This is a genomic window from Variovorax soli (genome assembly GCF_031454625.1).
In the GTDB taxonomy this organism is placed as follows: domain Bacteria; phylum Pseudomonadota; class Gammaproteobacteria; order Burkholderiales; family Burkholderiaceae_C; genus Variovorax; species Variovorax soli_A.
The window spans coordinates 114,361-170,747 of record NZ_JAVDRF010000007.1; the positions used below are offsets into that span (position 1 = coordinate 114,361).

The 56,387-nt window shown below is 66.3% G+C and carries 54 protein-coding genes and 3 tRNA genes (2 of these 57 only partly in view); 30 read left to right on the forward strand and 27 right to left on the reverse strand.

Annotation, left to right across the window (positions count from 1 at the left end; translation table 11 throughout):
- The 6 genes from lon to J2739_RS17255 form a co-directional block, all read left to right on the forward strand.
- A protein-coding gene (lon, locus tag J2739_RS17230) for an endopeptidase La (protein ID WP_309903770.1) crosses the window boundary here: on the forward strand, positions 1-1,291 show its 3' portion. Its footprint begins 1,151 nt before the window's first position; 1,291 of the gene's 2,442 nt are visible here — the last part of the coding sequence; its start codon lies beyond the left edge, outside the window; it ends in the stop codon at positions 1,289-1,291.
- 53 nt (positions 1,292-1,344) lie between these two features.
- Positions 1,345-1,420 (forward strand) — tRNA-Gly (locus tag J2739_RS17235).
- Between the two features lie 76 nt (positions 1,421-1,496).
- Positions 1,497-1,570 (forward strand) — tRNA-Cys (locus J2739_RS17240).
- Positions 1,571-1,659: 89 nt separating this feature from the next.
- A tRNA-Leu gene (locus tag J2739_RS17245) sits at positions 1,660-1,752 on the forward strand.
- 22 nt (positions 1,753-1,774) lie between these two features.
- Positions 1,775-2,407 (forward strand): DUF6806 family protein, encoded by a 633-nt coding sequence (locus J2739_RS17250; RefSeq protein ID WP_309903772.1) that lies wholly within the window; start codon positions 1,775-1,777, stop codon positions 2,405-2,407.
- A gap of 82 nt (positions 2,408-2,489) precedes the next feature.
- Complete coding sequence (locus J2739_RS17255; protein ID WP_309903774.1) at positions 2,490-3,827, forward strand: MFS transporter; 1,338 nt, start codon at positions 2,490-2,492, stop codon at positions 3,825-3,827.
- Here J2739_RS17255 and J2739_RS17260 read toward each other — a convergent pair.
- Genes J2739_RS17260 through J2739_RS17270 form a run of 3 tightly spaced genes read right to left on the reverse strand, consistent with a single transcriptional unit; the run spans position 3,794 to position 6,926 of the window.
- Positions 3,794-4,555 carry a PA3715 family protein gene (locus J2739_RS17260; protein WP_309903776.1) on the reverse strand — a complete coding sequence of 254 codons (762 nt, stop codon included), beginning with the start codon at positions 4,553-4,555 and terminating at the stop codon, positions 3,794-3,796. The two genes, J2739_RS17255 and J2739_RS17260, sit on opposite strands and share 34 nt — an antisense overlap.
- A 17-nt stretch (positions 4,556-4,572) precedes the next feature.
- Positions 4,573-5,379 (reverse strand): glutamate racemase, encoded by an 807-nt coding sequence (murI, locus tag J2739_RS17265; RefSeq protein ID WP_309903778.1) that lies wholly within the window; start codon positions 5,377-5,379, stop codon positions 4,573-4,575.
- The gene (locus J2739_RS17270; protein ID WP_309903780.1) at positions 5,376-6,926 is read right to left on the reverse strand and encodes a fumarate hydratase; all 1,551 of its coding nucleotides are present in this window, start codon (positions 6,924-6,926) and stop codon (positions 5,376-5,378) included. Before J2739_RS17270 ends, murI begins: the two co-directional genes overlap by 4 nt.
- Before the next feature lie 116 nt (positions 6,927-7,042).
- On the opposite strand from J2739_RS17270, the gene fumC reads away from it, so the two are divergent.
- On the forward strand, positions 7,043-8,440 hold the full coding sequence (fumC, locus tag J2739_RS17275; protein WP_309903781.1) for a class II fumarate hydratase: 1,398 nt from the start codon (positions 7,043-7,045) through the stop codon (positions 8,438-8,440).
- Positions 8,441-8,456: 16 nt separating this feature from the next.
- Here the strand turns inward: fumC and J2739_RS17280 are convergent, their stop codons facing one another.
- Entirely contained in the window at positions 8,457-9,077 is a 621-nt protein-coding gene (locus tag J2739_RS17280) for a YqhA family protein (RefSeq protein ID WP_309903783.1), read from the reverse strand.
- A 187-nt stretch (positions 9,078-9,264) separates the two neighbouring features.
- On the opposite strand from J2739_RS17280, the gene acs reads away from it, so the two are divergent.
- Together acs and J2739_RS17290 are read left to right on the forward strand one after the other, a co-directional pair.
- On the forward strand, positions 9,265-11,253 hold the full coding sequence (gene acs / locus J2739_RS17285) for an acetate--CoA ligase (RefSeq protein WP_309903785.1): 1,989 nt from the start codon (positions 9,265-9,267) through the stop codon (positions 11,251-11,253).
- A 90-nt stretch (positions 11,254-11,343) separates the two neighbouring features.
- Positions 11,344-11,865 carry a LapA family protein gene (locus J2739_RS17290; protein ID WP_309903788.1) on the forward strand — a complete coding sequence of 174 codons (522 nt, stop codon included), beginning with the start codon at positions 11,344-11,346 and terminating at the stop codon, positions 11,863-11,865.
- A gap of 27 nt (positions 11,866-11,892) precedes the next feature.
- Here J2739_RS17290 and J2739_RS17295 read toward each other — a convergent pair whose 3' ends face one another.
- Positions 11,893-12,198 carry a c-type cytochrome gene (locus J2739_RS17295; RefSeq protein WP_309903791.1) on the reverse strand — a complete coding sequence of 102 codons (306 nt, stop codon included), beginning with the start codon at positions 12,196-12,198 and terminating at the stop codon, positions 11,893-11,895.
- Between the two features lie 101 nt (positions 12,199-12,299).
- Between J2739_RS17295 and J2739_RS17300 the strand changes: the two genes are divergently transcribed.
- Complete coding sequence (locus J2739_RS17300; protein WP_309903793.1) at positions 12,300-12,560, forward strand: TIGR04438 family Trp-rich protein; 261 nt, start codon at positions 12,300-12,302, stop codon at positions 12,558-12,560.
- 19 nt (positions 12,561-12,579) lie between these two features.
- On the opposite strand, the gene J2739_RS17305 is transcribed toward J2739_RS17300, so the two are convergent.
- From J2739_RS17305 to J2739_RS17365, 13 genes are all read right to left on the reverse strand, one after another.
- Positions 12,580-13,143, reverse strand: coding sequence for a phosphatase PAP2 family protein (locus J2739_RS17305; protein ID WP_309903795.1), 564 nt, complete (start codon positions 13,141-13,143; stop codon positions 12,580-12,582).
- A gap of 28 nt (positions 13,144-13,171) precedes the next feature.
- Entirely contained in the window at positions 13,172-14,233 is a 1,062-nt protein-coding gene (locus J2739_RS17310) for an NAD(P)/FAD-dependent oxidoreductase (RefSeq protein WP_309903797.1), read from the reverse strand.
- Positions 14,191-14,520, reverse strand: a complete 330-nt coding sequence (fdxA, locus tag J2739_RS17315; protein ID WP_309903800.1) for a ferredoxin FdxA — start codon at positions 14,518-14,520, stop codon at positions 14,191-14,193. Before fdxA ends, J2739_RS17310 begins: the two co-directional genes overlap by 43 nt.
- A 37-nt stretch (positions 14,521-14,557) precedes the next feature.
- The gene (locus J2739_RS17320; protein WP_309903802.1) at positions 14,558-15,910 is read right to left on the reverse strand and encodes a sulfate adenylyltransferase subunit 1; all 1,353 of its coding nucleotides are present in this window, start codon (positions 15,908-15,910) and stop codon (positions 14,558-14,560) included.
- On the reverse strand, positions 15,910-16,863 hold the full coding sequence (cysD, locus tag J2739_RS17325) for a sulfate adenylyltransferase subunit CysD (RefSeq protein ID WP_309903804.1): 954 nt from the start codon (positions 16,861-16,863) through the stop codon (positions 15,910-15,912). Before cysD ends, J2739_RS17320 begins: the two co-directional genes overlap by 1 nt.
- Positions 16,864-16,906: 43 nt before the next feature.
- Positions 16,907-17,527 (reverse strand): phosphoadenosine phosphosulfate reductase domain-containing protein, encoded by a 621-nt coding sequence (locus J2739_RS17330; protein ID WP_309904062.1) that lies wholly within the window; start codon positions 17,525-17,527, stop codon positions 16,907-16,909.
- 11 nt (positions 17,528-17,538) lie between these two features.
- Positions 17,539-17,943 carry a DUF934 domain-containing protein gene (locus J2739_RS17335; RefSeq protein ID WP_309903806.1) on the reverse strand — a complete coding sequence of 135 codons (405 nt, stop codon included), beginning with the start codon at positions 17,941-17,943 and terminating at the stop codon, positions 17,539-17,541.
- Positions 17,940-19,718 (reverse strand): nitrite/sulfite reductase, encoded by a 1,779-nt coding sequence (locus J2739_RS17340; protein WP_309903808.1) that lies wholly within the window; start codon positions 19,716-19,718, stop codon positions 17,940-17,942. Before J2739_RS17340 ends, J2739_RS17335 begins: the two co-directional genes overlap by 4 nt.
- Positions 19,719-19,956: 238 nt before the next feature.
- The gene (locus J2739_RS17345) at positions 19,957-21,579 is read right to left on the reverse strand and encodes an MFS transporter (RefSeq protein ID WP_309903810.1); all 1,623 of its coding nucleotides are present in this window, start codon (positions 21,577-21,579) and stop codon (positions 19,957-19,959) included.
- Between the two features lie 75 nt (positions 21,580-21,654).
- Entirely contained in the window at positions 21,655-22,269 is a 615-nt protein-coding gene (gene trhA / locus J2739_RS17350) for a PAQR family membrane homeostasis protein TrhA (RefSeq protein WP_309903811.1), read from the reverse strand.
- Positions 22,270-22,734: 465 nt separating this feature from the next.
- Complete coding sequence (locus J2739_RS17355) at positions 22,735-23,631, reverse strand: transglutaminase family protein (RefSeq protein WP_309903813.1); 897 nt, start codon at positions 23,629-23,631, stop codon at positions 22,735-22,737.
- Complete coding sequence (mnmC, locus tag J2739_RS17360) at positions 23,628-25,556, reverse strand: bifunctional tRNA (5-methylaminomethyl-2-thiouridine)(34)-methyltransferase MnmC2/FAD-dependent 5-carboxymethylaminomethyl-2-thiouridine(34) oxidoreductase MnmC1 (protein ID WP_309903815.1); 1,929 nt, start codon at positions 25,554-25,556, stop codon at positions 23,628-23,630. Before mnmC ends, J2739_RS17355 begins: the two co-directional genes overlap by 4 nt.
- 15 nt (positions 25,557-25,571) lie before the next feature.
- The gene (locus tag J2739_RS17365) at positions 25,572-25,844 is read right to left on the reverse strand and encodes an oxidative damage protection protein (RefSeq protein WP_309903817.1); all 273 of its coding nucleotides are present in this window, start codon (positions 25,842-25,844) and stop codon (positions 25,572-25,574) included.
- Between the two features lie 138 nt (positions 25,845-25,982).
- Between J2739_RS17365 and J2739_RS17370 the strand changes: the two genes are divergently transcribed.
- From J2739_RS17370 to J2739_RS17410, 9 genes are all read left to right on the forward strand, one after another.
- Positions 25,983-27,008, forward strand: coding sequence for a sulfate ABC transporter substrate-binding protein (locus J2739_RS17370; protein WP_309903819.1), 1,026 nt, complete (start codon positions 25,983-25,985; stop codon positions 27,006-27,008).
- Between the two features lie 11 nt (positions 27,009-27,019).
- A complete protein-coding gene (ssuE, locus tag J2739_RS17375; protein ID WP_309903822.1) occupies positions 27,020-27,604 on the forward strand; it encodes an NADPH-dependent FMN reductase in 585 nt (194 codons plus the stop codon).
- Between the two features lie 103 nt (positions 27,605-27,707).
- Positions 27,708-28,709: a sulfonate ABC transporter substrate-binding protein gene (locus tag J2739_RS17380; protein WP_309903824.1), complete on the forward strand. Its 1,002-nt coding sequence runs from the start codon at positions 27,708-27,710 to the stop codon at positions 28,707-28,709.
- Positions 28,710-28,813: 104 nt separating this feature from the next.
- Positions 28,814-29,983, forward strand: coding sequence for an FMNH2-dependent alkanesulfonate monooxygenase (ssuD, locus tag J2739_RS17385; RefSeq protein ID WP_309903826.1), 1,170 nt, complete (start codon positions 28,814-28,816; stop codon positions 29,981-29,983).
- A gap of 17 nt (positions 29,984-30,000) precedes the next feature.
- Positions 30,001-30,834: an aliphatic sulfonate ABC transporter permease SsuC gene (gene ssuC, locus J2739_RS17390; RefSeq protein ID WP_309903828.1), complete on the forward strand. Its 834-nt coding sequence runs from the start codon at positions 30,001-30,003 to the stop codon at positions 30,832-30,834.
- 22 nt (positions 30,835-30,856) lie between these two features.
- Complete coding sequence (locus J2739_RS17395) at positions 30,857-31,687, forward strand: ATP-binding cassette domain-containing protein (RefSeq protein ID WP_309903830.1); 831 nt, start codon at positions 30,857-30,859, stop codon at positions 31,685-31,687.
- Between the two features lie 34 nt (positions 31,688-31,721).
- Positions 31,722-31,937, forward strand: a complete 216-nt coding sequence (locus J2739_RS17400; RefSeq protein ID WP_309903832.1) for a TOBE domain-containing protein — start codon at positions 31,722-31,724, stop codon at positions 31,935-31,937.
- 65 nt (positions 31,938-32,002) lie between these two features.
- A complete protein-coding gene (gene epsC / locus J2739_RS17405) occupies positions 32,003-32,908 on the forward strand; it encodes a serine O-acetyltransferase EpsC (RefSeq protein WP_309903834.1) in 906 nt (301 codons plus the stop codon).
- Positions 32,909-32,989: 81 nt separating this feature from the next.
- The gene (locus J2739_RS17410; RefSeq protein WP_309903836.1) at positions 32,990-33,544 is read left to right on the forward strand and encodes an NADPH-dependent FMN reductase; all 555 of its coding nucleotides are present in this window, start codon (positions 32,990-32,992) and stop codon (positions 33,542-33,544) included.
- Positions 33,545-33,631: 87 nt separating this feature from the next.
- Here the strand turns inward: J2739_RS17410 and J2739_RS17415 are convergent, their stop codons facing one another.
- Positions 33,632-34,279 (reverse strand): FMN-dependent NADH-azoreductase, encoded by a 648-nt coding sequence (locus tag J2739_RS17415; protein WP_309903838.1) that lies wholly within the window; start codon positions 34,277-34,279, stop codon positions 33,632-33,634.
- A 133-nt stretch (positions 34,280-34,412) separates the two neighbouring features.
- On the opposite strand from J2739_RS17415, the gene J2739_RS17420 reads away from it, so the two are divergent.
- From J2739_RS17420 to J2739_RS17445, 6 genes are all read left to right on the forward strand, one after another.
- Positions 34,413-35,327 carry a LysR family transcriptional regulator gene (locus J2739_RS17420; protein ID WP_309903840.1) on the forward strand — a complete coding sequence of 305 codons (915 nt, stop codon included), beginning with the start codon at positions 34,413-34,415 and terminating at the stop codon, positions 35,325-35,327.
- Between the two features lie 136 nt (positions 35,328-35,463).
- On the forward strand, positions 35,464-36,468 hold the full coding sequence (locus tag J2739_RS17425; RefSeq protein WP_309903842.1) for a sulfate ABC transporter substrate-binding protein: 1,005 nt from the start codon (positions 35,464-35,466) through the stop codon (positions 36,466-36,468).
- Positions 36,469-37,359, forward strand: a complete 891-nt coding sequence (gene cysT / locus J2739_RS17430; protein WP_309903844.1) for a sulfate ABC transporter permease subunit CysT — start codon at positions 36,469-36,471, stop codon at positions 37,357-37,359.
- A 55-nt stretch (positions 37,360-37,414) separates the two neighbouring features.
- Positions 37,415-38,314 (forward strand): sulfate ABC transporter permease subunit CysW, encoded by a 900-nt coding sequence (gene cysW / locus J2739_RS17435; protein ID WP_405053903.1) that lies wholly within the window; start codon positions 37,415-37,417, stop codon positions 38,312-38,314.
- A gap of 12 nt (positions 38,315-38,326) precedes the next feature.
- A complete protein-coding gene (locus J2739_RS17440) occupies positions 38,327-39,412 on the forward strand; it encodes a sulfate/molybdate ABC transporter ATP-binding protein (RefSeq protein ID WP_309903846.1) in 1,086 nt (361 codons plus the stop codon).
- 1 nt (position 39,413) lies between these two features.
- Entirely contained in the window at positions 39,414-39,953 is a 540-nt protein-coding gene (locus J2739_RS17445) for a disulfide bond formation protein B (RefSeq protein ID WP_309903848.1), read from the forward strand.
- On the opposite strand, the gene J2739_RS17450 is transcribed toward J2739_RS17445, so the two are convergent.
- The 6 genes from J2739_RS17450 to J2739_RS17475 form a co-directional block, all read right to left on the reverse strand.
- A complete protein-coding gene (locus J2739_RS17450; RefSeq protein WP_309903849.1) occupies positions 39,923-40,615 on the reverse strand; it encodes a P-loop NTPase family protein in 693 nt (230 codons plus the stop codon). The genes J2739_RS17445 and J2739_RS17450 overlap by 31 nt on opposite strands.
- Positions 40,616-40,688: 73 nt before the next feature.
- Positions 40,689-42,185 (reverse strand): hypothetical protein, encoded by a 1,497-nt coding sequence (locus tag J2739_RS17455; protein WP_309903851.1) that lies wholly within the window; start codon positions 42,183-42,185, stop codon positions 40,689-40,691.
- A gap of 44 nt (positions 42,186-42,229) precedes the next feature.
- Complete coding sequence (locus J2739_RS17460) at positions 42,230-42,667, reverse strand: type III secretion system chaperone (protein WP_309903853.1); 438 nt, start codon at positions 42,665-42,667, stop codon at positions 42,230-42,232.
- 37 nt (positions 42,668-42,704) lie between these two features.
- A complete protein-coding gene (locus J2739_RS17465; protein ID WP_309903855.1) occupies positions 42,705-44,171 on the reverse strand; it encodes a hypothetical protein in 1,467 nt (488 codons plus the stop codon).
- Positions 44,172-44,218: 47 nt separating this feature from the next.
- The gene (locus J2739_RS17470; protein WP_309903857.1) at positions 44,219-44,683 is read right to left on the reverse strand and encodes a type III secretion system chaperone; all 465 of its coding nucleotides are present in this window, start codon (positions 44,681-44,683) and stop codon (positions 44,219-44,221) included.
- 339 nt (positions 44,684-45,022) lie between these two features.
- Positions 45,023-45,778, reverse strand: coding sequence for a hypothetical protein (locus J2739_RS17475; RefSeq protein ID WP_309903859.1), 756 nt, complete (start codon positions 45,776-45,778; stop codon positions 45,023-45,025).
- 110 nt (positions 45,779-45,888) lie between these two features.
- On the opposite strand from J2739_RS17475, the gene smc reads away from it, so the two are divergent.
- From smc to def, 5 genes are all read left to right on the forward strand, one after another.
- Positions 45,889-49,404 (forward strand): chromosome segregation protein SMC, encoded by a 3,516-nt coding sequence (gene smc / locus J2739_RS17480; protein WP_309903860.1) that lies wholly within the window; start codon positions 45,889-45,891, stop codon positions 49,402-49,404.
- Positions 49,401-50,498 (forward strand): cell division protein ZipA C-terminal FtsZ-binding domain-containing protein, encoded by a 1,098-nt coding sequence (locus tag J2739_RS17485; RefSeq protein WP_309903862.1) that lies wholly within the window; start codon positions 49,401-49,403, stop codon positions 50,496-50,498. The genes smc and J2739_RS17485 overlap by 4 nt, the downstream gene beginning before the upstream one ends.
- Positions 50,499-50,523: 25 nt before the next feature.
- Positions 50,524-52,611: an NAD-dependent DNA ligase LigA gene (ligA, locus tag J2739_RS17490; protein ID WP_309903863.1), complete on the forward strand. Its 2,088-nt coding sequence runs from the start codon at positions 50,524-50,526 to the stop codon at positions 52,609-52,611.
- 114 nt (positions 52,612-52,725) lie between these two features.
- Entirely contained in the window at positions 52,726-53,133 is a 408-nt protein-coding gene (locus tag J2739_RS17495) for a hypothetical protein (protein ID WP_309903865.1), read from the forward strand.
- Positions 53,134-53,191: 58 nt separating this feature from the next.
- Complete coding sequence (gene def, locus J2739_RS17500) at positions 53,192-53,731, forward strand: peptide deformylase (RefSeq protein WP_309903867.1); 540 nt, start codon at positions 53,192-53,194, stop codon at positions 53,729-53,731.
- Positions 53,732-53,765: 34 nt separating this feature from the next.
- On the opposite strand, the gene J2739_RS17505 is transcribed toward def, so the two are convergent.
- On the reverse strand, positions 53,766-54,173 hold the full coding sequence (locus tag J2739_RS17505; protein WP_309903869.1) for a DoxX family protein: 408 nt from the start codon (positions 54,171-54,173) through the stop codon (positions 53,766-53,768).
- A gap of 92 nt (positions 54,174-54,265) precedes the next feature.
- Positions 54,266-56,387 carry the 3' portion of a [protein-PII] uridylyltransferase gene (locus J2739_RS17510; RefSeq protein ID WP_309903871.1) on the reverse strand. It continues 467 nt past the right edge of the window, so only the last 2,122 of its 2,589 coding nucleotides appear in the window; its start codon lies beyond the right edge, outside the window — the gene reads right to left on this strand; the stop codon is at positions 54,266-54,268.

The following is a 56,387-nucleotide window of genomic DNA, read 5'->3' on the forward strand; positions in this document are numbered from 1 at the left end:
CATGGCGCTGGGCGGCATGCGTGACGAGGCCGAGATCCGCGGGCACCGCCGCACCTACATCGGCGCGCTGCCGGGCAAGGTGCTGCAGAGCCTGAACAAGGTGGGCACGCGCAATCCGCTGTTCCTGCTCGACGAGATCGACAAGCTGGGCACGGACTTCCGCGGCGATCCCTCGAGCGCGCTGCTGGAAGTGCTCGACCCGGAGCAGAACCACACCTTCGGCGATCACTACGTCGAGGTGGACTTCGATCTCTCCGACGTGATGTTCGTCGCCACCTCGAATTCGATGAACATCCCGCCCGCGCTGCTGGACCGGATGGAAGTGATCCGGCTCGCGGGCTACACCGAGGACGAGAAGACGCACATCGCCCTAAGGTACCTGCTGCCCAAGCAGATGAAGAACAACGGGGTGAAGGAGGACGAACTCCTGATCACCGAGGAAGCCGTGCGCGACATCGTGCGCTACTACACCCGCGAAGCCGGTGTGCGTTCGCTCGAGCGTGAGCTGTCGAAGATCTGCCGCAAGACGGTCAAGGGCCTGCTGCTGAAGAAGATGACGCCCAAGGTCGTGGTCGAGGGCAAGAACCTCAACGACTTCCTCGGCGTGCGCAAGTACACCTTCGGCCTGGCCGAAAAGCAGAACCAGGTGGGCCAGGTCGTTGGCCTGGCGTGGACCGAGGTGGGTGGCGACCTGCTCACAATCGAGGCGGTCACCATGCCCGGCAAGGGCGTGATCAGCCGCACCGGCTCGCTGGGCGACGTGATGAAGGAGTCGGTCGAGGCGGCCCGCACCGTGGTGCGCAGCCGCGCAGGCCGGCTCGGCATCAAGGATGAGGTGTTCGAGAAGCGGGACATCCATATCCACGTGCCCGATGGCGCCACGCCCAAGGACGGTCCGAGCGCGGGAGCTGCGATGACGACGGCCTTCGTGTCGGCGTTGACGGGCATCCCGGTGCGCGCCGATGTCGCGATGACCGGCGAGATCACGCTTCGCGGCGAAGTGACGGCCATCGGCGGCTTGAAGGAAAAGCTGCTGGCTGCGCTGCGTGGCGGCATCAAGACGGTGCTGATCCCGGAAGAGAACGCCAAGGACCTGCAGGACATTCCCGAGAACGTGAAGAACGGCCTCGAGATCGTGCCGGTGAAGTGGATCGACAAGGTGCTGGAGATCGCACTGGAGAAACAGCCGACGCCGCTGTCCGACGAGGAGGTGGCCGCCTCCGCGGCCGCGATGGCGGAGCAGGCCAAGCAGCGGGCATCGCAACCCGCGGAAGGCTCGATCAAGCACTGAGCCGAGCGCTTGCGGGAGCTCGAAAAAATGCTCTATAATCAAAGGCTTGAAACGCGGGAATAGCTCAGTTGGTAGAGCGCAACCTTGCCAAGGTTGAGGTCGAGAGTTCGAGACTCTTTTCCCGCTCCAGTTTTCAAAAAGGGAAGCTTCAAGCTTCCCTTTTTTTCGCGAGTTCTGACAAGAAGAAAACTTCGATTCAACGCATGGCGCGATAGCAAAGCGGTTATGCAACGGATTGCAAATCCGTCTAGCCCGGTTCGACTCCGGGTCGCGCCTCCAACCTTCATCGATAGATCGATCGGACAGCCCCTCCAACCATCGTTGTCGGGGCTGTTCTTGTTTCGGGTATCGTCCATATCCACCCGGACGCCCGGATGGTGAAATTGGTAGACACATCGGACTTAAAATCCGCCGCTTCCTGCATAAGGGGCATACCGGTTCGACCCCGGTTCCGGGCACCACCACATCACAAGGGAGCATGACATGCCTCGCTACAACGCTCCGTTCGAAATCCACGTCCACGGCGACGTGCCGCTGCGTCCCGACGCGAGCTTCGATCAGATCCAGGAAGCCCTGAAACCCCTTTGGAAATACGCCGGCGCGCGCTCACTGGCCGATGGCGCGAACAGCGTCTATGAGGAAGAGCCCGGAATCCGCTTCGAGCAGAAGGAGCACGTTCTCCAGATCTGCTGGACCGTCGCCGGCGACGAAGATTTCCGCCAGGCGCTCGACGAGATGTGCATGGCGCTCAACGAACTGGCCGAGCAGGGCGCCGCGATCGAGGTCACCTTCTACGACACCGACTTCGACGAGGAGGAGGGCGACCCCGAGGAGGAGTCTCGCGACGATTTCCTGATGCTCTTCGTCGGCCCCAACCCTGCGGCGATCATGCAGATCCAGCGCGACCTTCTGGTCGAAGATGTGGTGAACCTCATGGAGCGCCACTTCGATGGCGCCGAACTCGGCGGCGTGGTGGCCGAGATCGACAAGCTCTTCGGCGACCGCTTCGACGCGCTGGTGAACTCGCTCGAGATCGGCAAGCGTCCACGCGGCGGCACCGGCGGGGCCGGCAGCGGCGGCCATGGCGGCGGACGCCGCCCGCGCCACCTGCACTGACACCGAGGCGTCGAAGCCGCCGCCACGAAGCGGTCAAGCCGCTCCGCTATGCTCGGGCGACCTTCTGTTCGTGGAGCGTCGCTTGGCCCTTTTTTCCCAGTCTGCCCTTCGTCCCGGCGTTCGCAAGCGCGAAGTGTTCGGCTGGGCCATGTACGACTTCGCCAACTCGGGCTACACGACGGTCGTGATCACCGCGGTGTTCGCCGCTTACTTCGTGGGCGGGATCGCCAAGGGTGCACCCTGGGGGCCTTTCGCATGGACGGTCGCCCTCAGCATCTCCTACGCGATCGTGATGTTGAGCATGCCGGCTATCGGCGCCTGGGCCGACCTCCATGCGGCCAAGAAAAGGGTCCTGGCGATCGTCACCGCGGGGTGCGTGCTCGGCACGGCGGCGCTGGCGATCACGCCTCGGCTCGGTGGCCCTTTCGCGGTCGCGCTGGCGATGGGCCTGGTGGTCGTCTCCAACACCTTCTACTCGTACGGCGAATCGCTGACCGGCGCCTTCCTGCCGGAGCTGGCGACGGCCGAGGGCATGGGCAAGGTCAGCGGCTGGGGCTGGGCCTTCGGCTACATCGGCGGCATGCTCGCGCTCGGGCTGTGCCTGGCCTACGTGCTGTGGTCGCAGGCGCGGGGCCTGCCCGCTGCGCACTTCGTGCCGATCACGATGCTGATCACCGCTGGCCTCTATGGCGTCGCGGCCTGCGCCACCTTTGCCTTGTTGCCCGAGCGCGCGCGTCCGCAGGCGGCGGCGGACAGCCGCAGCGCCTGGCAGCAGCTGCGCGACACCTTCAGCCAGGCGCGCGCTTACCGTGACTTCATGTGGCTCCTGGCCTGCACCGTCTGCTACCAGGGCGGCGTGGCAGTCGCGATCACGCTGGCGGCGATCTACGCCGAGCAGGTCATCGGCTTCGTGCCGAGCGAGACCATGATGCTGATCTTCGTGCTCAACATCGCGGCTGCGCTCGGCGCCTTCGGCTTCGGCTACCTGCAGGACCACATCGGCCATCGGCGTGCGCTCTCGGGCACGCTGGTGGCCTGGATTGCGGTGTGCGTCATCGCGGCCTCGGTCACGACCAAGGGTGGGTTCTGGTGGGCCGCATCCATCGCGGGCCTGGCCATGGGGTCGAGCCAGTCGGCCGGTCGCGCCATGACGGGCCTGCTCGCGCCGCCGCGGCAGCTGGCTGAATTCTTCGGCCTCTGGAGCTTCGCCACGCGGCTGGCCGCGATCATCGGTCCGCTGAGCTATGGGGCCATCACCTGGATGACCGGTGGCAACCAGCGCGTCGCGATCATCTCGACGAGCGCCCTGTTCGTCGCCGGCCTGCTGCTGCTGCTGCCGATCGACATGCGGCGCGGCCGGGCCGTGGCACTGCGTGAAGAGGGCGCTCAGTCCGATGCGGTGCCCTTGGCGGTACGGTAGACCGTCCCGTCGTAACGCAGGATCTGCGACGAGAACTTCGCGGGACGCTCATGCGTCACGCAGTCCTCGCCTTGCGCGCTGGAGCGGGTTTCGGTGCGGGTCTGGCGCAGCAGCAGGTCGGCGTAGCCGTGGCTCGTGCTCCGTGCGATCGACAGGCTGCTGTGCACGGTCACGAAGTTGCCCTCGCAGTTTGCGTCCCACTCGCCGCGTTCCAGCGTGGTCTCCAGCTCGTCGAGCACCTTGGCGAGCTTGGGCCCCTGAGGGACGTACAGCGTCAGCGTCTCGTTCGAATAGGGATTCACGCGCGATGAACCCTGGCGCACGATGCGCAGGCCGAAAGCGCGCGCGTCGGCGGCCAGCACGTAGCGCGCGCTGTCGACCTTGATTTCGCTGATGCGCACCGCATCCTCGCTCAAGGCCGAGGGCTGGAACACGCGGCTCACGATTCTGGCGCGCTCGGTGTTGCCGTTGTCGGCTTGCTGCACCACCAGCACGTCCAGATCGAACTGCGTGACGCCTGGCTCGGAAGCGGGCCGCGGCAGCGGCAGCACGACGATGAAGCGCCCCGCCAGGCCGCGCCACGGCTGGCAGACGGCACGTTCGTGGTCGAGCGCCTGCCTGGGATGCAGCTTGGCATGCATGCGCTCCGCGAGGCCGGTGTCGCAGGCTGCGTGGCCGGCGGTGCTCAGCAAGGCCAGCAGGAGGGCAAGAACCAGTCGGTGAGTCATGCGCGCAAGAATCGGAATCAGGCGACCGCCGCGGTTGCGGGCCCGGCCGGACGCGAGAGCCAGCGCGCGGCCGCCGCATCGAGGGCCTCGGGATCGGCGCTGCTCAGGAGCGCCACGGCGCCTTCGCCTTCAGCGACCAGCTGCCCGGCCTCTGCCAGCAGCCGCCGTGTCTGGAGCGCGACCGGTGCACCGGTGTCGATGAAGCGAACCGATTCGCCGCAATGCCGGCGCAGCTCGGCCTCGATGAAGGGGTAGTGCGTACAGCCCAGCACCAGCGTGTCGATGTCCCCGGGCGCGCTGCCGAAGCGGCCGGCCTCGCGCAGGTAGCGTTCGCTCAAGGCGGCGATTCCGGCAACGTCGCCACGCTCGATGGCACCCGCCAGGCCATCGCAGGGAACGATGCGGAAGTCCGCCTGCGCGGCCAAGGAGGCATGCAGCGCCTTGAACTTGCGGCTCGCCAGCGTCACGCGGGTCGCGATCACGGCAATATGCCCGGTGCGCGTGGCGGCCACAGCGGGCTTGAGCGCCGGCTCGACGCCGACCACCGGCAGCGCCCTGTGTTCGCCCCGCAGTTCATGGATGGCCGCCGCCGTCGCGGTGTTGCAGGCGACCACCAGGGCCTTGATCCGGTGTACTTCGAGAAGGTAGCGCGCGACCGCACGGGTGCGCGTTGCTACGTAGTCGTCCCCGCGCTCGCCATAGGGCGCGTGGCCAGCGTCGGCGAAGTAAACGAAGCGCTCGTGCGGCAGCGCCTCGCGCAGCGCATTGAGTACGCTCAGGCCGCCAACACCGCTGTCGAACACGCCGATGGGCGAGGTGCTCAAGCCGCTTCCATCATGATGGTCTTGAACTCGCCGCTGGCGATGCGCTTCTGCCACTCGGCCGGGCCGGTGATATGCGCGCTGGTGCCGCCGGCGTCGACCGCCACCGTCACCGGCATGTCGACCACGTCGAACTCGTAGATCGCTTCCATGCCGAGATCGGCGAAGCCCACCACCTTGGCAGTCTTGATCGACTTGCTCACCAGGTAGGCGGCGCCGCCGACGGCCATCAGGTAGGCGCTCTTGTGCTTCTGGATGGCCTCGATCGCCACCGGGCCACGCTCGGCCTTGCCGATCATCGCGATCAGCCCGGTCTTCGCGAGCATCATTTCGGTGAAGCCGTCCATGCGCGTGGCGGTGGTCGGTCCGGCCGGGCCCACGGCCTCGTCCTTGACGGGATCGACCGGGCCCACGTAGTAGATCACCCGGTTGGTGAAGTCCACCGGCAGCTTCTCGCCCTTGGCCAGCATGTCGGCGATGCGCTTGTGCGCGGCGTCGCGGCCGGTCAGCATCTTGCCGTTGAGCAGCAGGGTGTCGCCCGGCTTCCAGCTCGCGACCTCGGCCGGCGTGAGGGCGTCGAGGTCCACGCGCTTGCTCTTGTTGTAGTCGGGCGCCCAGTCGATCTTCGGCCACAGGTCCAGCGAAGGCGCCTCCAGGTACACCGGCCCCGAGCCGTCGAGCACGAAGTGCGCATGGCGCGTGGCCGCGCAATTCGGGATCATCGCCACCGGCTTGCTGGCCGCGTGCGTGGGATACATCTTGATCTTGACGTCCAGCACCGTGGCCAGGCCGCCCAGGCCCTGGGCGCCGATGCCCAGCGCATTGACCTTTTCGTAGAGCTCCACGCGCAGCGCCTGCACCTTGTCGAGCTCGGCGCCCGAACGCTTTCTGGCCAGCAGCTCGTGCATGTCGAGGTCGTCCATCAGGCTTTCCTTGGCCATCAGCGCGGCCTTCTCGGCCGTGCCGCCGATGCCGATGCCTAGCATGCCGGGCGGGCACCAGCCGGCACCCATGGTGGGCACGGTCTTGAGCACCCAATCGACCACGCTGTCGCCGGGGTTCAGCATGGCCAGCTTGCTCTTGTTCTCGCTGCCGCCGCCTTTGGCGGCCACCGTCACCTCGACGGTATTGCCGGGCACGATCTCGCTGAAGATCACTGCCGGCGTGTTGTCCTTGGTGTTCTTGCGATCGAACTGCGGGTCAGCCACGACCGAGGCGCGCAGCATGTTGTCGGGGTGGTTGTAGCCGCGGCGCACGCCTTCGTTGATCGCGTCGTCCAGGCTGCCGGTGAAGCCGCCCCAGCGCACGTCCATGCCGACCTTGAGGAAGACGTTGACGATGCCGGTGTCCTGGCAGATTGGGCGCTGGCCGGTCGCGCTCATCTTGCTGTTGGTGAGGATCTGCGCCATCGCATCCTTGGCCGCGGGGCTCTGCTCGCGTTCGTAGGCGCGCGCGAGGTGGGCGATGTAGTCGGTCGGGTGGTAGTAGCTGATGTACTGGAGCGCGGCGGCAACCGATTCGATCAGGTCGGCTTGCTGGATGATGGTCATGGCAGGGTCCGTGGGAGGGGGAAGTACTCGCGCATGCGAGCCGTTCTTGTTTGCGGGGATACTGTGCGCCCTGTTGCCCCAGGCGCACCCTCCATTTTGACAGCGGAGCTTTTTTCATGGCGATATCCACCCAGACCCGAATCGAACGCGACACCTTCGGCCCCATCGAGGTGCCGGCCGACAGGCTCTGGGGAGCGCAGACGCAGCGCTCCCTGCAGAACTTCGACATCTCCGGCGAGCGGCAGCCGCGCGAGATCATCAAGGCCCTGGCGCAGGTCAAGCGCGCCTCCGCCGTGGTGAACCATGCACTGGGCCTGCAGGACGAAAAAAAGACGCAGGCCATCGTTGCCGCGGCCGACGAGGTCATCGAAGGCCGGCATGAAGATGAGTTTCCGCTGGTCGTCTGGCAGACCGGGTCGGGCACGCAGACCAACATGAACGTGAACGAGGTGCTGGCCAACCGCGCCAGCGAGCTGCTGGGCGGCGAGCGCGGGGAGGGACGGCTGGTGCATCCCAACGACGACGTGAACCGCAGCCAGTCATCGAACGACGTCTTCCCGACCGCGATGCACGTGGCGGCGGTCGAGGCGCTCACGCACCGTCTGCTGCCTGCCATCGCCCAACTTCGGGGGACGCTGGAGAAGAAATCGAAGGCGTTCGCCGACATCGTCAAGATCGGCCGCACCCACCTGCAGGACGCCACGCCGCTCACGCTGGGCCAGGAGTTCTCGGGCTACGTGGCACAGCTGGCCCATGGCGAGACGCATGTGCGGGCCGCGCTGCCGCATCTGTGCGAGCTGGCGCTGGGCGGCACCGCGGTCGGCACCGGGCTGAATGCGCCCAAGGGCTATGCCGAGCAGGTGGCGGCCGAGCTCGCGAAGCTCACCGGTCTGCCCTTCGTCACCGCGCCCAGCAAGTTCGAGGCGATGGCGTCGGTCGACGCGCTGGTGCATGCGCACGGGGCGCTCAAGACGCTGGCGGCGAGCATGACCAAGATCGCCAACGACGTGCGCTGGCTCGCCAGCGGGCCGCGCAGCGGCATCGGCGAGCTGAGCATTCCGGAGAACGAGCCGGGCTCGTCGATCATGCCCGGCAAGGTCAACCCGACGCAGAGCGAGGCGGTCACCATGCTGGCGGCGCAGGTGTTCGGCAATGACGTCGCGATCAACATCGGGGGCGCGTCCGGCAACTTCGAGCTCAACGTGTTCCGCCCGATGGTGGCCCACAACTTCCTGCAGAGCGTGCGCCTGCTGGCCGACGGCATGCGCAGCTTCAACGACCATTGCGCGGTCGGTATCGAGCCCAACCGCGAGCGCATCACGGAGCTGGTGCAGCGCTCGCTGATGCTGGTGACGGCGCTCAACACCCACATCGGCTACGACAAGGCGGCCTTCATCGCGAAGAAGGCGCACAAGGAGGGCAGCAGCCTGCGCGAGGCGGCGATCGCCTCCGGGCACCTCACGGCCGAGCAGTTCGACCAGTGGGTGGTGCCGGAGCAGATGACCGGCCGCTGAAGGTCGATGCCCGCGCTCAATGACCGGCGGAGGGCGGCGGCGCCATCAGCCGGTCGGTGACCGCGATCGCCATCGCCGACAGCAGGAACGCGATGTGGATCGCCGTCTGCGCGATCAGCACGCGGTCGGTGTAGTTGTCGGCGTTGATGAAGGTCTTGAGCAGGTGGATCGAGCTGATGCCGATGATGGCGGTCGCCAGCTTGACCTTCAGCACCGAGGCGTTCACGTGGCTCAGCCATTCGGGCTGGTCGCGGTGGCCTTCGAGGTTCATGCGGCTCACGAAGGTCTCGTAGCCGCCGACGATCACCATGATCAGCAGGTTGGAGATCATGACCACGTCGATGAGCGCCAGCACCACCAGCATGATCACCGTCTCGTTGAGCGTGCTGATCGGCGCGGTGGTCTTGTAGCCGATGCTGGTGATCAGCGACTGCAGCGCCTCGTCGCTGCCGAAGGCCGCTTCCACCAGGTGGAGCAGCTCGACCAGGAAGTGCACTACATACACGCCCTGGGCGACGATCAGGCCCAGGTACAGCGGCAGCTGCAGCCAGCGGCTGGCGAAGATCAGGTTGGGCAGCGGGCGCAGCGGCGAGACCTTGCCGGCGCGGTTCTGGAGGATGGGGTCGAGGTTGGACATCGGTGGGCGGGCCGGTGGGTGGCGGCGCAAAACGCGCGATTCTAGTGGTCCGCCGTGGCCCGGGACCGGAGTGTCCCCGCGACCGATGTGTCACGATGCGGTCGTTAATATCGAGCGTCAGTCGTCCGTAAGTGCGGGCGGAGACATTAGCGCCCGTCAGTTTCCAGCTACCTACCGGAGGCAAAGAATGAGCAGCACGATCGAGTCCGTCCTGGTCGAAAACCGCGTGTTCCCGCCCGATGTCCGCGCCTCGAAGGGCGCACGCATCGACAGCATGGCCGCCTACGACGCCCTGTGCAAGGAGGCCGCCGATGACTTCGAGGGCTTCTGGGCCCGGCAGGCCAAGGCCAACGTGGTGTGGACCCGGCCCTTCACCCGCACCCTCGACGAATCCCAGGCGCCGTTCTACAAGTGGTTCGACGACGGCGAGCTCAACGCTTCGGCCAACTGCCTCGACAAGCACATCGGCACCCCGGTCGAGAACAAGACGGCCATCATCTTCGAGGCCGACGACGGCGCGGTCACCCGGGTCACGTACAAGGAACTGCTCGCCCGCGTCTCGCAATTCGCCAACGCGCTGAAGGCGCAGGGCATCCGGAAGGGCGACCGCGTCATCGTCTACATGCCCATGACCATCGAGGGCGTGGTCGCGATGCAGGCCTGCGCCCGCATCGGCGCGACGCACAGCGTGGTGTTCGGCGGCTTCTCGGCCAAGGCACTGCAGGAGCGCATCATCGACGCCGGTGCGGTGGCGGTGATCACCTCCAACTTCCAGCTGCGCGGCGGCAAGGAGCTGCCGCTCAAGGCGATCGTCGACGACGCGATCGCGCTCGGCGGCTGCGATTCGCTCAAGAACGTGCTGGTCTTCCAGCGCACCGCGACCGCCTGCAACATGGTCGCGGGCCGCGACAAGACCTTCGACGAAGTGCTCAAAGGGCAGAGCAGCGAATGCCCGCCGGTGCCGGTGGGCGCCGAGCATCCACTTTTCATCCTCTACACCTCGGGCTCGACAGGCAAGCCCAAGGGCGTGCAGCATGCCACCGGCGGCTACCTGCTGTGGGCCAAGCTGACGATGGACTGGACCTTCGACATCCGGCCCGACGACGTGTTCTGGTGCACCGCCGACATCGGCTGGATCACCGGCCACACCTATGTCGCTTACGGTCCGCTCGCAGCCGGCGCCACGCAGGTGGTGTTCGAGGGCATCCCGACCTTCCCGCACGCGGGCCGCTTCTGGCAGATGATCGAGAAGCACAAGGTCACGGTCTTCTACACCGCGCCGACCGCGATCCGCTCGCTGATCAAGGCAGCCGACAGCGACGAGAAGGTGCACCCGAAGAACTGGGACCTGTCCTCGCTGCGCATCCTCGGCACGGTCGGCGAGCCGATCAATCCCGAAGCCTGGATGTGGTACCACCGGAACGTGGGCGGCGAGAAGTGCCCCATCGTCGACACCTTCTGGCAGACCGAGACCGGCGGCCACGTCATCACGCCGCTGCCCGGCGCGACGCCGCTGGTGCCCGGCTCCTGCACGCTGCCGCTGCCCGGGATCATGGCCGCGATCGTCGACGAGACCGGCAAGGACATCCCCAACGGCGCCGGCGGCATGCTGGTGATCAAGCGGCCCTGGCCCTCGATGATCCGCACCATCTGGAACGACCCCGAGCGCTTCAAGAAGAGCTACTTCCCCGAGGAGATGGGCGGCACCATCTACCTGGCCGGCGATGGGGCGGTGCGCAGCGCCGACCGCGGCTACTTCCGCATCACCGGGCGCATCGACGACGTGCTCAATGTCTCGGGCCATCGGCTCGGCACGATGGAGATCGAATCGGCGCTGGTCGCCAAGACCGACCTGGTCGCCGAGGCGGCGGTGGTCGGCCGCCCCGATGACGTGACCGGCGAGGCCGTGTGCGCCTTCGTCGTGCTCAAGCGCGGCCGTCCGAGCGGGGAGGAGGCCAAGAAGCTGGCCGCCGAGCTGCGCAACTGGGTGGCCAAGGAGATCGGGCCGATCGCCAAGCCCAAGGACATCCGCTTCGGCGAGAACCTGCCCAAGACCCGCAGCGGCAAGATCATGCGGCGCCTGTTGCGCAGCATCGCCAAGGGCGAGGCCATCACGCAGGACACGTCGACGCTCGAGAACCCGGCCATCCTGGAGCAGCTGGGCCAGGCCTACTAGCCCCGGCCCGGCGCCCGCGCCTTCGTCCGACAGGGGCGCAGGGGCGGATGCGCTACAAACAACCCATCGAATGTCGAGGAGAGATCTTTCATGGGACTGAGAACAGGCGTGCTGCTCGTGGTCGTGCTGCTGATCGCAGCGCTCGCGGCCCTGAACTGGGGGGTTCTCGCCACGCCTACGGCGATGTCGCTCGGCTTCATGCAGGTGACGGCGCCGCTCGGGTTGATCATGCTGGGCCTGACCGCGCTGCTGGGCATCTTCTTCGTCGCCTATGTGGTCTACCTGCAGACCACGGTGCTTCTCGAGACGCGCCGCCACACGAAGGAGATGCAGGCCCAGCGGGACCTGGCCGACCGCGCCGAAGCCTCCCGCTTCACCGAGCTGCGCAACTTCCTGGAAGCGCAGGAGAACGCCCACATGGCGCGTAACGCCGAGCGGCATGCGGCGCTGCTGGCGCGCGTGGAACAGCTGGAGACCATGATCAAGGTGCGTTCCGATCAGACCGACAACTCGCTGGCAGCCCACATCGGCCAGCTCGAGGACCGCTTCGACCGCCGGCCGCCGGCGACGACGGCAGCGGCGCCCGTCGGCGGCATGCCGCCGCCCGTGTGAGAAGCTGCGAACAGCTTCCGAGCTCCGCTATTTCGTCGACAGCACCCAGGCCGCCAGCTTCTTGGCGTCGGCCTCGCTGACCTGGTTGTTGGCCGGCATCGGCACCGCACCCCAAACGCCGGAGCCGCCCTTCATGATCTTCGTCGCCAGCATGTCGGCGGCGCCCTTGTTGTCCTTGTACTTGGCGGCGACTTCCTTGAAGGCAGGGCCGAGGATCTTGCGGTCGACGGCATGGCAGCTCATGCAGTTCTTGGAGGTGGCCAGTGCCAGGTCGGCCAGGGCCGGGGCCGAGGCGGCGAGGCCGAGGACGGCGACGAGAAGCGCTCTTTTCATGGGGCTGGTGACGCGGGTGCGTTAAAGTCGATCAACGCGATTGTAGGTAGCGAGTGCACGGCTCATTCGGATGTCGGCCGGACGATTGGAGGGGTTTTCTCATGTGGTTTCTTTTGCTCGGCCTGCTCGGTGTGGCCCTCAAGTACTTCGAGGTCGGCTTCGTGGCGCAATGGAGCTGGTGGGTGGTGCTCGTTCCCTTTGCGCTGGCGGCCGCCTGGTGGACTTGGGCCGACGCCTCGGGCTACACCAAGCGCAAGGTGATCGAGCGGGAGAACGAACGCCGGCAGGCGCGCATCGACCGGCAGCGCAGCCAGATGGGCCTGCTGACCAGCCGCTCCAACCGGCGCCGCCGCGGCCGCTGAGCCGCTCGCCAGCCGGGCTTCAGCCTCGCTGGCCGCTGCGGGTGGACAGCGGTACGAAACGCCGCACCAACTGCTCGAGCCCCCAAAACACCACTGTGATCAGCCCGGCGAGCAGCAGCCCGGCGATGACGTCGAGCGGAAAATGCACGCCGACGTAGACGCGGGCCAAGCCCGTGACGAAGGCAACGCCCAGGATCGCCAAGCCCGTCTTGCGCAGCGCCGCGCGCAGGCAAAACACCAGTCCGATCGTGAACATCACGGTGGCGTGCGCGCTCGGCAGGGAGCCGCGCACGCCGTGCTCGATGTGGGCCGGGCTCAGTCCCATGACGAAGGGCCGCGGCATGGCGATGGCTTCGGCCAGCACGTGCGCCAGCGCCGAGGCCACCGCCGCGGCGAGCAGCGCGCCCAGAACATGGAAGCGCTGCGCAGGGTGCCACCACGCGGCCCAGGCCATCAGGGCGACGCAGAGCCATGCCGAGTCCTCGGCCACGATGCCGGCGAGCCAGAGGAAGTGCGCGTCGGGCTGGTAGCCGGCGCCGAGCACCCGGAAAAGGGCGATGTTCAGATCCATCAAGGCGGACATCGTCGGCTGCGGAGGCTGCAGTTCGGGCTCAAGCCACGCCCAGCAACTGGTGCAGGCGTGTGCTGGTGGTGGTGTACTGCAGCGGCACCGCCTTGCCGGGGAAGACGATTTCCGTGGCACCCCACGCGGCCAGCGTGGCCTCGTGGAAGCCGCAGACGATCAGCTTCTTCTTGCCCGGATAGGTGTTGATGTCGCCGACCGCGAACACGCCGCTTTCGCGCGTCTGGAAGCGCTCGGTATCGACCGGGACCTGCTTGCGCACCAGCGCCAGTCCCCAATCGGCGATGGGGCCGAGCCGCGGCGAGATGCCGAGGCAGGCGATGAGCGCATCCAGGGGCAGGTTCAGGGTCTGCGCGTCGGGCGTCGCGACCTGCAGCGCTTGGCCGTCGAAGGCCGATGGCTGGCCTACCACGAAGCGCAGGGCGCCTTCGGAAATCGACGCCCGCAGGTGCGCCACGAGCTTCTCGTCGGCCTGGAAGCCGTCGCGCCGATGCACCAACGTGACCTGGCGGGCGCGGCCCGCCAGCGCCAGTGCGGTGGCCAGCGCTGCGTCGTCGCCGCCATTGACCACCACCGCCTGGCCGTCGAAGCGCTCCAGCGACTCCGGGTGATAGAAAAGCCTCGAGCCTTCGAAGCGCTGGATGTCCTCCAGCGCGATGCGCTTGGGCACGAAGGCACCGACGCCCGCGGCGATGAACACGGTCCTGGCGAGAAAGCCCGTGCCCGCGGTGGTGCGCAGCAGCAGGCGCTGGTCGGGCTGGCGGTCCAGCGTCGCGATCTGTTGCTCGAAATGGAAGGTGGGCTTCAGCGGCGCGAGCTGCTGCAGCAGCGCCTCCGCCAGGCCCCGCCCGCTGGTCGCCGGAATGCCAGGGATGTCATAGATCGGCTTGTCGCCGTAGAGCTGCACGCACTGGCCGCCGGCCGCGGGCAATGCGTCGACGATGTGGCAGGGGATCTCCAGCAGGCCCAGCTGGAAGGCCTGGAACAGCCCGACCGGGCCGGCACCGATGACCAGCGCGTCGGTCTCGATGGGCGCGGGAAGGGTGCTCAGCGCACCAGCTCCCCGATCTTGTCGGTCTTGTCCTTCCATTCATCGGCATCCGGCAGCGCAGGCTTGCGCTTGGTGATGCTCTTCCAGCCGTCGGCCACGGCCAGCTCGGCATTGAGCTTGATGAAGGCAAGCTGGTTGCTGGGAAGGTCTTCCTCGGCGTAGATCGCGTTGACCGGGCATTCAGGGATGCAGACGGCGCAGTCGATGCATTCGTCCGGATCGATCACCAGCATGTTCGGACCTTCCCGGAAGCAGTCCACGGGACAGACATCGACGCAATCGGTGTACTTGCAGCGGATACAGGCTTCGGAGACGACGTGGGTCATGGCGTATGCGTTCGATCGAGCGGGGAAACCAGGAATTCTAGGCCTTTGACGGCGCAGGCTGCACGAGCACGGCGGCCGAGGTGCGGTGGGATGCGGTGTCGACCAGCACCAGCGAACCCAGGGCGCGCGATTGCACGAACGGCAGCACCGCGAGCGGCTGCTGCAGCGAGAGCACCACGTCGCCGATGGCATTGGGCTCCAGCCGGTCCACGGGCTCGGAGTCCAGCGTCGTGATGTTGACGCGGTCGATGATGCGTGCCACCTTGGCCTTGACCCAGCGGTGGCCCTGCAAGGCCCAGTAGACGCGGCCCGCGACCAGCGGCTCGTCGTCCAGCCAGGCGATGGTGGCGGTGATCTCGCGCACCGGCTCGAAGGCCTCGGGCGCCAGCAGCCAGTCGCCGCGCGACACGTCGAGCTCGCGGTCGAGCACGATGCCCGCGCTGTGGCCCGCATGCACGGTCTTGTGCTGGCGCGTGTGGCTCAGCACCTGCGCGACGGTCGCGACCTGGTTGCCCGGCAGCACGGCGACGCGCTGGCCCGGCTCCACGTGCCCGCTGGCCACGCGGCCCCAGAACACGCGTCGGCCCTTGGAGGTGTCGGCCGAACCCGAGAACTTCTCGACCCATTGCACCGGGAAGGCGAAGGGCACGGACTCGTCCTGCTGGGTGACGGGCAGGTCCTCGAGCAGTTCGATCAGGCTCGGGCCTTCGTAGCCGCACCAGTCGGCGTGGCGCGAGGCGACGTTCCAGCCCTTCAGCGCCGAGATCGGCACGGTGGCCGCGACCTGCACGCCGGCGGCTTCGGCAAAGCTCGAGAGCGCGGCCGAGATGCGCTCGAAGGCCAGCCCGGCGTCGGCGATGGCATCCAGCTTGTTGACGGCGAACACGATCGACTGCACGCGCAGCAGATGGCACAGCAGCGTATGGCGACGCGTCTGCGGCAGCAGTTCGCGACGCACCACTTCGCCGTCCTCGACTTCAGCGGCCCACTCCAGCTTGGTGGCGTCGACCAGCACGACGGCGGCGTCGGCGCTGGAGGCGGCGGTGACCATGTTGCGCGTGTACTGCTCATGGCCCGGCGCGTCGCCGATGATGAACTTGCGCCGCGCGGTGGAGAAGTAGCGGTAGGCGACGTCGATCGTGATGCCTTGCTCGCGCTCGGCCGAGAGGCCGTCGGTCAGGAGCGCCAGGTCGGTCTCGCCGCCGCGCTGCACGCCGGCCAGCTGGTCCTGCAGCACCGTCTTGCTGTCGACCAGCAGGCGGCCGATCAGCGTGCTCTTGCCGTCGTCGACGCTGCCGCAGGTGATGAAGCGCAGGGCCGTGCCGGTGTCGCCGTGGATGGAGGCCAGCGCGCCGGCGGCGGAGGAGGGGGTCGTGGTCGTCGCAGTCATCAGAAATAGCCGTCCTTTTTGCGCTTCTCCATCGAAGCCTCCGAAGTCTTGTCGTCCATGCGCGTCGCGCCGCGCTCGCTGACTTCGGCGGCCAGCGTTTCGATCACCACGTCGGCGGCGTCGGCTGCCAGGCTTTCGACCGGGCAGGTGCAGGTGATGTCGCCGACGGTGCGGAAGCGCACGTCGCGGACTTCGACTTCTTCGCCATCGCGCGGCGGCGTGAGCTCGGTCACCGGCACCAGCAGGCCGCGTCGCTCGACCACCTCGCGCCTGTGGGTGTAGTAGATCGAGGGCAGGGCGATCTTCTCGCGCTCGATGTACTGCCAGACGTCGAGCTCGGTCCAGTTCGAGATCGGGAACACGCGGAAATGCTCGCCGGGCGCAAGGCGGGTGTTGAACAGGGTCCAGAGCTCGGGCCGCTGGTCCTTGGGCTGCCATTGGCCGAAGGCGTCGCGGTGCGAGAAGATGCGCTCCTTGGCGCGGGCCTTTTCCTCGTCGCGGCGCGCGCCGCCGATCAGCGCGTCGAAGCGGAATTCCTCGATCGCTTCCAGCAGGGTGACCGACTGGTGCACGTTGCGCGATTCGCCGGGATGCGCCAGGCGCACGGTGCCGCGCGCCATCGAATCCTCGACGCTGCGCACGATCAGTTCGGCGCCCAGCTCCTGCGCCCGGTGATCGCGAAAGGCCGTCACTTCCGGGAAGTTGTGGCCGGTGTCGATCATCAGGAGCGGGTAGGGCAGGCGGCCGGCGCCGAAGGCCTTCTCGGCGCACTTCAGCAGCACCAGCGAGTCCTTGCCGCCCGAGAACAGCAAGGTCGGCCGCTCGAAGGAGGCAGCCACCTCGCGCAGGACGAAGATGGCCTCTTCTTCCAGCGCATCGAGCTGCGTGTTCGACAGGCGCGCCGGCAGATGCGTCGGAGGCTGCAGGAGATCGAGTTCAGTACGGGCGTTCATCGGGTGCGGTGCTCGGTGCGGGGAGTCAGTGAAACGTCGGCGCTCAATGCGCGAGATGCAATCCGCATTCGCGGTTCTCTTCGCCCTTGGTCGGGTCCACGTAGTCGAAGTTGTTGGGCAAGCCATGCGCTTCGCAGTAGGCATACAGATCCTTGGACGACCAGTGCAGCAGCGGGGCGACCTTGATCAGGCCATCCGGATTGACGCTGACCGCGTCCATTTGCGCCCGCACGGCGGTGTCGGTGGCTCGAAGCGCGGTGAACCACACCTTCGGTGCCGTCTCGCGCAGCGCACGGGCAAAAGGCTCCAGCTTCACTTCTTCCGTGAAAGCGGCGTGGCGCGGATCGTCGAGCGCCGGCATCGGGCCCTCCACCGCTTCGCGATGCGCGCGCGAGCGGCGCGGTAGATAGATGTGCAGGTCCAGCCCCAGCAGCTTCGTCACCTCGTCGGCAAACCGGTAGGTGGCCTCGGTGTTGTAGCCGTTGTCCATCCAGACCACGGGAACATCGGCCTTTGCCCGCGCCACCATGTGCAGGATCACGGCCTCGAACGGGCGAAAGTTCGTGGTGACGATCGCAGGTTGGCCCAGGCCGATGGCCCAGTCCACCAGGCCCTCGGCGTTGTGGCCGAGTTCGGAGTTGATGCGCGGAAGATCGATGTTCATGTCGAAGGTTTTCATGCGGGCTGCGATTCCGCCGCGGCGAAGTGAGGCGCGGCCTGCACGTCGCCCTGGTAGTAGGCGCCGAAGCGGTCGAACTGGCGCTGCGCATCGGACGCGTCGACGCCTTCCTTGAGCACCGCGCTCGAAAAGCCGCTGCGCTGCATCTGCACCAGCTGGTCGATCAGCACGTCACCGGTGGCACGGATGTCGCCCTTGAAGCCCAGGCGCCGCCGCAGCAGGTAGGCCTGGCTGAAAGCGCGGCCATCGGTGAACTTCGGGAAGTGAAGGTCGATGCGCTGCACATCCTCGAGGCAGACCTCGATCGCGAGCGGGTCGGCATCGTTGGTGAGCTGCAGGACGTTCGGGCTGCCGTCGTCCACATGGTCTTCGGCGGCGATCAGTTCGAGCGTCCTTTTCATGCGGCCTCCTCGACCTTGAAGCGCGCACCGTTGGCCGCGGACTTGAACGGATCCATGCCGACGCGGCGCAGCGTGTCGATGAAGCTCTCGCCGGGCTCGCGCGTGTCTCGGTAGGTGTTGAGCACGGCCTCGATCACGTCGGGCACCTCTGCCGCCGAAAACGACGGGCCGACCACCTTGCCGGGGAGCGCCGGCCCGTTGCGCGCGGCACCGTCGGAGCCGCCGAGCGTGACCTGATACCACTCCTTGCCGTCCTTGTCGACGCCGAGGATGCCGATATGGCCGCTGTGGTGATGGCCGCAGGAATTGATGCAGCCGCTGATGTGCAGGTCGATCTCTCCCAGGTCGTCGAGCTCGTCGAGGTCCTGGTAGCGCTCCGTGATGGCGGCGGCGATCGGGATCGAACGCGCATTCGCCAGCGAGCAGAAGTCGCCGCCGGGGCACGAGATCATGTCGGTCAGCAGGTGAATGTTGGGGCTTGCGAAACCGGCTTCGCGAGCGGCCAGCCACAGCGCGTGCAGGTCTTCGGCATGAACCCAGGGCAGCAGCAGGTTCTGCTCGTGCGTGACGCGGGCCTCGCCGGCACTGAAGCGGTCGGCAAGCTGCGCCGCGGCCTCGAGCTGGCTGGCCGACGCGTCGCCGGGCGCCTGGCCGAGACGCTTGAAGGACAGCGTGACGGCACGCAGCGCCGGGTTCTTGTGCGGTGCCACGTTGCGGTGCAGCCAGCGCGCGAACTGCACGTCCTCGTCGGCCTGCGCGCGCAGCTCGGCATGGGTTTCTTCGGCGCTTCGGAACACGCGCGTGGCCAGCGTGGGCGTCGCGAAATTCGCGCTCACGCGGTCCAGCTCGGCCTGCGAGATGGTGTGCGGCGCGCCATCGCGCTCGATCACTTCCTTGTATTCGGCCTCGACGTCGTCGATGTAGCGCTGGCCTTCGGACTTGACGAGGATCTTGATGCGCGCTTTCCAGGCGTTGTCGCGCCGGCCATAGCGGTTGTAGACCCGGATCACGGCCTCCAGGTAGTTCATCAGCTGGTTCCACGGAAGGAACTCGCGCACGACGGTGCCGATGATCGGCGTGCGGCCCATGCCGCCGCCGACCTTGACGCGGAAGCCGAGTTCGCCCTCGTCGTTCTTGTGGAGCTGCAGGCCGACGTCATACCAGCCGGTAGCAACACGGTCCTCGACGGCGCCGGTGATGGCGATCTTGAACTTGCGCGGCAGGAAGGCGAACTCCGGATGCAGCGTGCTCCACTGGCGCATGATCTCGGCGAAGGGACGCGGGTCGGCGATCTCGTCGACGGCGATGCCGGCCAGCTCGTCGCTGGTGATGTTGCGGATGCAATTACCGCTGGTCTGGATCCCATGCATGTCGACGGAAGCCAGCAGGTCCATCACGTCGGCCGACCTGGACAGCGGAATCCAGTTGTACTGGACGTTGGTGCGCGTGGTGAAGTGCGCGTAGTGCGTCGGCAGCCGGACGCTGCCCAGCTTGCCCTGAATCTCGTTGGCGTGCTTGTACACCTCGGCCTCGGGCGTGTCGTACTCGCGCGCGATCTTCGCCAGCACACGAAGGCGGGCACTGGAGAGTTCCCCATAAGGCACCGCCACGCGCAGCATCGGCGCGTAGCGCTGCACATACCAGCCGTTCTGCAGGCGCAGCGGCCGAAACTGTTCTTCGGAAAGCTTGCCGGCCTGCCAGCGTTCCAGCTGGTCCCGGAATTGTGCCGCGCGCTGGTGCACGAACTGGCGGTCGAAGTCTGTGTATTGGTACATCGTCTTTTCTTTGCTGCTGGAAGGCGTGCGTCCACGGCCCCGTCAACGTGAGGCCGCGACTTTAGAAGGCTCCCTTATGAAGACCAACTATTTTTTGGTTCGCGCTTTATGCGGATAAGCTTATTCGCCAGTCCCCATGCGGGTTCCCAGGCGATGCAATGCTTATGCGGGATAAGGCCGAAGGCCACGCGCGCGGCGGTCTCGCCCGCTCGAGTCGTCCCTCGAACACCTGCCAGTTCTACGAAGCGCTGCTGCGGGTCGTCGAACCGAATGCGTCCTGGATGGCCTCGAGCCCGCGCCCGCGCGTCTCGATGCCGCTGCGCAGCAGCATCAGCGCCGCCACCGCCATGGGCAGCGCGATCAGCAGCGCCGAGACCGCGAAGTGGCCGAAGACGCCCGCGACGCCGAAGCCCGCGCCCAGAATGCCGCCGAACTTCGAACTTGCGGCCACTACGCCCGAGCCGGTGCCGCGCAGTTGCACGGGATAGATTTCCGCCGCGTAGGGAATGAGCATCGCGATCACGCCGCTGGAGCTCACCAGCAGGAGCGCGGTGGCGAGCACGATCGCGGTCGTCGACTGCACTTGCGCCAAGCCGAGGGCGCAGAAGACAAGCAGCGTGGCAGCCGTGAGTGCGATGAACAGCACCAGCGCCTTGATGCTGCTCCAGCGGTGGTAGAGCCAGATCACGACCGCGATGCCGGGCAGGGCCAGCAGGGCCGAGCGCGCCAGCAGGGCGCTGGCGGCGGTGGCGTCCATGCCCATGCTGCCCAGGTTGGTGGGCAGCCACAGCAGGAAGCCGAAGTTCACGAGGCCCCAGGCCACACCGCAGACGATCAGGCCCCAGGTGATGCGCGCATGGCTGCCGCGCAACAGGTGCAACAGGCCGCCGGGCGGCGGTTCATCCTCGGCGATCACGGCGGCCGGTGCGTCGGCGCGCGCACTTCCCGCGCGTCCGCGGCCTGCGAAGCGCGCGAGCACCGCGCGCGCCTCGTCGTCCAGCCCGGCATTGGCAAGGAAGCGCGGCGACTCGGGGATGTAGCGGCCGAGGAAGACGATCAGGAGCCCGGTCGGCAGGCCCAGCAGCCACAGGGCGCGCCAGCTGAATTCGGGCACCAGCAGCGCGGCCGAGCCCGCAGCCAGCAGGTAGCCGGCCGAGGTGCCGATGCCGCCCAGCGCCACCAGCAGCCAGCCACGGTGCGCGGCCGGCACGGTCTCGGCCATCAGCGTGAAGGTGATGGGGAGCAGGCCGCCGGCCGAGGCGCCCATCAGGAAGCACATCGCGAGGTTCCAGCCGAAGGCCGGCATCGCGCCGCAGATTGCGGTGCCGATGAACATCAGCGCAGACAGCAGGATGGCCGCGCGGCGGCCGAACATGTCGGCCAGCCGGCCCCACAGCACCGACCCCACGGTGGTGCCGGTGAGCGCCACCAGCGCGAGCAGCCCGGCGGTCTGCTTGCTGATCTCGTACTCCTTCGTCATGCCCGGCATCACGAAGCCCAGCGTGGCGGGCTTGAGCACATCCACGGCCAGGGCGATCACCAGCACGGTCACCAGCTTCCAGTGCTCGCCATTGAGCGCCACGCCGTCGGCCAGGTGGAACTGCAGGTGGCGATCGGCATGCAGGCTCTTCCTCATCTGGGCGATGCGTGGCATGAGGCCGTAGGTCGCCAGCAGCACGCCCAGCGGGATCATGGCCATGCCGGTGAGCATGGTGGCATCCATTTCCATGCCGACCATCTGGTAGCCGGTGTAGCGGCCCATCATGAACATCGGGACATGGGCGAGCACGCCGCCGATGATGGCAATGCAGCCGAGCCAGAAGGCGATGGGATGATGGAAGGCGAAGGTCTGGGGTTTCATAGGGCTTCTTGCGGCCGCACATCGTACCGAAGCGCGCAGCCGCAGACGCCCAAGCCGAAACCGGATGACCGCCCGCTACAACACGAAGTGTGCGACCGTCACGTAGTGGCTCGCCGTGCCGGCCAGCACGAACAGGTGCCAGGTGCCGTGCGCATGGCGCCAGCCCAGCGGGTTGCGATAGAACACCGTGCCGGCCGAATACCACAGGGCGCCGATCAGCAGCCAGGCCAGCCCGGCGCCGTCGAGCCGTTCGACCAATGGCACGGCCGCCAGCACGCCCAGCCAGCCCATGCCCAGATAGAGCGCCAGCGACGGGGCGGGCGCCTCGGCCGGCCGCAGCTCGCGCGCGATGCCGAACAACGCCGCGGCCCACGCCGCGGCCAGCAGTGCCCAACCCCAGGCGCCCTGCAGCGTGACCAGCGCGAAGGGGGTATAGCTCCCGGCGATCAGCAGGTAGATCGCGCAATGGTCGACCCGCTGCCAGAACAGCTTCATGCGGCCGCGCGTGCTGTGAAAGAGGGTGGAGGCGCCATACAGCGCCACCATCGACAGGCCGAACACCAGCGCGCTTGCCGTCTTGGCCGGATCGTCGCCGGAAAGCGTCTTGGCCAGCAGCAGGGCGGAGCCGGCCGTGGCCAGCATCAGCCCGAGCAGGTGGCTGTAGCCGTTGAAGCGTTCGCCTTGGTACATGGTGGTCACCTCAAAGGAATGGATCGAGTGGGCCGCGGCATTGCTGCGCCGTCATGACATCTGACAACGAAGGTCGCCCCCCGACATCCACCGTTGGCCCTAGGTCTCGCTCATCATCTGCGGGATGCCGAAAGCACTGGCCATGCGGGCGAGGGCCCTGACGGCGGAACGGCCGCGCTCACGGCCACCAGTGCCTGCGCGTGATCGCGATCACGCGCGCTGCCTGGGTGCGCGGATCGACGGCAGGCGTCGGCAGTGACGGCGCGCGTCTTGGAAGTGGAGGGGGAATCAGAAAAAGATGTGAGCGTTGCGCGGGCGCGCAGGCGGCGGGATGGAGGGGGTGCATGACGGAGCGCCTTTGGTTTTTCTCTGGGAGGCAGGCCATCTTAGCTGTGTAAAAACACAGTGTCATGACAGCCTCCTGCCAAAGGCTTGTTCCGCTCGCAACAGGAGAGTGAACCGGCCTCAGCCGGCGCTGCGCCGCACCTGCACCGTTGCCTCCAGGCCTTCGTAGGCCTCGGGATCACCGTACCAGCTCCCGCTGACGGGGGCCGCCAGCGAAGGATCGCGCGCCACGCCCACGCGGATCAGCAGGCCGCTGCCCATCGTGAGGTTGTTGGTGGGATCGAAGGCGACCCAGCCGGCGCCGGGCAGGTAGGCGTGCAGCCAGGCATGCGTCGCGCCGGCTCCGGTGACCGTCTCGCCGGGCGCGGCGCCGCCGTCGAGCGTCGAGTCGTAAAGATAGCCCGAGACGAAGCGCGTCGCCACGCCGAGCCGGCGTGCCGCCTCCATCATCAGGAGCGCATAGTCGCGGCAGCTGCCGCTGCCCAGCGCCAAGGTCTCCAGCGGCGTCTGCGTGCCTTCCTCGTCACGCTGGGTGTAGCGCAGGCTCTGGCCGATGTGGGCATTCATGCGGGTCAGGACCTCGAGCGTGCCGTTGGGCTTGTCGATATGCAGGAACTGGTGGGCCCAGCGGATCAGCGTGCCTTCCGGGTCGTTGTGATGCGGGCGCAGGTAGTGCTCCAGGTCCAGCCGCTCCTGCACCGAGTAGGCGAAAGGCAGGAACTCGGCGGCCGGTTCCAGCGTGAGCACATCCGGCGGCTCCGGCACGTGCTCGATGGTGAACGAGCACACGATGCGCAGCTCGGTCGCCGCGCCCATGGGCTGCACCAGCGCGATCGAGTTGGAGTAGGGGTCCTGGATCATGCGCACGTGCGCCTGGGGGCTGATCTGCAGGTCGGTGGCGAGCACGCGAAGGTCGTGGCTGTCGCGCGGCCTGAACATCACGCGGTGCTGGCCAAAGCGTACCGGCTCGTTGTAGCGGTAGACCGTGGTGTGGGTGATGTCGTAGCGAGTGGTCATGGCGAATTGTCCTGCTTCGCCTTGGCGGCCTCCAGCCCACCGGTCGCCGCAGGCGAACCGGGCCGCCGGGCCGCCGCACGGCGTTGCGCGTCGAGGGCCCGGGCCTGCACGGCTGGCAGCGGCAGGGGCTCGCCATGCCAGCGCGCCGCCAGCAGTTCGGCGCACAGCGCGGCAAAGCTGAGCCCGCGCGAGCCCATGGCCGTGCACAGCCAGACACCGTCGGGCGCATCCGCGTCCCGCGGGCCGACCAGCGGCCGCCGGTCGCTGGAGGCGCAGCGCACGCCGGCCCAGCTCTGCAGTTCGCCGCGCTCGAACAGCGGCGCGAGCTGCCGCGCCGCCTGCGGGTGCAGCCTTGCGAGGCGCTGGCGGTTGAATTCGGTGTCCTCGCTGCGAAGCCGTGCCTCGCCGTTGTCGCGATCGAAGGTGGCGCCGGTGAGCCAGAGCGGGCCGCCGGGATCGGGCACCTGGGCGATGAGATGGCCGTCGCCGTTGACCGGCATCGGCGGCAGGTCCATGTCCGAAGCCATGCGTCCCCAGGCGAGCTGGCCGCGCACCGGCTGCAGCAGCACGCTCGGCGCGAGCCCCGCGCTCTCATGGCCTGCTGCGATCACCACGCGATCCGCCTCCGCCAGCAGCGCGCCTTCTGCATTTCGCAGGCGCCAGGTGCCGCCGACCTGCGCCGGGCCTTCGATGCGAGCAACGAGGCATCCTGTCCGAACGCGGATGCCGGGCTGGTCCAGCCAGGCTTCGACCAGCCGTGCGGGGCGCACCCAGCCGCCGCGCGCGTGCCAGAGGCCAACTGCGTCGGCAGCCAGGCCCGCCTCGCACAACTGCCCGGGCGATGCATGCCAGGACTCGTTCGGCCCCTCGGCACTCCAGCCGGGCGGCAGGCGGGCGGTGCCTGCGCTGCGGCGCTCGAGCACGCCGCTGCCGCGCCAGTCCGTGCCTTCGGCCAGCAGCGTGCGGGCCTCTTGCCATGTCGCCCGCACGCCCGCACGCGTGAGGCGCGAGAGGAGGGCGTCGTCCGGCGAGACGTGCGGCGCGAGCACGCCCACCGGCAGGCCCGACGCGCCAGCCGCGGGATGGGCGCCTGCCTCCAGCACCAGCACCTGCCAGCCGCGCCGTGCCAGGCTGGCTGCGACGGCGGCGCCGGCCAGTCCCGCGCCGACCACCGCGCAGCGGCCCGGAAAAACGCCCGCCGCCTCTTTCTGGCCGCGTTGCCGCAGCGGCCATGAAGGCTCGAACACCCCTTGAAGGCAGTCGCGCTTCGGCGGCAGCCCAGGGGCCTTGCGCAGTTGGAAGCCGCACGGCGCCAGCGCATCGCGCACGGACCGCGCCACGGTCCAGGTGGCCAGTCGCGTCCCACGCCGCGCGAAGCGGGTGACGGCCTTGAGGGTTTCCGCCGACCACATCTGCGGGTTGCGCTCCGGGCTGAAGCCGTCCAGGAAAATGCTGTCGGCCTCGAAAGGCTGCTGCGCGCGCAGCATGGCCTGCACGTCGCCGAGGCACAGCGTCAGCAGCACCCGGCCGCCTTCGAACACCAGGCGATGGAAGCCGGGCAGCAGGCCCCACCACTGCGCGGCCAGCTCGGAGGCCAGCGGCGCGAGCTCGGGGTGCGCCGCGGCGGCCCGCAGCAGGTCTTCGCGCGAGACGGGGTGGGCCTCGATCGAGACGAAATGCAGCAGCCGCGGCCGCCGCGGGTCGGCCCGCCAGGCGTGCCAGCTTGTCAGAAAAGAAAGGCCCAGCCCGAAGCCTGTTTCGAGAATGCGCCACTGCGGCTGGTGGGCCCAGGCCTCGGGCAGGCCGCAGCCGCCGAGGAACACATGCCGGGCCTGGGCAATGGCACCGCTTTCGGAGTGATAGATGTCGCCAAAGCGCGCGCTGTGCGGCACGCCGTCAGCGCCCCAGGCGACCGGCTCGGCCACGGCGCGAGCCCGGAATCAGGGCGTCGGGGGAACGTAGCCCTGCGCGACGTCGGCGCCTTCGCCGAAGAAATGCTTTTCCATCTGGCGCGCCAGATATTGCCGGGCGCGCGCATCGGCCAGGTTCAGCCGGTTTTCGTTGACCAGCATGGTCTGCTGCTTGAGCCAGGCGGCCCAGGCTTCCTTGCTGACGCTTTCCCAGATGCGCTTGCCGAGCTCACCCGGGTAGGGCGGGAAATCGAGCCCCTCGGCCTCTTTGCCGAGCTTGATGCACTGGACCATGCGTGCCATTTGAGATGCCTCTTAGAAGGGGGTGGGGGTGCTTAGTTGATTTGGCTATTTAGAACTGAGAACTCGGTCGTTCCCCTTTCCTTATGCCCTATTCAGAATTCGAAGCTTCACTGTTATGCCTTCCTGAAGCACACGACCATGAGCTACCGCCGCGACTTTATCAAGCTTTCTCTCGCTGCCGCCGCTACGGCCGGCATCGCCCTCACGGCGTTGCCGTCGTTCGCGCAGCAAGGTGTGACGCTGCTCAATGTCTCCTACGACCCGACCCGCGAACTCTACGTCGACTACAACAAGGCCTTCGCCGCTCATTGGAAAGAGAAGACCGGCCAGACCGTGACGATCAAGCAGTCGCATGGCGGCTCCGGCAAGCAGGCACGATCGGTCATCGACGGCATCGACGCCGACGTTGCCACGCTGGCGCTGGCCGGCGATACCGATGCGTTGGTCAAGCACGGCGGCATGGTCCGTGCCGACTGGCAGCAGCGCCTGCCGCACAACTCGGCGCCCTACACCTCGACCATCGTGTTCCTGGTGAAGAAGGGCAACCCCAAGGGCCTGAAGGACTGGGACGACCTCGCCAAGCCCGGCGTGCAGGTGATCACCCCCAACCCCAAGACCTCGGGAGGCGCGCGCTGGAACTACCTGGCGGCCTGGGAATTCGGCAAGCGCAAGTACGGTGGCGACGCCAAGGCCAGGGAATTCGTCTCCAAGGTCTACCGGAACGTGCCGGTGCTGGACGCCGGTGCGCGCGGCGCCACCATCACCTTCGTCCAGCGCGGCGTGGGCGACGTGCTGCTGGCCTGGGAGAACGAGGCCTTCCTGGCGCTGAAGGAATTCGGCCCCGAGAAGTTCGAGATCGTGGTGCCCTCGGTGAGCATCCTGGCCGAGCCCACGGTGACGGTGGTCGACAAGGTGGTCGACAAGAAGGGCACGCGCGCCGTGGCCGAGGAATATCTCAAGTACCTGTATTCCGACGAAGGGCAGGACATCGCGGGCCGCAACTACTACCGCCCGACCTCCGACAAGGCCAAGGCCAAGTACGAGAAGCAGTTCCCCAAGCTCACGCTGTTCACCATCGACCAGGCCTTCGGCGGCTGGGCCAAGGCGGACAAGGAGCACTTCGCCGATGGCGGCTCCTTCGACCAGATCTACTCCGCCAAGTAAGCGGCCGTATCGTGAGTGTTCTCCTGATTGCCGGCAGCCCCTCGGCCCCTTCGCGCTCGGCCGTGCTGCTCGATGCAGTGGCCGCGCGGCTGGCGCAGCGCGACGTGAGGGTCGGCCGCATCGCGATCCGTCAGCTGGCCGCGCACGCGCTGCTGCTGGGCGAGGCCTCGCACCCGGCGCTCCAGCACGCCGCCGAGCAGGTGCGAAGGGCTGACGCGATCGTGATCGCGACGCCGGTCTACAAGGCGGCGTACAGCGGCGTGCTCAAGCTTTTCCTCGACCTGCTGCCGCAATCCGCGCTGCGCGGCAAGACGGTGCTGCCGCTCGCGACCGGCGGCAGTCCGCATCACATGCTGGCGCTGGACTATGCGCTGAGACCGGTGCTGCAGTCGCTCGCGGCGCGGCACATCCTGCCGGGCGTGTATGCGACCGACGGGCAGGTGACGCTGCAGCCTGAGGGCGCCTGGCAGTTGCAGAGCGAGCTGGCCCAGCGCCTCGACGACGCGGTGGACACGCTCGCGCACGAAGGGCTGAAGCTGCCGGCGACAAACGGCTTCGAGCCGGTGCCGTTCTCGCGCGTGCGATGTAGCGTCTGAAGCCCGGCCCCTCGGCCTGGTCTCTCCCTCCCTCCCATTTTTCCCGCGTTCTTCGCCGCCGCGCGCGCGGCGCGGGACGACTCACGCCTGAAAGACATTCGCCATGCATCTCTTCACGACCGAAGACATCTCTCCCGAGGCGCAGCCACGCTCGCCGCATTCGTCCCAGCGCCGTGCCCTCATTCGCGGCGCCGCCGCAGCGATCGCGCTGCCATCGCTCGCGGCCTTCGCGCAGACGCCGGCGCGCCAGTTGCGCATCGGCCACCAGAAGGGCGTGCTGAGCCTGCTCAAGGGCCGCGGCACCCTGGAGAAGCAGCTGGCGCCGCTGAACGTGTCGCTCAAATGGACGGAGTTCACGGCCGGACCGGTGCAGCTCGAAGCGCTCAACGTCGGATCGATCGACTTCGGCGATGTCGGCGAGGCGCCGCCGATCTTCGCGCAGGCCGCAGGTGCGCCCCTGGCCTACGTGGCGGCCACGGTGCAGCGTCCGCAGTCGGAAGCGGTCCTGGTGCCCAAGGGCTCGGCGATCCGGTCGGTGACGGAGCTCAAGGGCCGGAAGGTAGCACTCAACAAGGGCAGCAACGTGCACTACTTCCTGGTCAAGCTGCTCGAGAAGCATGGCCTCGGCTATGGCGACGTCAACCTCGTCTTCCTGCCGCCTGCCGATGCGCGTGCAGCCTTCGAGAAAGGCTCGATCGATGCCTGGGTGATCTGGGACCCTTTCCTCGCCGCCGCGGAAAAGACGCTCGAAGCGCGAGTGCTGGTCGATGCCGCCGGCGTGGTGGGCAACCGCGGCTACTACTTCTCCTCGCTCGGCTATGCAGAGAGGAACGCCGACGTGATTCGGGTCCTGACCGCGGAGATCGACAAGGTCGATCAATGGGGCCAGGCGAACAAGAGCGCCTACGCGGCCGAGCTGTCGATGCTCTGGGGCACGCCGCAGCCGGTCGTCGATGTCGTGGTGGGCCGCTGGAAGTACGGCACGACGCCGATCACCAAGGCCATCCTCGCAGAGCAGCAGAAGATCGCCGACACCTTTTTCTCGCTCGGGTTGATCCCCAAGAAGATCAACGTGCTCGATGCAGCGGCCGCCGGCATCGCCTGACAGCGCGCTGTGGCGCCTGCGCGCCCTTCGGCTGCTTCGCACCACGGCAGGGGCATGGGGCCTTCGCCGCTTTCTCTTCGCCACCTGATCGAGACCACACCATCATGCAAGTCTTCTGGTTTCTTCCCACCCACGGCGATAGCCGTTACCTCGGCAGCACCGAGGGTGCACGCCCCGTCGACCTGGCCTACCTGCAGCAGGTCGCCGGCGCTGCCGACCAGCTCGGCTACGAGGGCGTATTGATCCCCACCGGACGCTCGTGCGAGGACCCGTGGGTGATCGCGGCCAGCCTGATCGGCGCGACGCGACAGCTCAAGTTCCTGGTCGCGGTGCGGCCCGGCTTGCACCAGCCGAGCCTGGCCGCGCGCATGGCCGCGACCTTCGATCGGCTTTCGGGCGGTCGCGTGCTCGTGAACCTGGTGACGGGCGGCGACCAGGCGGAGCTCGAAGGTGACGGCGTCTTCCTCGACCATGCGTCGCGCTACGAGCAGTCGGCCGAGTTCATCCGCATCTGGCGCGAGGTCATCGCGCGCAGCCACGAGGGCCAGTCCTTCGACTACGAGGGCAAGCACCTGCGCGTGAAGGGCGCGAAGCTCTTGTATCCGCCCACGCAGCGGCCTTATCCGCCCGTTTGGTTCGGCGGTTCCTCGGCGGCGGCGCACGAGCTTGCGGCGGAGCAAGTCGATACCTACCTCACCTGGGGCGAGCCGCCCGGCGAAGTGGCGAAGAAAGTCGCCGACGTGCGCGGGCGCGCGCTGCGAAAGGGGCGAACCGTGAAATTCGGCATCCGCCTGCACGTGATCGTGCGCGAGACCGAAGACGCGGCGTGGAAAGCCGCCGAGGACCTGATCAGTCGCGTCGATGACGAGACCGTGATCCGCGCCCAAGCCGCCTTCGCGCGCATGGACTCCGAAGGCCAGCGCCGCATGGCTGCGTTGCATGCGGGCGGCGCCAGGCGCACGCGCGCCGAACTGGAGATCTCGCCCAATCTCTGGGCCGGCGTGGGCCTGGTGCGCGGCGGCGCCGGCACTGCATTGGTCGGCGATGCGAAGACAGTGGCGGCGCGCATCGAGGAATACGCGGCGCTGGGCCTGGACAACTTCATCCTCTCCGGCTACCCGCACCTCGAAGAGTCGTACCGCTTCGCCGAGTTGGTGTTCCCGCTCCTGCCGCGCAAGCGGCGCCACGGCCTGCCGGCCGGGTCGCTGACCGGTCCCTTCGGCGAGGTCGTCGCCAATCTCGATGCGCCTTCGCGCCTTCTTTCCCAAAGCTGATCACAAGGACTCTTCTCATGACGGAGCAAGTGCAGCCATTGCCCGCCGCGGCGCCGTCGCTGGGGTGGGCTCGCGTCTTCGGCCTCGGCGTCGCCGTACGTCTCGTACCTTGGCTCGTGCCGATGGGGCTGATCGTCGCCTGGCAGATCGCCTCGTCGCTCGGGTGGCTCTCCACCCGTGTTCTGCCGGCCCCGGCCGATGTATTCAAGGCCGCGTGGAAGCTGGCGGCTTCCGGCGAGTTGTGGACCCATGTGAAGGTGAGCGCCGGCCGGGCCTTGTCGGGCCTCGCCGTCGGCGGCGGGCTCGGGCTCGCGCTCGGACTCCTCACCGGCTCGGTCAAGTTCGTCGAGACGCTGCTCGACGCCACCATCCAGATGGTGCGCAACATCCCGGCGCTGGCGCTGATTCCGTTGGTGATCCTCTGGTTCGGCATCGACGAGTCGGCCAAGCTGTTCCTGATCTCGGTGTCGGTGTTCTTCCCGATCTATCTCAACACCTTCCACGGCATCCGGAACGTGGACCCGCAGCTGATCGAAATGGGCCGCACCTACGGCCTCTCGCGCTGGCAGCTCTACAAGGAGGTGATCCTGCCTGGCGCGCTGTCGTCGATCCTGGTGGGTCTGCGCTTCTCGCTCGGCCTGATGTGGGTGATCCTCATCGTGGCCGAGACGATCTCGGCGCAGGCCGGCATCGGCTACCTCACGATGAATGCGCGCGAGTTCCTGCAGACCGACATCGTGCTGGTGGGCATCCTGCTCTACGCGCTGCTCGGCAAGGTGGCCGACCTGTTCGCCCGCGGGCTCGAGCGCTGGTGGCTGCGCTGGCATCCGGGCTATCAGGCACGTCGATGAATCCTTTCGGAGCCGAACGACCATGAATGCCATTCTCCAGACCCCGCCCGCCACCGAGCCGCACATCGTCCCCGGCGTGAAGCTCGAGGCGCGCGGCCTCCACAAGCGCTACGGCGCGCGCGAAGTGCTGCGCAACGCGCAGCTCACGATCGAATCGGGCCAGTTCATCGCCATCGTGGGCCGCAGCGGCTGCGGCAAGAGCACGCTGCTGCGCCTGATCGCGGGCCTCGAACAAGCTTCCGACGGTCGCATCTACACGGACGGCAGGCCCGTCGACGGACTGCACGACGACACGCGGATCATGTTCCAGGAAGCGCGCCTCCTCCCCTGGCGCCGCGTGCTCGAGAACGTCACGCTCGGGCTGCCGCCGGCAGCGCGCGTACGCGGCGAGGAAGTGCTTGCGCAGGTCGGCCTGGCCGATCGCCAGGGGGAGTGGCCGGCGCGCCTGTCGGGCGGACAGCGCCAGCGCGTCTCGCTGGCGCGTGCGCTGGTGCACCGGCCGCGGCTGCTGCTGCTCGACGAGCCGCTCGGTGCGCTCGATGCCTTGACGCGCATCGAGATGCATCGGCTGATCGAGAACCTGTGGCAGCGCCATCGCTTCACGGCCCTGCTGGTCACGCACGACGTGCAGGAAGCGGTGGCATTGGCCGACCGCGTGATCCTGATCGAGGACGGCCGCATCGCGCTCGACGAGAACATCGCGCTCGCGCGGCCGCGTTCGCACGGCGATCCGGCTTTTGCGGCGATCGAAAAGCGCATTCTCGATCGCGTGCTGCAGAAGCCCGACGCCGAGCCCGCCAACGACACGCGCTGGGCCGACGGGCCAGCGCATGCATTGCGCTGGGCGGTTTGATCTTTTCTTTTCTTCTTTTCAACAGGAGCTACCCATGTCCATCCAAGCCATCAACGTCCGCAACCAGTTCAGGGGCAAGGTCCGCGAGATCATCCGCGGCGACGTCGTGTCCGAAGTCGACGTCGAGACCGCCTGGGGCATCGTGACCTCGGTCATCACCACGCGCTCGGTCGACGAGTTGCAGCTCAAGCCCGGCTCCGACGTGGTCGCACTGGTGAAGTCCACCGAGGTGTCGATCGCCAAGCTCTGACGAAAGCCCCACCGGCCATGGCCGGCGCCTGTTCCGTAACAATGGGCGCCAGAAGGAGAGATGCCATGGCCGGATTCGAAGTCAACGAGATCGTCGCTGCACTGCGCGAAGCGCGCGAGGAATGGCGCGATGCGCAGAAGCGCTCGCGGGAGCCGGGCAGCCGCGAGTTCCCCTCGCGCGAAGCGCTGGCCGCGATCGTGGAGTCGCTGAAGGGCGCGCTGTTCCCGATGCGGCTCGGTCCGCCCGAGCTGCGTCACGAGAGCGAGGACTTCTACGTCGGCCATACGCTCGATTCGGCGCTGCAGTCGCTGCTGATCCAGGCCCGCCTGGAACTGCGCTACAGCGCGCGCCACCAGCCGCGCGACGCGGCCGAAATCGATGCCGAGGCGCAAGAGGCGGTCCGCGCCTTCGCTGCCGCGCTGCCGGGCATCCGCCGCCTGCTCGATGGCGATGTGCTCGCCGCCTACCAGGGCGATCCGGCCGCGCGCAGCGTCGACGAGGTGCTGCTGTGCTACCCCGGCATCCTGGCGATGATCCATCACCGCCTTGCGCATCGGCTCTATGGACTGGGGCTGCCGCTGCTGGCGCGCATCGTGGCCGAGCTCGCGCATGGTCAGACGGGCATCGACATCCACCCGGGGGCGCAAATCGACGCGGGTTTCTTCATCGACCATGGCACCGGCGTCGTGATCGGCGAGACCACCGTGATCGGCAAGCGGGTGCGCCTCTATCAAGCCGTGACGCTCGGTGCCAAGCGTTTCCCCACCGACCCCGATGGGAAGCTGCAGAAGGGCCTGCCGCGCCATCCGATGGTGGAGGACGACGTCGTGATCTATGCCGGCGCGACCATCCTCGGCCGCGTCAGGCTGGGCAAGGGCGCAGTCATCGGCGGCAACACCTGGATCACCGAGGATGTGCCGGCCGGCGCCAACATCACGCAGGCCAGCCTGCAGAAGGCCGGTTGCGATTGAACCTTTTCGAAAAAGGTCAAAAGGGCTCCGCATAATTTCCGGGGCCCCAACATTCATCACCTCAACCCCAAAGGAGTTCTCATGAGCCAGACCCGGATCGCCGTCATCGTCGGCAGCCTGCGCAAGGAATCCTTCAACCGCAAGCTCGCGCTTGCGTTGGCGCACCTGATGCCCTCGGACTTCACCCTCGAGCATCTGCGCATCGACGATCTGCCGCTCTACAACCAGGATGACGACGGCAACCAGGCGCCATCGGTCAAGCGGCTCAAGTCCGAGATCGCCGCCGCGCAGGGCCTGATCTTCGTGACACCGGAGTACAACCGCGCGATCCCCGGCGTTCTGAAGAACGCGATCGACCACGCATCGCGGCCCTATGGCCAGAGTGCCTGGGCCGGCAAGCCGGCGGGTGTCATCGGGATCTCGGTCGGCGCTATCGGAACCGCGATCGCGCAGCAGCAACTGCGCAACGTGTTGGCTTATCTGGACGTGCCCACGCTCGGCCAACCCGAGGCCTTCATCCAGAACAAGGAAGGCCTGTTCGACGACAAGGGCCACATCGCCGAGGGGAGCACCAGAAAGTTCCTGCAAGGCTGGGTGGACAAGTACGTGGACTGGGTCAAGCGCCACGTGGGCTGAGCCCGACCCGAGGCAAAGCGCGCCCGGCCGCACGCCGCCCCTACCAGCGCGTGAGGCCTGGGCCTCACGCAACGTGTCCTTCCGGAATCAGGCGGCGAGGGACGCGACGTCCTGGTTGGCGGCCTCGGCCGCCACCACGCCGATGTCAGCGCGCGCGGCGCCCAGCGCGGCCGCCTTCGGCGCGTCGCCCATGGCCAGGCCTTCGGCGCGGATGAAGCGCACATCGGTAATTCCCAGGAAGCCCAGCACCACCTTGAGGTAGCTCTCCTGGTGCTCCATCGCCTGGCCCCCTTCGGTCGTGGAGTAGATCCCGCCGCGGGTGATGGCGACGATCACCGTCTTGCCGCCAGCCAGGCCAACCGGGCCCTTGTCGGTGTACTTGAAGGTGCGGCCGACCTGCGCGATGCGGTCGATCCAGGCCTTCAGCTGGCTCGGAATCGAGAAGTTGTAGAACGGGGCCCCGATCACGATCACGTCGGCAGCCAGGAATTGGGTCACCAGTTTTTCGGATACGGCGTTCTCGGCGCGCTGGCGCTCGGTGAACTCGGTACCGGCCGGTGCGCGGAAGCCCAGCGAGTGGCCGTCGAGATGGGTGGGGGCGGAGGCGGCCAGGTCCAGGTATTCGACTTCCGTGCCCGGGTGGTTGTTGCGCCAGGCGGCGACCGCTTCGGCCGTCAGCTGGCGCGAAACGGAGTTGTCGCCCAGGACACTGGAATCGATGTGCAGCAGCTTCATGATCAATCGCTCTCTTTCGGTGTGGCGCCGGCGCGGAAATCGGTCGGCATGGGGGATAGTCTATTTTTGATGCGAGTGATTGATAAGTTGGCAAATTTCACACAGATCGTCCTGTTGATGGAACAATCCGACCATGCAAGATCTCAACGACATGGTGTTTTTCGCCGAAGTGGCCGAGCGTGGCGGCTTTGCGGCGGCCGGCCGGGCGCTGGGAATTCCGAAGTCGCGGCTGTCTCGCCGCGTGGCCGAGCTGGAGGCGCGGCTCGGTGTGCAGCTGTTGCAGCGCAGCACCCGGCAGCTGTCGCTCACGCCGGCCGGCGAACTGTATCTGCGCCACAGCATCGCGATGCGCGACGCGGCGCAGGCTGCGGCGGAGGCGATCGCCCAGGTGCAGACGGAGCCGCGCGGGCTGGTGCGCATCAGCTGCCCGATCACGCTGGCGCAGAGCGGGGTCGGCGTGCTGCTGTCGCAATTCATGCTGCGCTACCCGGCGGTCCGCATCGAGATGCGCATCCTGAACCGGGCCGTCGATCCCATCGAAGAGGGCATCGATCTTGCACTGCGCGTGCGGCCCGTGATCGAGGACAGCACGACGCTGGTCGCGAAGCAGTTCGCCGCTGCCCGGGGCGTGCTGGTGGCGAGCCCGGACCTGCTCCGGCGCCAGGGCCCTGTGCGGACGGTGGAGGATCTCGCGGGCCTGGACACGGTGGCGCAATCGGCCGCAAACGGGCGCGTCAGCTGGTGCCTGGAAGGCCCGGGTGGTGCCAGGCACACCTTCCAGCATGAGCCGCGCTACCTGGCGGATGACCTGCTGACGCTGAAGTTCGCGGTGGTGGAAGGAGTCGGCGCCAGCATGCTGCCGGATTACATGTGCAAGGAGGATTTGGAAGCGGGGCGCTTGGTCGAGGTGCTGCCGGGTTGGGGGCCGCCGCCCGGCATCCTGCATGCAGTCTTCCCCTCGCGCCGGGCGCTGGTGCCCGCCATCCGGAAACTGATCGATTTCCTGGCCGAGCACATCGGCGCGGGAGGCTTCAATCTCACGCTTTGATGGAACGCCCTTATTCGTTATAGGCCATATTCAAACAATAAGATATTCGTTTGGCTTTGAAGCGATGCTTCGCAGAATCGCGAGTTCGCTCGCACGCAGAATGCCCCGTCCCTTTCGCACCTCATTGGCAACCCTCATGACTTTCAAGACGACGAAGACCCTCATCGCCGCCCTGGCGCTGGCGGCCGCCGCCGGCACCGCCTCGGCTCAGACCTTGCTGAACGTGTCCTACGACGTGGCGCGCGAGTTCTACAAGGACTACAACGCCGCCTTCGTGGCGAACTACAAGAAGACCACGGGCAAGGACGTCAAGATCGACCAGTCGCACGCAGGCTCCAGCGCGCAGGCAAGGGCCGTCGCCGACGGCCTGGATGCCGACGTGGTGACCATGAACACCACCACCGACATCGACTTCCTCGCCAACGCCGGCGTGGTCGCCAAGGACTGGGCCAAGCGCTTTCCCTACAACGCGGCGCCGACCACCTCGACCATGCTGTTCCTCACCCGCAACGGCAACCCCAAGGGCATCAAGGACTGGGACGACCTCGTCAAGCCCGGCGTCCAGGTCGTGATCGTCAACCCCAAGACCGGCGGCAATGGCCGCTATGCCTACCTTGCGGCCTGGGGCTATGTGAAGAAGAAGGGCGGCACCGACGCGCAGGCGGCCGAATTCGTGGGCAAGCTGTTCAAGAACGTTCCTGTGCTGGCGCGCGGCGGCCGCGATGCCACCACCGCCTTCCTTCAGCGCAACATCGGCGACGTGCTGATCACCTTCGAATCGGAAGTGGTCTCGATCGACCGCGAGTTCGGCGCCGGCAAGGTCAACGCGGTCTATCCGTCGATCAGCATCCTGGCCGAGAACCCCGTGGCGGTGGTCGAGCGCACGGTGGCCAAGAAGGGCACCGGGGAGCTGGCCAAGGCCTATCTGGATTACCTCTATTCCGACGAAGCGCAGGAGATCGCGGCCAGGCACGCGCTGCGTCCGCGCTCGGAGGCGGTGCTCAAGAAGCACGCCTCGACCTTCAAGCCCTTGCAGCTCTTCACCGTGCAGGAACTGTTCGGCAGCCTGGGCGAAGCGCAAAAGGTGCACTTCAATGACGGCGGACAGTTCGACAAGCTCTACACGCCTGGCGCCAAGTAAATGAGCGGAGCCCTCTCTTCGGCGCTGCCGGCCCCGGCAGCGCCGCCTGCGCGTGCGGGACGTCCCGGCGTCTCGCGCCGCGTGCTGCCCGGCTTTCATCTCACGCTCGGCTTTTCGCTGTTCTATCTCTGCCTGATCGTGCTGATCCCGTTGTCGGCGCTGGCATTCAAGACCTCTGCGCTCAGTTGGGAGCAGTTCTGGACGGCGGTGACCGCGCCGCGCGTCATGGCCTCCTACCGCCTGACCTTCGGCGCCTCGCTGATCGCCGCGCTGGTCAATCTCGTCTTCGGCCTGTTGGTGGCCTGGGTGCTGGTGCGCTACAGGTTTCCCGGCAAGCGCATCGTCGACGCGCTGGTCGATCTGCCTTTCGCGCTGCCCACCGCCGTGGCCGGCATCTCGCTGACCGCGCTGCTCGCGGGCAACGGCTGGATCGGCCAGTACCTCGAACCCATGGGCATCAAGCTGGCCTTCACGCCGGCCGGCGTGGTGATCGCGCTGATCTTCATCGGCTTGCCCTTCGTGGTGCGCACTGTGCAGCCCGTGCTCGAGGACACCGAAAAGGAACTGGAGGAGGCCGCCACCAGCCTCGGCGCGACCCGGCTGCAGACTTTCACCAAGGTGATCCTGCCTTCGATCACGCCCGCGCTGCTGACCGGCTTCGCGATGGCCTTCGCCCGTGCGATCGGCGAGTACGGCTCGGTGATCTTCATCGCCGGCAACATGCCGATGATCTCGGAGATCACGCCGTTGATCATCATCGGCAAGCTGGAGCAGTACGACTTCGCCGGCGCCACCGCCGTCGCCCTGGTGATGCTGGTGATCTCCTTCGCGCTGCTCCTGGTCATCAACGCGCTGCAGGCCTGGCAGCGGCGGCGCGGAGCTTCGGCATGAGCCGCCGTGACCCGCCTCAGGCGAATACCGCAGCGCGCGGCGCGGAGCTTGCCTGATGAACACCACTCGCACCGTTCGCCGCGCCAAGGCCGGCACCACCGAAGCGGCCTGGGTGCGCTTCACCCTGATCGGGCTGGCGCTGGCCTTCATGTTTCTGTTTCTCGTGCTGCCGCTCGCCGCAGTTGCGACCGAGGCCCTGCGCAAGGGCGCCGGCGCCTACCTCGAAGCGCTGAAGGAGCCCGATGCCTGGAGCGCCATCCGTCTCACGCTGATCACCGCCGCCATCGCAGTGCCGATGAACCTGGTCTTCGGCGTTGCCGCCGCCTGGGCGATCGCCAAGTTCGAGTTCCGCGGCAAGGCGCTGCTGACCACGCTGGTCGACCTCCCATTCGCGGTATCGCCGGTGGTGGCGGGCCTGATCTACGTTCTGGTCTTCGGCGCGCAGGGCTGGTTCGGGCCCTGGCTGCAGGCGCACGACATCAAGATCGTCTTCGCCGTGCCCGGCATCGTGCTGGCCACCATCTTCGTCACCTTCCCCTTCATTGCGCGCGAGCTGATCCCGCTGATGCAGGCCCAGGGCACCGAGGAGGAGCAGGCCGCCATCGTGCTCGGCGCGACGGGCTGGCAGACTTTCCGGCGCGTGACCCTGCCCAACATCAAGTGGGGGCTGCTGTACGGCGTGATCCTCTGCAACGCGCGGGCCATGGGCGAGTTCGGCGCGGTGTCCGTGGTTTCTGGCCACATCCGCGGCCAGACCAACACCATGCCGCTGCACGTGGAAGTGCTCTACAACGAATACCAGTCGGTGGCCGCCTTCGCGGTCGCATCGCTGCTGGCCATCCTGGCGCTGGTCACGCTGGTCATCAAGTCCGTCATCGAGTGGCGCCACGAGCGCGAGATGAAGGCCCTGGCCGAACTGCCGCCCGAGCGGCCGCTGTCCGCCGCCGGCGCCTGAGGAGAACACATCATGAGCATTGAAATCCGCAACGTCAGCAAGCAGTTCGGCGACTTCCATGCGCTGCGCGACGTCAGCCTCGACGTCGATTCGGGCGAACTGGTGGCGCTGCTCGGCCCTTCGGGCTGCGGCAAGACGACCTTGCTGCGCATCATCGCGGGCCTGGAGACGGCCGACGCCGGCAGCATCCTGTTCGCCGGCGAGGACACCACCGAGGTCCATGTGCGCGAGCGCCAGGTCGGCTTCGTCTTCCAGCACTACGCGCTGTTCCGCCACATGACGGTGTTCGAGAACGTGGCCTTCGGGTTGCGCGTCAAGCCGCGCGGCCAGCGCCCCGGCGAGGCGCAGATCAAGGCCAAGGTGCACGAGCTGTTGAAGCTGGTGCAGCTCGACTGGCTGGCCGAACGCTACCCGGCTCAGCTCTCGGGCGGGCAGCGCCAGCGCATCGCGCTCGCCCGTGCGCTCGCGGTCGAGCCCAAGGTACTGCTGCTCGACGAGCCCTTCGGCGCGCTCGACGCCAAGGTGCGCAAGGAACTGCGCCGCTGGCTGCGCCGCCTCCACGACGAGCTGCACGTCACCAGCATCTTCGTCACGCACGACCAGGAGGAGGCCCTGGAAGTCGCCGACCGCGTCGTGCTCATGAACGGCGGCCGCATCGAGCAGGTCGGCTCGCCGCAGGACGTGTGGGACCACCCGGCCAGCCCCTTCGTTTACGGTTTCCTCGGCGACGTGAACCTCTTCCACGGCCGCGCGCACGAGGGCGAGGTGCACCTCGAGGGCGTCCGCATCGACTCGCCCGAGCACCGCGACTTGCGCGACGGCAAGGCGCTGGCCTATGTGCGGCCGCACGACCTCGACGTCGAGCGTTACGTGCCCGGCGCCAGCGGCATCGTCGCCACCCTGAGCCGGGCCATCGTCGTCGGGCCGATCGCGCGGCTGGAACTCGAACCGGTGGAATCGAATCCAGACAATCCTGGTTCCGGAACCATCATCGAGGCGCAACTCCCTGCGCAACAGTTCCGGGATCTGGGCCTGCGCGAAGGCGAGACGGTGGTTGCCACGCCGCGCCGGGCCCGCGTCTTCGTAGAGGGGCACTGATTTGGTCGACTGGTACTTCGGAGCGCCGCGCCGCGCGCTCGCGCTGATCTGCGCAGCCTGTGTGGCGATGCTGGCCTTCGGGCTTTATCTGCAGCACGTGGTGGGCCTCGAGCCGTGCCCGATGTGCATCGTCCAGCGTTACGCGCTGGTCCTGGTAGCGGTGTTCACCGGGCTGGCCGCCCTGAGCAAGAGCCGCGGCTTGCAGCTCACGGGCGCGACGCTGGCCTTGGTGATGGCGGTCGGCGGTGCCTACACCGCCGCGCGCCAGAGCTGGCTGCAATGGCATCCGCCGGAGGTCGTGTCCTGCGGCCGCGACCTCTACGGGATGATCGAGACCTTTCCCTTGAAGCGGGCGTTGCCGATGATCTTCCGCGGCGGCGGGGACTGCACGCAGATCGACTGGACCTTTTTGGGCCTCTCGATCGCGAACTGGTCCTTCATTGCGTTCGTGGTGTTCGGCCTGCTCCTGGTGGGTCTGATGTTCTCGCGGCGCGCCCCGCGCGCCGGTGTTCAGAGCGGCAACGTGTCGAAGGCCGCGTAAGAAGTCGCGAGCCAGCTCTTGACGCGCTGGCGCTCCAGCAGCCCCAGCGCATTGGGACCTTCGCGGTCATTGACCGCCTTCCAGAAGCTGGTGTTGCGCGCATCGATCTTGCGCATGCTCGCGTCGTGCAGGCGGGGCAGGGCGATCACCCGGGCACCATTGGTGACAGCCTTGCTCAGCGACTGCGAGCCGAGCAGCAGCGCGAAGTCGTTGCCGCGGCCGTAGTTCTGCACCACGATGTAATTGGGCCGATTGCCAAAGGTGTCGACCAGCGTGCCGAGCAGATCGCTCGAGTCCTTGCCGTCGTCCAGCACGTGCCAGAAGTTGACCGTCACGCCGAGCCCGGCGAAGACGTCGAAGAGCTCCGAATCCTTGATCCAGCGCGCCAGCGGCGCCAGCGTCTGCGCTGCGAGATCGACGATCACGCTCTGCTGCGGATGCGTCTCGAAGCCGTTGACCACCGTGTCCAGCCCCTCATAGCTGTCGACCACCACCGGCGAGGCGAAGCCTTCGTAGAAGCGGGTGAAGGAGCTGTGCGACCGATCGGTGTCGAAGCCCACGAAGGGCTGGCTGTGATCGATGAAGTACTGCGCCAGGACCCGGGCGGTGACGGACTTGCCGACACCGCCTTTTTCGCCGCCGATGAAATTGATGGAGCTCACGAGGATGGATGGAGAAAGTGGAAGCATTCTAGGGGCCAACTAGCACCTCCTCCCAAAGATCCCAGACGACCGGCTAAACGGCAGTTTGGTTCAGCTCAAAATTGAGGCGCCCCGAATACTCCGCCTGAATGCCATTCAAAAACCTTACAGATAGGATGCCTGCACGGGCCTTTTCTGCGTCCACTAGGATTTCCGCTCTTGTATGAACACTAATAACGCCATTCTTATGCAGTGGAAGTTCGGCTTCGCGACCTTCTCTCGCCTCTGCAAACCATGGAAAATCCACGGCCACTTTGAAATTGTCCCCGTCGCTCGACAGGGTGAATACCGTGGCACCAAAGGCCTTTACGTCTACATGATGCTCTTCGCCCCGGCGATCTTTGATCGTCATCGCTCGACCGACTTCAGCAGTTGATTGGCTTGACAACATCTTCAAAGGCGAAGTGGGACCGTAAACTACGTTAACCAGCAGCATGCTTGTCTGCTGGGCCAATACCGCCGACAGCACAAGTGCAGCTCGACCATTCTCTTCTTCTGATGCATTGTCATTTTTGACAAACTCTTGAAGGCTTGTGGCAATTTGAGAAGCACGCAGGTGTTCCTTGCATGTTTTGATGGCGAGATCGGGCTTGTTAATACCTGTTCTGTATTGCTCCGCCTGCTGGTCATCCGGCCAAGGCAGCTCCTTCATCTTCCCTTCCCTTGTTACGAATTCGTAGTTTAGCCGATGGAAATCAGCCGCACAAGGATCAATGACCGTCACTCCGGCTACAGGCTTTGGGGGGAGAATTTTCGTTGAACCAGGATTCAGGAATTGAGTCATTCGATCGCTAAATACGTCCTCGAGCATAATGCGTTCTTTTCCTGGGGATGAGAACTTTGTAAACGAATACTTCCCGTTTATATTGCCATCGGTGTCAAAGATGAGCCCAGGTGGTAAATTTTTTCGGATGAGATGTTGTTCCGCCTCTTGAGTTTTTTTGTTGGCAAAGGCGCGTCTCTTTCTGTCCAATGGAGACAGAAGTCGGGAATCGACTGAGGGCAATTCAATTCCCCGGCGAGGCGTCGATCGAGACGGGGTTCTCTTCGTGATGACATTCATCAGCTTTCGCCTATCCGATGGTCTCGCATTGGCCTTGTAGAAACCTCCGTCGGTCGTGGCTACTCGAACATCCCTGTCGGCCTCCATCCTTTCATTTTGCGGATCGGGCCTTGGTTCTTCTCCTTTGTCGGCGCATACGGATGATTTCAACACATTGGCGCCCCCTGAGTCAGAAGATTCTTCGGCCGAATCGGAATTCACCTGTCCCTCATTCTGCAGTATGTTATCTGCCCAGAAATTGAGTTCCTGAAGTTCAACATTCAACTCATCCATTCGGTTGATTATGGGGTCGGCCTTTACTTCAGGTGCTTTAAACCGTTGAGCGAGCAGCTTGTTTGGCGCCCCTTTTTGCTTTGGGATGGTTCTTTGGAACGAGCTTTCGCTATTCTCTTGATTTTGCTTTCCCTCCGGAGAGGCGGCAGGGCCAGAAGAATAATATTTTTGAGGTACTTTTGAATTGAATTCCATGATCAACCTGTTTTCTTGGTGTGTGAAAAACTAACGTTTACCGGTCATGCAAAATCGCCGGCAAATACGGTACTGAAATATTTCTCAGAAATACCGCCAACCATTTGCCGCACTTCTTTAGTCTCGTGGAGGTAGTAGCGCAGCATTTGGGCGAGCTTTTCACCATTTAGCGTGGTAGCGTCCTGAAGATTGGCGCAAAAAATAACCCAGGCCGAAGCGGGTTCAAGGGCATATGTGCCGTAGTGGGTCACGTGGGTTCGGAGGTTAAGTGCCAACAATTGTTCACAGACGTCCATGCGATCAAGGGAATTGGCATCGCCCAAATTAACATAGCAATGAAGGGCGTGTGCATCTTCGTCCAGATCGACAGGTACCTCGGTGACATCGATCGTCAGGGAGCAGCGGCCGTCCTGCTCTGTTGCGTCAGCGCGCAAGGCACGAGCGGCATTCACGCAAACATCTTGAAATTTCGTGTGATTCATCGTTGAGCCCCATACAACTTCGTGGGTGACGTGCTAATCAAGCTTTCCGCTGGCTCTCGGCCCGCCGAATCTCCTCCCATCGCATTTTCGCCCGCTGCTCAATCTTTCTTTCGATTCGTTGATGAGAAACAAATCGATTTGCGCTTGGCAATAGACTGGCGATTTCTTCAGGTGGTTTGTCTGCGATGACGGCGAGTGGTTCTTGTTGCTCTAATTCTCGGCAGACTTGAGCAATGAATTCCAGCGGATCTGTCTCCGCGGCTTCAAGGACTTCCTGCAGGGATTGATATTGCCCGTGAGGCTCATTGAATATGTTCGCCGTCCTTGCCATATTGTAGCCAAGAGCTTTCAGGGGCTCTCGCATTTCCTTTGAAAGCTTTTTGAGATAGCCGTCGTTAGTGAGCATGTTTGCTCCAAACTGCAATATCGCCAATTTGGTCTCGAAATTTTTTCTTTCTTCTACAAGATTTCTAACATCTGTTTCTGCCTTTTTAAGATCAAAGTCGGGGTTTTGGATGGATTCGGTGACGATTTTGCTCAACCCGTCTAGAACCAGATTAAAGCTCCGATCCAAATCAACTCCCACACCTAGAACGCGCATCCCAACATTTACATTAATTGGCTTTTCTTGAAGGCTATCCTGAAATTCGAAGCTTGTGGTTTCAAAATGCCCGTAAGCGACTTTGTCTTTGGGAAGCAAGTCCATTCCCTCTTGAATTTTTTTCCAGAGCTTTGCAAATTTATTCTGCTCTGTATTTTCCAGGGCTGCTTCTTTTATTTCGGCAATAACTTTTGCCTCGGCTTCACAGCGACCAAGAATGCCGAGATCCTCGCTGTCCATCAGTGCGATATTTGGTTCTTTGGTTATTCCATCTTCAAAAAGCTCTTTGGCAAGTTCGTCGGAGCTTTTTGGAGAGATCTCGTAGATGACGTTTTTTACGTCCTTGAAGTAATGCGAGCAGGTGTCCGTTTGGCCTGCATTAATCCCTTTTGCAAAGTGAAACCCGAGGGCTTTGACAGCTTCGGAGGGAAATGCTGATTTACCTGATTCAATCAGGCCGCTATTGCTTGTTTCCAGGTCCGTTGCTTCGGCATTAACTGCATCCTCCAGTTCTTGCATAAAGCTTTCGGCGACCAAGGGCTTACTGCCGATGACTTCGTAATCGTACAGGTGTTGTTTTTCTTTTGGCAGGTGTTGGATCTCGAGGCCGCTTTCTATATGCGAGATCAAGTTTGTTCTAAATATTGTTTTTCGGCTATTTTTCGCAACCTTGAGAATCGCTGCTCGCGCGCTGATGCGTCTGGTTTCAATGGTTTGGGGGGAAAAGGTTTGCTGAAATCCAGTCCTTTTTCCTTTGCTCACATAAAGCATGTATGTACCCTTTTCCAGACGCTTTCCATGGAGCTCGGAGTTCTTGTTCAGCCCTTGCATGAAATTCTGTAACTCACTCAGACTCGTTTGGTTGCTGATCAGGATTGACGGTGTCGATGGGATCGAGGGCATGCTATCTATTCCGTTAGACAAAAAGAGGGAGCTGTTGCTGGTGGTGATCAGGCCAAGACATCCGGACTGAATACCTCGTGTTCGACGACATCTTGCTGAGCTCCGCGGGCGACGATGTCTCGCCACTGCTGCGCTTGGGTTGCGAATTCCAGGAGTGGCGACTGCAGATCGGTCGTGTAGGGCTCTCCCCAACCGATGTGGCCACAAAGCTGGAATTCGCCGCCAGGCTCGCTGAGCGCCATCGCCCAATCGTGAGACGCGTGCTCCAGCGACGTCAGCATCATCAAAGCCTCACAAGTGGCCAGCCGGTGCTCCTCGGGCGGTCGCCCCAGGTCCGTCTCGAGGCTGAGCCTTCCACGTTCTTCATCGAGTTCGGCAATAACGACGAGCCCGTCGTCCAGTTCGATGGCCCAGCGAGGCGCGCCAGCTTCCTGAACGATGCTTTCAATGCTCGGTGTGCGTTCGCCCAGTTCCACAAGGAGCTGGGCTGCCCGGTTCAAATCCATAGTCATTGACCCATGCCTGCATTGCTTGCGTGGCAAGTCGCGGCACGACCGCGTGCTTCTCCGCCACGACGTGGACCCCCTGTGATCCCGGAAACCTTTTATGACCGGTTTGCTCATCGGATCAGTAACCCGCTGCAAACCAAGGTTCCATGGACGAGTGGCCCCGGCAGTTGACCTTTTCTGGCCCATCGGGAAGAAAGGGCAAGGAAGCCGTGTTCACTTGGAAATCCAGCGCGAACGAGCAATATTTCGTGCCTGCTTCGGCCGCCGCGCCGCGCTGCTTCCTCACAGCACCATAGAAATGCCGCAAACAAAAGTACTGGCTTCAAAGAAGCCAGCTTCGAGCTACCTGTTCACCATCGAAAAGAACGGCCCGAGATTCCCAAGCAGCCAGTTCTGGCTGAAGTCCAGCGCCGCTCTCCGGTATTTCTCGTCCGCCTGCGCCGCCATCAGGTCCAGGCGCGCCACCACCTTCGACAACTCGCGATCGACCAGCAGGTTGCGCCCTCGCTCGCCGATCTCGGTGGCCAGCAGCAGCGGCTGGCCGTCCGGCCCGGTCTTCGAGCCGATCAGCCACAGCGAGATCTCGACGTTGCGCGCCGCGCGGTAGCTGTTCTCCGCATTCACGCCGTCGAGCATGGTCTGCTCCCAGGTGCCGCCGTTGGCTTGCTTGAGCATGGACGCCCAGCCCTCCACCAGCGCTGCCACGCGGTCGCCCTCGTAGGGCTTGGGCTGGGTCTCGAAGGCGAGCCGGATGGCGTCGATGCCCGTGGCGCCGCGCAGCTGGGGCAGGGCGGCGTCCCGGGAAATGGCGTCCCAGGTGCGCTGGGTCGCGTCCTCCGCGCTCGATGCCCACTTGCGCCATTCGCGTGGATTGCGCCGGTACAGCGAAAGCTGCACGCGCCGTATCGACTGCAGGTTGTCGCGCAGCGCGAGGTTGGCGATGCGATTGGCGCCCGTCTGCAGCCACTCGTTGCTTCCGTAAGGCTCGGCGCGTTCGGTGCTCGCGCAGCCCGCCATGCCGACGAGGGTTGCGGCCACGCAGCCGATGAGCACGGCGCGGCAGCGCGCGAGAGGGGAAGAACGGAGGGATTCGCGCATGGGCCGCACGTTATCATCGCCGCCTCGGGGCAGCAGCCGGTCCCGGAGGGTGAGGCCGGCAATTATTCCCCTTACAAATCAACACTTTGGCAAGCTAAGCCAAACCAGCCGTGCGTCTCAACTCGATCAAGCTCTCCGGCTTCAAGTCCTTCGCGGAACCGACCAACTTCCTCCTGCCAGGCCAACTGGTGGGCGTCGTCGGACCCAACGGCTGCGGCAAGTCGAACATCATGGATGCGGTGCGCTGGGTGCTCGGCGAGTCGCGCGCCTCCGAACTGCGCGGCGAGTCGATGCAGGACGTGATCTTCAACGGCACCACCACGCGCAAACAGGCCAGCCGTTCGAGCGTGGAGCTGGTGTTCGACAACTCCGACCACCGCGCGGGCGGCCAGTGGTCGCAGTTCGCCGAGATCGCGGTCAAGCGCGTGCTGACACGAGACGGCAATTCGAGCTACTTCATCAACAACCAGCCGGTGCGCCGGCGCGACGTGCAGGACGTGTTCCTGGGCACCGGCCTCGGCCCGCGCGCCTACGCCATCATCGGGCAGGGGACGATCAGCCGGATCATCGAATCGAAGCCGGAAGAACTGAGGCTGTTCCTCGAAGAGGCGGCCGGCGTCTCCAAGTACAAGGAGCGCCGTCGCGAGACCGAGAACCGGCTGGGCGACACCCGCGAGAACCTCACGCGCGTCGAAGACATCCTGCGCGAGCTCTCGAGCAACCTGGAGCGGCTGGAGAAGCAGGCCGAGGTCGCCACCCGCTACAACACGCTGCAGGCCGACGCCACGCGCAAGCAGCACCAGCTGTGGTTCCTCAAGCGCGGCGAGAGCGAGGGCGACCAGGCCAAGGTGAAGGCCGATGGCGAAAAGGCCATCAACGACCTCGAATCGCGCATGGCCGATCTGCGCCACGTCGAGTCGGAGCTCGAGACCGTGCGCCAGGCGCACTACGCGGCCGGCGACCAGGTCAACCAGGCACAGGGCAAGCTCTACGAGGCCAGCGCCGAAGTCGGCAAGCTGGAAGGCGAGATCCGCTTCGTGGTCGAGGGCCGCCAGCGGGTCGAACAGCGCCTGGTGCAGCTGAGCGAGCAGATCGCGCAATGGAACTCGCGCCGCGAAGATGCCGAGGCCGAGATCGAGACCCTGGCCGGCCAGGGCGTGAACGCCGAGGAGCAGGCCGAGCTGCTGGCGGCGCAGCTCGAAGAACATGACGCGCGCATCCCCGCGCTTGAAGAGGCCCAGCAGCGCGCCCAGAACGAGGCCAACGCCCAGCGCGCCAGCGTGGTGCAGGTGCAGCAGCAGATCCAGGTGCTGGCGGCCGACCAGCGCAACATCGAGGACCAGACCCGCCAGCTGACGCAGCGCGCCGAGCGCCTGCGCAGCGACCAGAATGCGCTCGCCGCGCCCGACGAAGCCCGGTTGCGCGACCTGCAGGAGCAGCTGGCCGCCGCCCAGGAAGCCGCCAGCGAGGCCGATGCGCGCCTGCATGAATTGCAGGAGGCCGTGCCGCAGCTCGACGACGACCGTCGCGGCAAGCAGCAGGCCGTCAACGCCGAGGGCGCGCGGCACGCCGAGCTCTCGGCGCGGCTCGAAGCGCTGAAGGCGCTGCAGGAAAAGGTCAAGACGGATGGCAAGCTGGCCCCATGGCTGGCCAAGCACGGGCTCGAAGGCCTGCAAGGGCTGTGGAGCCGCATCCATATCGAGCAGGGCTGGGAGAACGCGCTCGAAGCCGCGCTGCGCGAGCGCCTCGGTGCGCTCGAAGTGAGCCGCCTCGACATGGTCCGCGCCTTCGGCGGCGATGCGCCGCCGGCCAAGCTGGCCTTCTACAGCCCGCCTGCAGCCTCCGCGCCGCAAGCGGCAGGCGCGATGCCGCGCCTGGCCGATCTCCTGCGCCTGGGCGATGCGGGCCAGCAAGCGCTGCTGTCCGACTGGCTGCACGGCTGCTTCACCGCGCCGTCGCTCGAGGAAGCGCTGGCCCAGCGCGACAAGCTGCAGGCCGGCGAGGCGATCTACGTTCAGACCGGCCATGCGGTCACGGCCCACAGCGTGAGCTTCTACGCGCAAGATTCCGAGCAGGCCGGCTTGCTCGCCCGCCAGCAGGAGATGGAGAACCTGGAGCGCCAGCTGCGCGCCCAGACGCTGATCAGCGAAGAGGCCCGCACCGCGCTGGCGCGCGCCGAGTCCGCTTATGGCGATGCGTCGCAACGGCTGGTCACGGCGCGGCGCGAAGCGGCCGACACGCAATCGCGCGCGCACGAGCTGCAGGTCGAGACGCTGCGCCTCACGCAGCTGGCCGAGCAGACGCGCGCGCGCAGCGAGCAGTTGTCCAGCGACTTGGGCGAGGTCGAGGCCCAGCTCGAGGAACTGCAGGAAAAGCGCGTGGCCGCGGAGGGCCGCTTCGAAGAGCTGGACATGCAGCTGGCCGACAGCCAGGAGCGCCACGCCCAACTCGACGAGCGCGTGATCGAGGCCGGCCGCGCCCTGTCCGCCAGCCGCGAGCAGCACCGCAGCCTGGAGCGGCAGGCGCAGGAGGCCGTCTTCGCACAGCGCACGCTGGAGGCACGGCGCGCCGAGCTCAACCGCGCGATCGAGACCGCGACGCAACAGGTGGCTTCGCTCACCGACGAAGACGAGCGCGCCCGCGCCGAGCTCGGCCGCCTGTCCGATGCTGCAGCGCAGGCCGGGCTGCAGGACGCCCTGGCCCTCAAGCTCGAGCGCGAGAGCGCCCTGGGCGCCGCGCGCAGCCAGTACGACGACCTCACGATGAAGCTGCGCGCGAGCGACGAGCGCCGCCTGCAGCTCGAACGCGAGCTCGATCCGCTGCGCCAGCGCATCACCGAGCTGCAGCTGAAGGAGCAGGCCGCGCGCCTGGGCTTCGAGCAGTACCAGCAGCTGCTGGCCGATGCCCAGGCCGATCTCGAGGCGGTCGCGCGGTCGATCGAAGAGGACAAGGTCCGGCTCACCGGCCTCCAGTCCGAGATCGACCGCCTCAACCGCGAAGTCGCCGCCCTCGGCGCCGTCAACCTTGCCGCGCTCGACGAGCTCGCCGTCGCGCGCGAGCGCAAGACCTTCCTCGATGCGCAGTCGGCCGACCTCAACGAGGCCATCAACACCTTGGAAGACGCGATCCGCAAGATCGACGGCGAGACCCGCGAACTGCTCGGCGGCACCTTCAAGACCGTCAACGAGCACTTCAGCCGCATGTTCCCCGAGCTCTTCGGCGGCGGCAATGCCAAGCTCATGATGACCGGCGACGAGATCCTCGACTCCGGCGTGCAGGTGATGGCGCAGCCACCCGGCAAGAAGAACCAGACCATCCACCTGCTGTCGGGCGGCGAGAAGGCGCTGACCGCGATCGCGCTGGTGTTCGCGATCTTCCAGCTGAACCCTGCGCCCTTCTGCCTGCTGGACGAAGTGGATGCGCCGCTGGATGACGCCAACACCGAGCGCTACGCCAAGCTGGTGACGGCGATGAGCCGCGAGACGCAGTTCCTCTTCATCAGCCACAACAAGATCGCGATGGAGATGGCCGAGCAACTGATCGGCGTGACCATGCAGGAGCAGGGCGTCTCTCGCATCGTGGCGGTGGACATGGAATCCGCCGTTTCGATGGCCGAGGCCGCATGAGCAATCTCACGGTCGCCCTCGCCATCCTCGGCGGACTCGTGCTGGCCACGGTGGTCGGCTACAACGCCTGGATGTCGCGCCGCAACGCGCCGCGCCAACCCGATGCGCCCGACAGCGACCCGCCCGAAGCGGCGCCGGCGCCCCTCAACCGCGAAGAAGAACCGGTGCTGCACGTGAGCGGGCATCCGGTCGCCGGCGCCGAGCGGCACGAGCCGCTGTTCGACCCCAAGCTGCCGGCACCGAGCGCGCTGCCGATCCCCACTGCCGACCGGCGCGGCGGGCTCGATCCGCTGATCGACGTGATCACGCCCATCACGCTGGAGGGCCTGGCCTCGGGCGACGCCGCGATCGCCGCGATGCCCGCCACGCGCCGCGCCGGCAGCAAGCCGGTGGCGATCGAAGGCCTCAACGAACACACCGGCGAGTGGGAACCGGCCGCGCCCGGCCAGCGCTACGGCGCCTTCCAGGCCGGCGTGCAGCTGGCCAACCGTACCGGGGCGCTCAACGAGATCGAGTACTCCGAGTTCGTGGTCAAGGCGCAGGCCTTCGCGGACGCGATCAACGGGTCGCCGGAGTTTCCCGAGATGCTCGACGAAGTCGCGCGCGCCCGCGAGCTCGACCAGTTCGCCAGTGCGCATGACGCGCAGCTGAGCTTCGTGCTGCGTGCGCTGCACGCTGCCTGGAGCCCGGGCTACGTGCAGCAGAACGCCGCGCGGCTGGGCTTTGTCGCCGGCATCATTCCGGGCCGCATGGTGCTGCCGGCGAGCGAACTCGGGCTGCCGCCGATCCTGGGCCTGTCCTTCGACACCCAGGCCGCGCTGGCCGACGACCCGGCCCAGTCCGCGATCCGCGAGCTCACGCTGAGCCTGGACGTGCCGCAGGTGGACCGCGCCGAGCGTCCCTTCGCGCGCATGCGCGAAACGGCCGCGACGCTGGCGCGCGAGATGGATGGCGTCGTGACCGACAGCGACGGGCAGTTGCTGCGCGAGGAGACCATGGATGCGATCGGGGCGGACCTCGAGCAGCTCTACGACACCCTCGATTCGCGCGAGCTGTCGGCCGGGTCGCCGCTGGCACGGCGACTCTTCAGCTAACCTCGCCCTGATCCCGGAGATTTCCATGACCCCACGCGAGGAGGCGGCTCGCGAAGCCGCCGCACTGGGCGAGCAGCTGCGCCGCCATGCCCATCTTTACTACGTGCTGGACGCGCCCGAATTGCCGGACGCCGAGTACGACCGCATGTTCCAGCGCCTGCAGGCGCTGGAGGCCGAGCACCCCGAGCTGCGCAAGCCCGATTCGCCCACGCAGCGCGTGGGCGGCAAGGCGCTGGAGAGCTTCGCCAAGGTGCGCCACAAGGTGCCGATGTTGTCCATCCGCACCGAGACCGACATCACGCCGGGCGGTGCCAGCGCCTTCGATGCGCGGGTGCGCCGCGAACTGGGTCTGGCCGAAGACGCGCCGCAGGTCGAGTACGTGTGCGAGCTGAAGTTCGATGGCCTGGCCGTCAACCTGCGCTACGAGCAGGGCGTGCTGGTGCAGGCCGCGACCCGCGGAGATGGCGAGATCGGCGAGGACGTCACCCCGAGCATCCGCACGGTGCAGCAGATCCCGCTGCGCCTGCACGACCAGGGCGCAGAGATCCCGCAGGTGGTGGAGGTGCGCGGCGAGGTCTACATGCGTCGCGACGACTTCGAGAAGCTGAACGAGCGCCAGCGCGAGAAGATCGCCGCCGGCCAGAAGAACGAGAAGGTCTTCGTGAATCCGCGCAATGCCGCGGCCGGCGCGGTGCGCCAGCTCGACCCGGCGATTGCGGCTGCGCGGCCGCTGAGCTTCTTCGCCTATGGCCTCGGCGAGGTCACGCCGGCGGACGAGGGCGGGCCCTCGCATGCCACGCAGTTCGACTGGCTGCAGCAGTTCCATGCCTGGGGCTTTCCGATCGGCCCGCTGACGCAGCGCGCCCGCGGCGCGATCGAGCTGATCGCTTTCCACGAGACCGTCGCGCGCCAGCGCGATGCGCTGCCCTACGACATCGATGGCGTGGTCTACAAGGTCGACAGCCTGGAGCTGCAGCGGCAGCTCGGCTTCGTCTCGCGCGAGCCGCGCTGGGCCGTGGCGCACAAGTACCCGGCGCAGGAACAGCTGACGGAGGTGCTGGGCATCGAGGTGCAGGTCGGTCGCACCGGCAAGCTCACGCCGGTGGCCAAGCTGGCACCGGTCTTCGTGGGCGGCGTCACCGTGACCAACGCCACGCTGCACAACGAGGACGAGGCCCGGCGCAAGGACGTGCGGGTGGGCGACACGGTGATCGTGCGGCGTGCCGGCGATGTGATCCCGGAGGTGGTGGGCGTGGTGCCCGAGAGCGCAGCCCGGCCGCAGCAGCAGCGCGGTCCGGTCTTCACCATGCCCCAAAAATGCCCCGTGTGCGGCTCCGATGCGCTGCGCGAGGAGGGTGAGGTCGACTACCGCTGCACCGGCGGCCTGTTCTGTGGCGCGCAACGCAAGGAGGCCATCCTGCACTTCGCGGCGCGGCGCGCTCTGGACATCGAAGGCCTGGGAGACAAGCTGGTCGAACAACTGGTGGACGCCCGGCTGATCCGCACGCTGCCCGATCTTTACAAGCTGGGCCTCACCACCCTCGCCGGCCTGGATCGCATGGCCGACAAATCGGCGAAGAACCTGGTTGATGCGCTCGAAGCCTCGAAGAAGACCACGCTGCCGCGCTTCCTTTTCGGGCTGGGCATCCGCCACATCGGCGAAAGCACCGCCAAGGACCTGGCCAAGCACTTCGGCAAGCTCGACGCGATCATGGACGCGAGCGAGGAGCAATTGCTCGAGGTCAACGACGTCGGTCCGGTGGTGGCCAAGAGCCTGCGCACTTTCTTCGAGCAGGCGCACAACCGCGAGGTGGTCGAGCAGCTGCGCGCCTGCGGCGTGACCTGGCAAGAGGGTGAACCGGCGGCGCGCGCCCCCAAGCCCCTCGCGGGCAAGACCTTCGTGATCACCGGCACCCTTCCTACGCTCAGCCGCGACGAGGCGAAGGACAAATTGGAGGCGGCGGGCGCCAAGGTGGCCGGGTCGGTCAGCAAGAAGACCGATTTCCTGGTGGCGGGCGCCGAGGCCGGCAGCAAGCTCGACAAGGCGACCGAGCTGGGGGTGGCCGTGATCGACGAGGCCCGGATGCTCGAAATTCTCGACAACAGGCCTTGAGGGCGCCGAGCTTTACGTGGCTGGCTTTACCCTGCGTTACGCAGCTTCATGCGAGGGAAGTCAACAAGGTCTACAAGAGGACGTTGAACACTAGTACACGACCAGGAGTCCATCATGATCAAGAATCGTCGACTATGGGGTATGGGAGCCGTTCTCGGCGGCGCGGTGCTGCTCGGCGGCTGCGTCGCCTATCCGGCAGGCTCCTACGGCTATGCCGAGCCCTACTACGCCGACCCGGGACCGGTGGTCGTCCAGCCCAACGTCTACCTCGAAGGCAACTACTACTCGCGCCCCAGGTACGCCTATCCGTACTACGGCGGGCGCCCCGGCTACTATGCGCATCCGGGCTATCCGCGTCCCGGCTGGGGCGGCCGTCCGAGTGCCGTCGTCCCGGCACCCGCGGCCGGGCCGCGGCACGGTGGCGTCGCCGGCAACGTGGTGCCGGTCCCGCCGGGTCGCTCGCCCAGCGAGATCAACCGCATGCTGATCTCCCCGGACTCGCGCACCCAGACGCCGCCTTGAGCGAGGCGTCTTCGCGGCAGGATCCTGAGTGCCAAACCTCGCTGGCGATAATGACCGCATGACGGTACGCGAGATCCTCAAGATGGGCGACCCCCGGCTGCTGCGCATTGCGCAGCCGGTCGGCGCCTTCGACACCGACGAGCTGCACCTGCTGGTGCGCGACATGTTCGAGACCATGCACGGGGTGAACGGTGCCGGCCTCGCCGCGCCGCAGATCGGCGTCGACCAGCAGCTCGTGATCTTTGGTACCGACACCGTCAACCCCCGCTATCCGGACGCGCCGGCCGTGCCGCGCACGGTGCTGATCAATCCCGTCGTCACACCCCTCGGCGACGAGGAAGAAGAGGGTTGGGAAGGCTGCCTCTCGGTGCCCGGGCTGCGCGGCGTGGTGCCGCGCTTCGCCCACATCCGCTACACCGGCTTCGACCCCTACGGCGACCCCATCGACCGCACCGTCAGCGGCTTCCATGCACGCGTGGTGCAGCACGAGGTCGATCATCTGCTGGGCAAGCTCTATCCGATGAGGGTGCGCGATTTCTCGCGCTTCGGCTACACCGAGATCCTGTTCCCCGGCCTCGATGCGGCCGAAGACGAGTAGCCCGATCCGAAGGACGAGTAGCCCGATCCGAAGCTCAGCTGTAGCGGCCGCCCGTGCCACCGACGCTGAAGCGTCCGGCCCCCATGAAGGCCACGGCCAGTGCGCCGAACAGGAACATGCCCTCCAACTCGAGCGCCCAGCCGCCGCCTGCCTTGTTCAGCATGCCCAACTGCTTCATTTGCACCAGCCAGATAGCGAAGAGCACGTTGATGACGACGATCCACGCCGCCGGCCGCGTGTAGAGGCCGATGATCAGCAGCACGGGCGCCACGACTTCGCCGATGAGGGAGAGCCATGCCAGCGCGCCTGGCAGGCCGTGTGCAATCAGCGCGTTGGACACGAAGCCCACGCCGCCCCGGATCTTCGCGATGCCGTGCAGCAGGACCAGGATGCCCAGCGCCACGCGCAGAACGAGTTTGCCCGTGTCGTCGGAACGGATCATGTCGAAGCCCTTCTTCTTGAAAAAACAAGGGGCGATTGTGGTCGATTCCGTGCCGACCCAACCTGACTGGCGTAAGCAATGCAGAAGCCGGATCAGGCGGCCAGCGCCTCCAGCAGCTCGGTCTCGATGGCGGCTTGCGTGCGCTGCCCCTGCAGCTCTGGCCCGCTGATCAGGAAGGTGTCTTCCACGCGCTCGCCGAGCGTCGTGACCTTGGCAAGCTGCAGGTTAAGGTGATGCCGCGCCAGCACACGCGCCACCGAATACAGGAGCCCCGCGCGGTCGCTGGCCGAGATGTTGAGCAGCCAGTGCTGCGCCTTGTCGTCGGGCAGCAGGCTGACGCGCGGCTTGATCGGGAAGCTGCGCACACGGCGCGACACCCGCCCCTTGCTGGGTGAGGGCAGGGGCCCTGCCTCGTCCAGGGTCTTGGCCAGGCCGGTTTCGACCATGCTGATCAGGTCGCGGTAGTGCTCGGGAATGAAAGTGGTGACGACCTGGAAGGTGTCGAGCGCATAGCCGTTGGTGGCGGTGTGCACCTTGGCATCGAGGATGCTGAAGGAGGCCTGATCGAAGTAGCCGCAGATGCGCGCGAACAGGTCGGGCTGGTCGGGCGTATAGACGACCACCTGCAGTCCTTCGCCCACCGGCGAGAGCCGGGCACGCACCATGGCCGGGGCATGCGGGTCCACCGGCACGTTCCTCGGCGGCACGTGCCGCGACAGCTGCTTGGTGTGCCAGGCGATCTCGGAGGCGTCGTGGCGCATGAAGTAGCCGACGTCGAGCGTCTCCCACAGCGCCTTGTGCGCCTCGAAGGGCTGCGCATGCAGGGCCAGTTGCACCAGTGCCTCGCGCTTGCGCGCCTCGACCTCGGCGCCCGGATCGGGCATGCGCCCGCCCAGGGCGCGCAGCGTGGACCGGTAGAGATCCTCGAGCAGCTTGCCCTTCCATGCGTTCCACACGCGGGGGGAGGTGCCGCGGATGTCGGCGATGGTGAGCAGGTAGAGCGCCGTCAGGTAGCGCTCGTTGCCGACGCGCTGCGCGAAACCGGCGATCACCTGCGGGTCGCTCAAGTCCTGCTTCTGCGCGACCTGGCTCATCACCAGGTGCTCCGACACCAGGAACTCGATCAGCTTGGCGTCCTCGCGCGGGATCTCGTGCTGGCGGCAGAAGCGGCGCACGTCGCGCGCGCCCAGCTCCGAATGGTCGCCCCCGCGGCCCTTGGCGATGTCGTGGAAAAGCGCGGCGACGTAGAGGATCCAGGGCTTGTCCCAGCCGCCCGCGAGCTGCGAGCAGAAAGGGTATTCGTGCGCATGCTCGACGATGAAGAAGCGCCGCACGTTGCGCAGCACCATGAGGATGTGCTGGTCGACCGTATACACATGGAACAGGTCGTGCTGCATCTGCCCGACGATGCTGCGGAACACGCGCAGGTAGCGGCCGAGCACCGAGGTCTGATTCATCAGCCTGAAGGCGTGCGTGATGCCGCGCGGCTCCAGCAGGATGCGCATGAAGGTCGCATGGTTCACGCGGTCGTTGCGGAACTTGCTGTCCATCACGTGGCGGGCGTTGTAGAGCGCGCGCAGCGTGCGCGCCGACAGGCCGTTGACGCCGATGGTCTTCTGAAAAAGCAGGAAGGTCTCGAGGATGGCGTGCGGGTCCCGCAGGTACAGGTCCTCGCTCGCGACCTCGATCAGGCCGCCCTTTTCGTAGAAGCGGTCGTTGATGCGGGTGGGCTGCTCCTCCTGCGGGTTCAGCCGCTCGGCGATGTTGAGAAGAAGGATCTGGTTGAGCTGCGTCACCGCCTTGGCCGCCCAGTAGTAGCGGCGCATCAGCGCCTCGCTGGCCTTTCGCTGCGACTCGCCGGTGTAGCCGAAAGTGGCCGCCACCGCGGTCTGCAGATCGAACACCAGGCGGTCTTCGCGCCGGTTGGCGGTCAGGTGCAGGCGGGCGCGGATCAGGCTCAGCAAGGCTTCGTTGCGCTTGATCTGCTGCACCTCGAAGGCGGTGGCCAGGCCGTTCTTCGCCAGGTCGTCCCAGCGCCGGCCGAAGCCGGCCGCCTTGCTCACCCAGAGAATGACCTGCAGGTCACGCAGTCCGCCGGGCGACTCCTTGCAGTTGGGCTCCAGCGCATAGGGCGTGTTCTCGTACTTCTGGTGCCGGTGGCGCATCTCCTGCGTCTTGGCGGCGAAGAAAGCCTGGGGATCGATGGCAGCGAGG

Coding starts and splice junctions, on each gene's coding strand:
- J2739_RS17250 (WP_309903772.1), top strand. CDS start 1,775: ATGCCTCGCTACAACGCTCCGTTCGAAATCCACGTCCACGGCGACGTG.
- J2739_RS17260 (WP_309903776.1), bottom strand. CDS start 4,555: ATGACTCACCGACTGGTTCTTGCCCTCCTGCTGGCCTTGCTGAGCACC.
- J2739_RS17270 (WP_309903780.1), bottom strand. CDS start 6,926: ATGACCATCATCCAGCAAGCCGACCTGATCGAATCGGTTGCCGCCGCG.
- fumC (WP_309903781.1), top strand. CDS start 7,043: ATGGCGATATCCACCCAGACCCGAATCGAACGCGACACCTTCGGCCCC.
- J2739_RS17280 (WP_309903783.1), bottom strand. CDS start 9,077: ATGTCCAACCTCGACCCCATCCTCCAGAACCGCGCCGGCAAGGTCTCG.
- acs (WP_309903785.1), top strand. CDS start 9,265: ATGAGCAGCACGATCGAGTCCGTCCTGGTCGAAAACCGCGTGTTCCCG.
- J2739_RS17290 (WP_309903788.1), top strand. CDS start 11,344: ATGGGACTGAGAACAGGCGTGCTGCTCGTGGTCGTGCTGCTGATCGCA.
- J2739_RS17295 (WP_309903791.1), bottom strand. CDS start 12,198: ATGAAAAGAGCGCTTCTCGTCGCCGTCCTCGGCCTCGCCGCCTCGGCC.
- J2739_RS17300 (WP_309903793.1), top strand. CDS start 12,300: ATGTGGTTTCTTTTGCTCGGCCTGCTCGGTGTGGCCCTCAAGTACTTC.
- J2739_RS17305 (WP_309903795.1), bottom strand. CDS start 13,143: ATGTCCGCCTTGATGGATCTGAACATCGCCCTTTTCCGGGTGCTCGGC.
- J2739_RS17310 (WP_309903797.1), bottom strand. CDS start 14,233: ATGGAAGGACAAGACCGACAAGATCGGGGAGCTGGTGCGCTGAGCACC.
- fdxA (WP_309903800.1), bottom strand. CDS start 14,520: ATGACCCACGTCGTCTCCGAAGCCTGTATCCGCTGCAAGTACACCGAT.
- J2739_RS17320 (WP_309903802.1), bottom strand. CDS start 15,910: ATGACTGCGACGACCACGACCCCCTCCTCCGCCGCCGGCGCGCTGGCC.
- cysD (WP_309903804.1), bottom strand. CDS start 16,863: ATGAACGCCCGTACTGAACTCGATCTCCTGCAGCCTCCGACGCATCTG.
- J2739_RS17330 (WP_309904062.1), bottom strand. CDS start 17,527: ATGAACATCGATCTTCCGCGCATCAACTCCGAACTCGGCCACAACGCC.
- J2739_RS17335 (WP_309903806.1), bottom strand. CDS start 17,943: ATGAAAAGGACGCTCGAACTGATCGCCGCCGAAGACCATGTGGACGAC.
- J2739_RS17340 (WP_309903808.1), bottom strand. CDS start 19,718: ATGTACCAATACACAGACTTCGACCGCCAGTTCGTGCACCAGCGCGCG.
- J2739_RS17345 (WP_309903810.1), bottom strand. CDS start 21,579: ATGAAACCCCAGACCTTCGCCTTCCATCATCCCATCGCCTTCTGGCTC.
- trhA (WP_309903811.1), bottom strand. CDS start 22,269: ATGTACCAAGGCGAACGCTTCAACGGCTACAGCCACCTGCTCGGGCTG.
- J2739_RS17355 (WP_309903813.1), bottom strand. CDS start 23,631: ATGACCACTCGCTACGACATCACCCACACCACGGTCTACCGCTACAAC.
- J2739_RS17365 (WP_309903817.1), bottom strand. CDS start 25,844: ATGGCACGCATGGTCCAGTGCATCAAGCTCGGCAAAGAGGCCGAGGGG.
- J2739_RS17370 (WP_309903819.1), top strand. CDS start 25,983: ATGAGCTACCGCCGCGACTTTATCAAGCTTTCTCTCGCTGCCGCCGCT.
- J2739_RS17380 (WP_309903824.1), top strand. CDS start 27,708: ATGCATCTCTTCACGACCGAAGACATCTCTCCCGAGGCGCAGCCACGC.
- ssuD (WP_309903826.1), top strand. CDS start 28,814: ATGCAAGTCTTCTGGTTTCTTCCCACCCACGGCGATAGCCGTTACCTC.
- ssuC (WP_309903828.1), top strand. CDS start 30,001: ATGACGGAGCAAGTGCAGCCATTGCCCGCCGCGGCGCCGTCGCTGGGG.
- J2739_RS17395 (WP_309903830.1), top strand. CDS start 30,857: ATGAATGCCATTCTCCAGACCCCGCCCGCCACCGAGCCGCACATCGTC.
- J2739_RS17400 (WP_309903832.1), top strand. CDS start 31,722: ATGTCCATCCAAGCCATCAACGTCCGCAACCAGTTCAGGGGCAAGGTC.
- epsC (WP_309903834.1), top strand. CDS start 32,003: ATGGCCGGATTCGAAGTCAACGAGATCGTCGCTGCACTGCGCGAAGCG.
- J2739_RS17410 (WP_309903836.1), top strand. CDS start 32,990: ATGAGCCAGACCCGGATCGCCGTCATCGTCGGCAGCCTGCGCAAGGAA.
- J2739_RS17415 (WP_309903838.1), bottom strand. CDS start 34,279: ATGAAGCTGCTGCACATCGATTCCAGTGTCCTGGGCGACAACTCCGTT.
- J2739_RS17420 (WP_309903840.1), top strand. CDS start 34,413: ATGCAAGATCTCAACGACATGGTGTTTTTCGCCGAAGTGGCCGAGCGT.
- J2739_RS17425 (WP_309903842.1), top strand. CDS start 35,464: ATGACTTTCAAGACGACGAAGACCCTCATCGCCGCCCTGGCGCTGGCG.
- cysT (WP_309903844.1), top strand. CDS start 36,469: ATGAGCGGAGCCCTCTCTTCGGCGCTGCCGGCCCCGGCAGCGCCGCCT.
- cysW (WP_405053903.1), top strand. CDS start 37,415: ATGAACACCACTCGCACCGTTCGCCGCGCCAAGGCCGGCACCACCGAA.
- J2739_RS17440 (WP_309903846.1), top strand. CDS start 38,327: ATGAGCATTGAAATCCGCAACGTCAGCAAGCAGTTCGGCGACTTCCAT.
- J2739_RS17455 (WP_309903851.1), bottom strand. CDS start 42,185: ATGGAATTCAATTCAAAAGTACCTCAAAAATATTATTCTTCTGGCCCT.
- J2739_RS17460 (WP_309903853.1), bottom strand. CDS start 42,667: ATGAATCACACGAAATTTCAAGATGTTTGCGTGAATGCCGCTCGTGCC.
- J2739_RS17465 (WP_309903855.1), bottom strand. CDS start 44,171: ATGCCCTCGATCCCATCGACACCGTCAATCCTGATCAGCAACCAAACG.
- J2739_RS17470 (WP_309903857.1), bottom strand. CDS start 44,683: ATGACTATGGATTTGAACCGGGCAGCCCAGCTCCTTGTGGAACTGGGC.
- J2739_RS17475 (WP_309903859.1), bottom strand. CDS start 45,778: ATGCGCGAATCCCTCCGTTCTTCCCCTCTCGCGCGCTGCCGCGCCGTG.
- J2739_RS17485 (WP_309903862.1), top strand. CDS start 49,401: ATGAGCAATCTCACGGTCGCCCTCGCCATCCTCGGCGGACTCGTGCTG.
- ligA (WP_309903863.1), top strand. CDS start 50,524: ATGACCCCACGCGAGGAGGCGGCTCGCGAAGCCGCCGCACTGGGCGAG.
- J2739_RS17495 (WP_309903865.1), top strand. CDS start 52,726: ATGATCAAGAATCGTCGACTATGGGGTATGGGAGCCGTTCTCGGCGGC.
- def (WP_309903867.1), top strand. CDS start 53,192: ATGACGGTACGCGAGATCCTCAAGATGGGCGACCCCCGGCTGCTGCGC.
- J2739_RS17505 (WP_309903869.1), bottom strand. CDS start 54,173: ATGATCCGTTCCGACGACACGGGCAAACTCGTTCTGCGCGTGGCGCTG.